The following is a 50384-nucleotide window of genomic DNA, read 5'->3' as shown; positions in this document are numbered from 1 at the left end:
TGGCCTCCTCACCCACGCCCACGGAACCAAGGAATACTTTTCGGATCTTGGGTTGTACAACTATGGCAGACGATTCTACGACCCGAAAAGCGGCCGCTTCATCGGCCGGGACCCGATTCAGGAAAACGGCGGCTTGAATTTGTATGCCTTCGTGAGAAACAACCCGGCGAATTTGTGGGATTATCTGGGGATGATTGAAGATGGGATGTGTTGGAGTCAGTCTTCACTGCTAGCAGTGCCATGCGGATCAACACTCGATACGGGTATGACGATGGATCCGGTTTTTGTGACTTCTCCTGGAGGCCGATATTTTGAGAAAGGCGGATGGGACAATGCTGTGAAGCTTGAACTTTTTGTTGTAGAGGCTCCGATGTGGCGACCTCCCTCAGTTGAAATCAACTTCGACGGTGTTTTGAGCCCTCCACGAAATAATGCCGGATCAACATTTCCTGGATACATGGGGGGTGGCGGAGTTCCTCAAAACAAGAGAGCGAAGGAGGCACCACTCGATTTGATGAAGAAACTCTGTGGAACTGAAGCAGGTCGAGCACTTGTGGAGGCTCTACAGAACGGTAGTCGCACTGTTCGCGAGGTGGCGTCAGACCAGCTCTCTTCGAATCTCCAAGCAGCGACAGCCATGACTGCAGGGACATCGAATGAAGCGACAGGAGTAATCTATTTGTTTCCAGGTAACTACTCGAATCTCGCAAACACATTAGCGAACTCACGGTTCAATTACGGTGGTTCGACTGTTGACTTCGGAGCTTCGACGCTAATCCACGAGACTTTGCACTTCAATAATCCGGCTCCTCCCGGGCCCGTTCCAGCGGGTCAAACTGGGCGATTCGAAGAAGCATTGGTGCGGCAGCTGACAGATCGAGCGCTTCCGAGCTACAATCTTCCACAAATCTTCGGGCTTCCAGACAGGTTCCAAAACTATCTCGGCACAGTGCCGAATCACGGGACGAACTTGGCGACCGGGAAAGCCACCAATGATTACGGGCAGAAGGCAACCAGTTCGATCATGTCGCAGCTAGATGCGGCTTCGTCGGAACTCAACGGTTGGGACTGCTCGCGCGTGAAATGAACTCTAACGTGCTCAGAGCTGTTTGGATTGCGGTCGTCTGTTGTGCAGCCTGTAGCTTCGGGCACGCTGCGACAGCAGCAGAATCGAAAATGACACCAGCGAAGAGTGAAGCTGCAGATGAATGGTCTGGCTTAGCACTCGCCGTGAAAGCGGCGCTCGAATGGTGGCAAAAACGGGCGACGGGTTTCCCCGAGTTCCAAGTGTCGCCCCCGAGGCCAAGCTGGGAATTGATGAAGGATCCGTTTTCGAAAGATAAGGCGATAACGTATACGGTGCTCTCTGAAGATGGAAAAGACGTGTGGTTTGCGGCGCACCGTGGTGATCGTCCGACCTACTGGGAAGTCAGCATGCCAACGCGCGCGAATTGCACTCTCGTTTACAGCGTCGCTGTTGATGCTGCTAACAAAGAAGCGCGGGTGTGGGAAGTGAGATTCGTCTATCCTGCGACTCTCTGAGTCATTCCCACGGCGTCGGCCCATACACGTACGATGCGCGCCGTTTCCGCTCGACAGTATTGCAGGAAGGCACGGCCTACGCGGATTATGGCGACGCCACCAACCGACAGTTTGCCTACAATGGACGCGGGGAATTGACCTCGGGCATCGGCTACCTTGGCACGAATGTGACGAGCCAGGCCGCTCCTCTGCCAGGTCGCCGCCATGAATACGCCTACGATTCCATCGGCAACCGGCAGTGGTCCAACAGCACCGGAGTCAGCGGGCTGCGCGACGAAGCAAACTCGAGAGAAATGTACCGCCCCTTCAGGGCTCTCTGTTTTCGGTTCACCCGTGAACCCATGGCGTCGCCATGGGCTGGGGATATGGCACCCCTTTGGGGCTCCCGATTTCCGACTCAGTCGCTCACCTCGAACCCATCGCTTCGCCATCTGTAGGGGATGTATCGCCCCGTAGGGGCTGAGGCATGTCAGTACAACTTGAGGTCACATTGTGCGATGCCGATGGGGAATTGAACCGGCGGCGTCTTGTGGTCGGCGTCGCCCGGGCACAACAGAGCGCGCCCCTCCATTCTTTTTTTGTAGGTGCGGAAATCGACGATTGCGAGCGCTGAACGGTGCTATGGGCAGCGGAGGTAGATTCGAGAGAATTGTGCCGCCCCTTCAGGGCTCTCTGTTCTCGGTTCACGCGTCAACTCATGGCGTTGCCATGGGCTGGGGACATTGCGCTCCTTCAGGGCTTGAACTTGCTTTCTCATTCAACACCCATGACGTTGCCATGGGCTGGGGATATTGCGCCCATTCGAGGCTCGAATTTGCGAGTGACAGCAGTTTCCAAGGCGCTGCTGCGGGATTGCCTGGTATGCGCGATTGTTGCGACTGAAATAGAGAAACCTGTCGCGTTGCGGCGGGCGCTGCCTTGGGACTTTGGTTTGGCCTTGCCATTCGGTCTCGTCACGGAGCCGTGACAGGCAGTTGCCCGCTCGCCGCTGCGTGCATGCCGATTCCCGTTGTGCCACTGCGCTACGTCGCAGGCCGCGGATGGCTTCATGCTCGCACTTCAGGGTGGGGCTCAGTTGCCGGCGGTAAGATCGAGACCCTTGAGCTTGAAGTAGGGCGCGGCTGCCAGCAGATGGCGATCGTTGGAACATATCTCCCTGAATCCGGCTTCGCGGGCTGTGACAAGATGCAGGCAGTCGGCCGAGCGCACGAAGACGGAGGGGGGAAGTTGGGCAAACGCAGACTCGACCGCTTCCAGGATTTCCATGGAGACGGGCAGGAAGTGCCAGATACCGTCGCGGCAATCCTGTCGAAACTGGGCCAGAACCTCGCGGTGCTCGGTCGCGGAAAGTGAGCCTTCGCGCAACTTGCGGTGAAAAACCGCAGCCACTTCGGCCCGGCTGAACCAGGAGCTGGCAATCCGACCGGCTTCGCTGGCGCACGCAACGATCGTCTGATATCCGGGTTCAGGCAGGTAGCACTTTGCGAGAAAAGCGCTGTCGAAGTACCGCATCAACGATCACGGTCTTCTGAGATCAACGCGCCGCTCTCGGAACCAAGGTGGGACTTGGCGAGGAATCGTTTGAAGCCGGGCCGGAGTCGGCGGTCTGAAAAGCAGGGGAGGCCGGCGGGATCGCTGGCAGGTACAAGCCTGGCAACGGTCTCGCCACGGTCCGTCACAATCAGGGGCTGGCGCGCGGCAGAGCGCACATAGTGGCCGGTGCGTGTGTGAAGTTCGCGGATGGAGACGGTTTTCACGGCGATTGTGTCCAATGTGTCACATCAAAGGGAACAGTCAAGGTGAACCCCGTTCACTCGCACCGGTGTTGGTGAATGTCACTCGGATGAATGAGCGATTGCCGGGTGCATCGACAAGGTATAGAACCAGCCGAAAGAATCAAACCCACGGCTGTCCAGTTATGACCAGTTGGTTTCCAACTGTTTAGGAATATCGAATGATGGACTGCTTGTATTGACTTTCGTAAACAGCTCTTGCAAGAGAACTTGCTCAAGCGATGAGGCACTGACGATTTGCAAAATTTCATAGAGCGACACCGGGAGGTTCTTGCGCTGCCTGGCAATGGCGACGAGCAGGTGAGCGCCCAGCGCCGACCAGATAAGGATGCGGACGCCGTTTGGCGAATTGCTGAAGAATCCTCGCAGGCGCTGGTGTTGTTTGAGCCATCGAAAAAACGTCTCGATGCCCCAGCGACGTCCGTAGACCTGAGCGACGACAAATGGTATGATCCGGGGACATGGGTAACAAACTGTCCGGGGACATGGGTTACACTTTCAGGCTATGGCCTGGAACGAAGAAACCCTCATGGAACAGAAGCATCGGTTTGTCAGTCTCGCGGCCACGGGCCGCTTCACGTTTACCGAATTGTGCGCGGACTTTCACGTTAGTCGGAAGACCGGCCACAAGTGGTGGAAGCGTTACCGTCGGAAAGGCACCGCGGGATTGCGCGAGCGCAGCCGCCGTCCGCAAGGATGCTCGCACCAGACCGCCGGGCAGATCCAGGGGCTGATCGTGCGATTGCGCCGCAGGCACCGGACGTGGGGATCGAAAAAGCTGCGCAAACTGTTGCGCCGCGACCACGGCATCCGGCGGCCGCCGGCATGCAGCACCATAGCAGCGATCCTGCGGCGTCACGGCTTGAGTCAGCGTCCGCGACGCAAGCCGGGCCTCTACACGGTGCCGCGCCGTGCACTGACGACACCGACGCATCCGAACCATGTCTGGACGGTGGACTTCAAAGGCTGGTTCACTCTGGGCAACGGGCAGCGCTGCGATCCCCTGACGGTGTGTGATCTGTTCAGCCGCTACTATCTGGCCTGCCGAGCCCAACCCAATCAGCAGTCTTCAACGAGGATTGGCACCATACATGTCGGTGTTTGGAATCACCGGCACGCATTTCACAGCCATATCATGGAGTACGGCGGGTTTTGCCACGGAGGGCACGGACGATGAATTCTCTCTTCCTCCCCGGAACCGTGCGGAGCCCAGGGAAGTCCCACCTTCGAACGCATCGTCATCTATGGAAATGACCCCGTCCCTTCCTCCAGATACAGGTTGGCGGCAAAGCAATGGCACGCCGTCGCTTCCCGAGGTGCATGGATCGATTCCGGTGCAACCTCACTCGAGCTTCTGGAGAAAGCAGATGGCTTTCACCGGACCGGGACTGCTCGTCGCGGTTGGTTACATGGACCCGGGAAACTGGGCGACCGACCTCGCGGGTGGCGCCCAATTCGGCTATACGTTGCTGTCTGTCGTCCTGATTTCGAATCTGATGGCTATCCTGCTTCAGCATCTCGCGTTGAAGCTGGGCATCGTCACCGGACGTGATCTCGCGCAGGCCTGCCGCGATCAGTATTCGCGGCCAGCGACAGTCGTGCTGTGGCTCTTGTGCGAAGTGGCGATTATTGCGTGCGATCTCGCCGAGGTTCTCGGCTCGGCTATCGCACTCAATCTTCTCTTTGGCCTGCCGCTGCTCGTCGGCGTGTTGATCACGGCTGCGGATGTCCTCGTGGTCCTGCTGCTACAGAACAAGGGCTTTCGTTACATCGAATGTCTCGTCGGCGGTCTGATGGCCCTCATCGGCGCCTGTTTTGCCTACGAGATGATCGTCTCGCATCCGGTCGTCGCGGACGCGCTCGTCGGGCTCATGCCCAGTCCGCAGATCGTGAGCAATCCCGCGACGCTTTATATCGCCATCGGCATCCTCGGGGCCACGGTGATGCCACACAATCTCTATCTGCACTCCAGCATCGTGCAGACCCGGGCGTTCGCCAAGACCTCCGAGGGAAAAACGATGGCCGTGAAGTTCGCGAGCATCGACTCGACGCTGGCGCTGCTGATCGCATTTTTCATCAACGCCGCCATCTTGATTCTCAGTGCCGCGACATTCCACCGGACCGGCCGGCACGATGTCGCCGAGATCAAGGACGCCTATCTTTTGCTCACGCCAGTTCTGGCCGCGCCTCTGGCCAGCGCACTGTTTGCTGTCGCCCTGCTGGCCTCCGGTCAGAATTCCACGCTCACAGGCACACTCGCCGGGCAGATAGTGATGGAGGGATTTCTCAACATCCGGCTGCGGCCTTGGGTGCGACGCATGATCACCCGGCTGCTGGCCATGGTGCCCGCAGTGATCGTGGTTGCCGTGGCCGGTGAGAACGGCGTGGGACGCCTGCTCATCCTCAGCCAGGTCGTTCTCTCGCTTCAGCTCAGTTTCGCCGTAGTCCCGCTCGTGCTGTTCACCAGCGACCGGAAGAAAATGGGCGATCACGTCAACGCCCCCTGGCTGCGTCGTCTCGCGTGGCTCGTCACGATCATTATCGCGGGGCTCAACATCCACCTTCTCGGGCAAACCGTCCTTGGCTGGATACGCCCGTGAACCAATCCCGATGTACAATACGATTCTCGTCCCTCTCGATCTCACTTCCGCCGACGCAACGATTCTTCCGCACGTTGAGTCGCTGGCGCACTGGGGAGGGGCCCAGTTGCATCTTCTTCATGTCGCCGATGGTCACGCCGCGCGGAATCGAGAGCAGCTCAACCTCGCGGACTCGCCCGAGATTGTCGCTGACCGCGAGCATCTCGCCCGGCATCGGGCGGAGCTGGCCGGCAAAGGTTTCGATGTGACATCGCATCTCGCATGCGGCGACCCCATCCGCGAGATCCTTCGGATTGCGCGAGAAACGAACTGCGATCTAATCGCGATGGCGACGCACGGGCACGGATTCGTGAACGACGTGCTGCTGGGCAGTGTCGCCGAAGGCGTCCGGCACCGCACCGATATCCCCGTTCTTTTGGTTAGGGTCAAAATGGATGAGAAAACATGACTGACCGCGCCCGCCAAAAAGACTCGGCAGCGCACGAACACAATCGTCGGGATGGCCCCGATACCGATCACGAAGCCTTTCCCACGGGGTCGGCCCCTGACCTTTGTGGTGATCAAGAAAAGCAAGAGCACACGAGGCGGGCATCGCCTACGCGGACTTTGGCGACGCCACAAACCCCCAATTTGCCTACAATGGACGCGGGGAACTGACCGCGGGGATCGGCTACCTCGGTACGAATGTGACGAGCCAGGCTGCGCCGCTGCCGGGTCGCCGCCATGAATACGCCTACGATTCCATCGGCAACCGTCATTGGTCCAACAGCACGGGTGTGAGCGGGCTGCGCGATGAAGCAAACTCGAGAGAAATGTGCCGCCCCTTCAGGGCTCTCTGTTTTCGGTTCATCTGTGAACCCATGGCGTTGCCATGGGCTGGTGATATTGCACCCCTTCGGGGCTTCGCATTCCGACTCAGCCCGAACCCATGGCGTTGCCATGGGCTGGTGACAGGAGGCAGATTGTCCATGGTCCGCCAGGCTCCCTTGAACTCGTCGATCTCCGCGATCAGGCCAGGGATTTCAGGGGTGATTTTCAGGCTCTGGCAATTGAACATTACGCAATGGGGCACCCAATTCCACCCAATTGGCAAGGAGGTCCACTCTTCACCCGTTTCGAGCGCGCCCTGCGCGGGTGAAGTTCACCGCGAAATCCTGTTTTGGTCACGGGAAGAGCCCGCGGCTCTGTTTTGCCTCGGCGACGCGCGAGATGCCCAGGGTGAGCGCGGCGAGCCGGCGGCTGAACTTGAACTTGCGCTTCTGGTATTCGACGGAGTGCCTGGCCTTGTCGAGCATCGCGAAGAGCTTGGCGAGGACCTCTTCGCGGGACCAGTAGTAGTGCTGCAGGTTCTGCAGCCACTCGAAGTAGGAGACGATCACCCCGCCGGAATTGCAGAGCACGTCGGGGATCACCTCGATGTCACCCCGACGTTCGATGACGCGGTCGGCCTGGTTGGTTGTGGGTCCGTTTGCGGCCTCGGCGAGAATCCTGCATTGAAGGTGCGGGGCATTTTCATGCGTGATCACCCGCTCGAGCGCGGCGGGAACAAGCACGGTGCATTTTGTCGTCAGAAGCTGTTCGTTCGTGATCTCGTCGCCTCCGTCGAAATCCTTGAGGAACCGGCTGAACTTCAGGTACTCGACGGCCTTCTTCACATTGATGCCCTTTGCATTGTGAAAGGCTCCGGAGAGATCCGAGATGGCCACGACCTTGATGCCGTAGTTGTCGAGGGCGAGGGCGGTTTCCGATCCGACGTTGCCGAATCCCTGGATTGCGACCGTGGCCTCGCCGACGGGAATGTTGAGATCGGCGAGGTAGGACTTGATCAGGTAGGCCACACCCGCGCCCGTGGCTTCTCGGCGGCCCTGGGAGCCGCCGAGAGAGAGTGGTTTTCCTGTGACGATGGCGGGCTCCAGGCGGCCGACGTGATTGGAGTAGGTGTCGAGCATCCAGCCCATGATCCTTTCGTTCGTGCCGACATCAGGGGCCGGCACGTCGATCTGGGGGCCGATGAAGGGAATCAGCTCCTGCATGTAACGGCGTGAAAGCCGCTCGAGTTCACCTTCGGAAAGCTTGCCCGGATCGACGATAACGCCGCCCTTGGCACCACCGTAGGGAATGCCCGCCAGCGAGCATTTCCAGCTCATCCACATCGCGAGCGCGGCTACCTCGCCGATCGTGACATCCGGATGGAAACGGACGCCGCCCTTGGACGGACCCGTCGACAGATTGTGCTGAACCCGGTAGCCCTCAAAAATTGTCACCGTTCCATTGTCCATCCGGACCGGCAGGGACACGGCCATGCAGCGTCGCGGCCACTTGGTTCTGTCCCGGACGGCTTCCGGAATGCTTATCGCATCGGCGGCCTGGTCAAACTGCCGGCAGGCCATGCGGAAAACATCGGAGTTGTATAGCGGAGAAACAATGGCTTTTGACATGACGGTTTTGGATGGTGTCTCGGAACGATTGCAGCGTCGGTTCTACAAAGGATATCAATCGTCAAAATCGATGAATCGCAACCCCTCTCATTCGATACTGAGGCGTGGTGCGATGCACGGTCGTCCAAAGGCGGTTGAAAACCGCATGCGGTCCGGTCCAGAGTGATTTGAATGTCATCGTTACTCGCGAAACTGGCTGCCTGGCTCCTGCAGAAACTTGCGGTTGTGACATTGATTGTTGTCCTGGCGCTGGTGGCGTATGCGCTGTACTTTTTCATTCAGGACCAGCGCGCGGCCAAGGGCGGGAACAGCCAGGTGGTGGCTGCGCTGAAGGGTGAGAAGGAGCGTTTGTTGACGCTGAAGACGCAGATCGAGTCGCGCATCGCCTCAATTCAGGCGGAGGCGGCGTTGCAAAAGGACAGAATTCAGAGGGCCGAGAAAATCCTGGGGATGCTGCGCGAACTTTCAAGCTGGTGGGACCGGCTGTTTGGCAACGCCGAGCAGCAGCGCATGAACGAAGAGCAGGCGAAGAAGGTGGAGGCGTTGAAAAAGGAGGCGGCCGGAAAACTCCCGGAGATTGAACGGCTGCTGACGCACACGCTGTGGGAGAAGGAGGGTGTGGCGCTTTCGCTCGAACGAGTCGATCGTCAGATTGTCCATGCGGAAAACGCGGACGCCGCGGGCATGCGCTATCTGAAGGCCGCGTGGGATGCGAGCAAGTGGTACATCGCGGTTGCGCTGGCGACCTACCTGTTTGGACCGACACTCTGGAAGCTCTTCATGTACTACGGCATCGCGCCACTCGTGGCTGCCGGCAGGCCGCTTCGATTCAGTTCGGTGGCTGGCTTCAATCCGGATGTCGGTCCCAGCCATGTATCCGTGGATTCGCTCCTGTGGCCGGGGGAGCGCCTGCGCGTGAAGGAAAAGTACCTGCAGGCGAGTGATGAAGGTCTGACCCGAAAGACGCGATTCCTTCTCGATTGGAGCATTCCCTTCACGAGTCTTGCCTGCGGACTGTCGGAACTTGTCGAGATGCGGAACTCAACCGCGGGAGCGCAGTATCTTGTCACCTTTTCCAATGCCAAGGATCCGCACATCGAGCTGGCGGTGGTGCAGGTGCCGCAGGGTGGATCATTGATCCTGAGGCCGAGTTATCTCGCAGGGGCAATCAATCCAGCCGGTGAACGCCTGCGCATTTCAAGACGGTGGGTGATTTGGAGGTGGCTGTCTTGGGTGACCCTGCAGTTCAGGTTTTTCGAATTCAGGGGACCCTGCCGCCTGATTGTCGCGGGAACACGGGGTGTGCGCGCCGAGCACCTGACGGAGCGGGATGGACAGGCACGCGCGGCCCGCAGGACCAATCAGGATGCCACGATCGGGTTTACGCCGAATCTGGCCTATCGGCCCGTCAGGGCGGAGACCTTCTGGGGCTACTATCGCGACATGAATCCGCTGTTCGACGATCTCTTTGCCGGACCGGGCGTTTTCATCTGTCAGGAAACAGCGCAGGCGGGTGCGGCTGAGAAGGCGGGAAAATTCTGGGCATCCATCTGGAACGGGCTGCTCAAGGTCTTCGGGATGTAGCGGTCTCGCCGCGTTTCGGAAGTGAGCTGGCGTCGGAAGTGAGCTTCTTGCGAAGGTAGGGGGCGGTTGGGCTTTGCCTGTTGCGCAGCAGACCTTGAAGCGGGCCCTGATAAATGAGCTCGCCTCCATTTGGGCCACCATCCGGTCCGAGTTCGATGATCCAGTCGGCTTCTGCGAGCAGGTCGAGGTGGTGCTCGATGACAACAACGCTGTGTCCCTGATCGACCAGGGCATGCAGCAGGGCGATGAGCCGTTCGCAATCGCTCAGGTGGAGTCCGATCGTAGGTTCCTCAAGCAGGTAGAGATTGCGCGGCTGCTGCCCGCGGCTGCGCTCGCGGAAGGTCGCGAGCCCGTGCGAGAGTTCGGTCACCAGCTTCAGGCGCTGGGCCTCGCCACCGGAGAGGGAAGGGGAGCTTTGTCCAAGCGTCAGGTAGCCGAGGCCGCAGTCGTTCATCAGCCTGCAGACCTGGGAAATGCGGGAGTGAAAATCAAAGAATTCAACCGCTTCCTCAAAGGACAGGCGCAGCACCTCACCGATGCTCTTCCCCTTCCATGTGACACCGGCGAGCTCCGGGCCGTAGCGAAGTCCCTGGCAGTCGTCGCAGGGCAGGTAGGTGTCGGGCATGAAGGCCATTTCCATGCGGATGCGACCGCCGCCCTCGCAGGTCGGGCAGCGTCCTCCCGGTGTGTTGAACGAAAAACGACCCGGTGCGTAGCCACGGACCTTCGACTCCGGCAGCGCAGCGAAGAATTGTCGGATGAGATCGAAGATGCCGAGATAGGTCGCCGGTGTGGACCTTGGGGTTTTTCCGATCGGTGATTGATCGACCTCGATGACTGAGCGGAAGGCATTGCCACCGGTGAGCAGGGCAAAGGGAGGAGCCGATGGCCTGGCAGTGCCTCCGTCAGCAGCGAACTTTGAGTTCCTGACAAAGTCCTTTCCGTTGAGGCGTTCGAGATCGCCGGCGATGGCGTGCTTGACGGCGGGGTGCAGCAGGTCGCGAAACAGGGTGGATTTGCCCGCGCCGCTGGGGCCGGCGACCATGACGAGCCGCGCTGGTGGAATCGCGATGTCGAAGCCCTTGAGATTGCGGAAATGCGCCTTTGTCAGTCGCAGCCAGTCGCGTCCATGCGGACCATCCGGTACCGTCCGGTAGGATCGGCGAGAAGGGTGGATGATGCCGCGCTCAAGGAACAGTCCTGTGATCGAGCTCTTGCTGCTTCTGATTTCTACAGGCGTTCCGTTGGCGAGCAGTTCTCCGCCATGAATGCCGGCGGCCGGGCCGAGATCCACGATGCGGTCAGCCCGCTGCATGATTTCATCGTCGTGTTCGACGACGAGCAGCGAGTTCCCCTTGTCGCGCAGTTTCAGCAGCGTTTCGATGAGGCGGTTGTTGTCGCGCGCATGCAGCCCGATGCTGGGTTCGTCGAGAACGTAGAGCACGCCGGCGAGATTGGTGCCGAGCTGGGCGGCGAGACGAATGCGCTGGGCCTCCCCGCCCGACAGCGTGTCGGTGGGGCGGTCCAGTGAAAGATAACCCAGTCCCACGTGGTCAAGAAAACGGAGACGCTCCCTGATCTGGGGAATGACGTCCTGCGTGATCAGTCTCCCGCGCGCATCGAGTTCAAGTCGCCCCAGCGTGGCAAGCAGCTCGGCGGGGGTCGACCGCAGCAGCGATGGCAGGGAGATGGCGGTCCTTCCGCCGCGCAGGTGGAGCTTCACGGCGCGTGCGATGCGGTTGAGTCGCTCGCCGTGACATTCCGGACAGGGTGTGCCCTCGGAGGCGAGGTCCTCGGCGGATTCAATGCCGAACAGGCGAAGGCGCACGGCGGGGTCTTCGTCATCGGCCTCCTCGTCGATCTCCAGCATCCACGGAAAGACACGGCCGTGCCCGCGGCAGGTCGGGCACCATCCACGCGGCGAATTGTGGGAAAAATGCTTCGGATCCAGTTCCGGGAAACTCTCGCCGGTCTCGGCGTCGGTCCGGGTTGTCGAAAGCCAGGAGATGATCTTCCCCTGCGCCGTGGACAGAAAGCAGGATCCCTTTCCGATGCGAAGGGCATCCTTGAGAAACTCCGCGGGTCCTGTGCGGCGGGCCTCCGGGCTGCGCGTTGATCCCCGCCTGTTCTTCGCGGATCCGGATCCCTCGGGATCGATGACAGCCTTCAGGTCGCCGACCACAACCTCGATGTCGTGCTCCTTGTAGCGGTCGACTCCCTTGAAATCCTTCACGCGCACGATGCCTCCATCGACCCGCATGAGCGGGTATCCGTGCTCAGCGATCCAGGAGGCAATGGGCAGGTGATGCCCCTTCCTGCCGCGTATGAGTGGGGCGCAGAGCAGAATCTGCCTTGAGCGTTTTGCACCGGGCGTCTCCAGCAGGCGCTCCATGTGGGTCGTCAGACGCCGGAGCGACATCGGTTCGACGGGCTTGTCCGTGTCGGGATTGTGCTGAACCCCGAGCCGCGCGTAGAGCAGGCGCAGGTACTGGGCGACCTCGGTTATCGTGGCGACCGTGGATTTTCTCGATCCCCGGGTAACGCGCTGCTCAATCGCGACCGTCGGTGGAATTCCCGAGAGCCGGTCGATGTCGGGGCGCGGCAGTTGTTCGACGAACTGGCGCGCATAGGGCGACATCGCCTCCATGAACCGGCGCTGCCCCTCGGCGAACACGATGTCGAAGGCCAGCGTCGACTTGCCCGAGCCCGACACTCCCGTGACCACGATGAGCTCGCGGTGCGGAAGCGAGACCGAGAGATTCTTCAGATTGTTCTCCCGGGCGCCAATCAACGTGAGCGCCTGGCTCGCGGGAGCGGCGATCGTGTCACTGGATTTTGAATACACTCCCTGCGCCTCCGCCACAGCCTGCGGACGGTCCTCTCCTTCGCGCGCCTCGCCCAGCGCCTGGGCGAGGAATGGCGCCGTCGCGGTTTTCCCTCCTGCCGAGGACTCGGGCGTGCCGGCCGACACGATGCGTCCGCCGTCAGCGCCCGCCCCCGGGCCGATCTCGACGATCCAGTCGGCGGACTTGAGCACATCGAGATTGTGCTCGATCACCACCACACTGTGCCCCCGCCCCACCAGGGATTGAAGGACGCCGACGAGACGCAGGACGTCATGGCGATGCAGTCCCGTGGTGGGTTCGTCGAGCAGGAGCAGCGCGTGGGAGGGATCGTCCGAGGCGAACGCACCCAGGTACCGCACGAGTTTGAGACGCTGCGCCTCGCCTCCGCTCAGCGTGTTCAGGGGCTGCCCCAGCGTCAGGTAGTCGAGTCCCACGGCCTCGAGCGGAGCCAGTCGCCGCTGGATGCGCGGTTCGTCCGCAAAGATGAGGATCGCCTCCCTCACCGGGGTGGAGAGAAGATCGGAGATGGAATGGCCGTTCCAGGAGATGGCCAGCACCTCCGGTTTGAAGCGGCGACCCTCGCAGATGGGGCAGGGGACAAAGACATCGGACAGGAACTGCATTTCCACGCGTTCGTATCCGAGCCCCCGGCAGTGCTCGCAGCGACCGTCGCCGCTGTTGAAGGAAAAACTGGAGGAGGAGAAGCCGTTTTTCCGCGCCTCGGGCAGTTTTCCAAAAAGGTCCCGTATGAGATCCCAGGCGCCGGTGTACACGGCGGGATTCGAGCGCGGCGTGCGCGTCAACGGCGATTGATCGACCAGCATCACCTCGGAAAACTCGAGATCGGTCGTGATGCTCTCCATACTGGCTGGATCCTCCGTCAACTGATGGGCCTTTGTGAGCAGGCCTTGATGGATGGCGTGGTCGAGCAACGTTGATTTGCCCGAACCGGATACACCGCTCAGGCAGACGAACCGTCGCAGCGGAATGTCGATGTCGACGCCATGGAGATTGTGCTTGGTGACCTTCCTCAGCCTCAGGTGAGGATCCGATGGGGAAACGGCACGACGCGTGGATGGCACGGGAACGCTGCGGCGTCCGGACACGTATGCGCCGGTGAGGCTGGACGGGGATTTCAGCAGGTCTTCCAGGGATCCTTGGAAGACAATCTCCCCGCCGCGCGCGCCGGGCTCCGGTCCGACTTCGATCACGTGGTCCGCCGCGCAGATCATGGCCTCGTCGTGCTCGACAACGACGACCGTGTTGCCCGCGTCCGTCAGTGTGCGCACGATGGAAATGAGCCGGTCGATGTCGCGCGGATGAAGACCGACGCTGGGTTCATCGAGGACGAACAAGGTGTCGACGAGCGAGGTTCCGAGGCATGATGTCAGGTTCACGCGCTGAACCTCGCCGCCCGAGAGGGTCTTGGATGTCCGGTCCAGCGTGAGGTAAGCCAGCCCCACCTCGTCGAGGTAGCGCAGCCGGGTGAGGATGGAATCGAAGGCGATTGACGCGCTGTGTGAGCCGGCATGCCCAGCCGCGGAAGATGGGGATGACTCCAGAATGGCGCGAAGGTCGCCCACCGGCATCGCATACAGCGATGGCAGTGTGTGGCCGTTCCATTTCCAGCAGAGCGATTCCGGCTGCAGCCGGGTGCCGCGGCAGGCGGGGCAGGGGTTGTAGGCGCGGTAGCGCGAGAGGAAGACGCGCACGTGCATCTTGTAGGTGTTCTTTTCGAGCCATCGAAAGAAACCCTTCACGCCATACCAGGCCTTCGGCCATTCGAGTCCGTTTTCACCGTAGCCATCCTCTCCGTCGATGACGAATCGGCGCTGCGCTTCGGTCAGGCTGGAGAACGGCACGCGTGTGGGGATCCTTTGCTTTCGCGCGACGCGGAGCAGATCATCCCTGGATGCGCTGTACACCTCGCCTTCCCAGCACTTGATCGCGCCCTCCTCGATGGAGAGGTTTCCGTCGGGTATGGCCCGCCGGTAGTCGATCTCGATGATTCGCCCGAAGCCGCGGCACTGCGGGCAGGCACCGAGGGGCGAATTGAACGAGAAAAGCGCGGGTGACGCGGCGCGGAAGGTGCGTCCCGTCGCGGGCGAATGGAGACCGCGCGAGTAGCGGCTGAGTTCGGTGAGCGATTCAGCGTCGAAGAGCTGGACCTGTCCCTGGCCGAAGTGCAGCGCCGCTTCAACCGCCTCAAGAAACCGCGCCCTGGTTTCAGGCAGTGCGGCCAGACGATCCTGGGCGACCGTGATTGCCGTTTGTGCACGGAGCAGAGAGGCATCCTTCAGCAGATCCTCGATGCGCCGCACGATAATTCGCGCAGGAGCGGTGTCCGTTTCGGGGACGAGCGCTCGAACGTAGGCCTGTGCCTTGAGGCTGGCCAGAATCTCCTCCCATGCCAGCTTCTCCGGTTTCCGAATCGTGAATCCGATGATGAGATTGCGGCCGCTGTGCCGCTCGAGCGTTTTTGTCCAGATCGACTGAGGGGTGTCGTCCTCCACTCTTTCCCCCGTCACGGGATCGAAGCAGTGTGCGACATGGCTGAACCACACCTTGAAGTAGTCGGTCAGCTCCGTCATCGTGCCCACCGTCGAGCGCGAGGTCTTGACCGTGTTGGACTGCTCGATCGCGATGGACGGCCGGATGTTTTCGATCGAATCGACCCTTGGCTTGTCCAGGAGGTCGAGAAACTGCCGGGTGTAGGCGCTGAACGTCTCGACATAGCGCCGCTGTCCCTCGGCGTGCAGCGTGTCGAAGACGAGCGACGATTTGCCCGCCCCGCTCAGTCCTGTGACGACAACGTATTTTCCGAGCGGCACATCCAGATCGAATCCCTTGAGATTGTTCTGGCGCACGCCCTTGAGCCGGATGCACTCCGGGCGGGGCGATGCGGGCCCTGCTGAAGCTGGATGAACGGCCGAAGAATGGGAATCCACGTGATCACGAAGGCGGACGATTCGAAAAACTCAACTGCGTGAATATGGATGCAGGGTGTTTCCATCTGGGATGCATGACACACCGGACGCGCCTCCCGCAAACATGGCGCGAAATATAATGGCGTGCATGTGCGTCGACCGGGGGAATTCGATTGAACTCCCTTCGGCGCACAATTCCTCTCCCTGCTTTCCCCTCCCTGGAACCTCAGAACATTTTAATGCCCATGAAGCCACAGATGCGTGATCAAGATTCCGCTGTTGATTCAAGAATGGTCCTCCTCGACGCGAAGCGCGCTTTCGCACCCATGCGGATGATGTGGCGTGCCGCCCAGGCACTGCTCCTGGCCATAGCCTTTTTCCATGTGCCGCAGAATGTGCATGGACAGGAGGCTGCGCAGGACCCGCTGGGTGTGCTGCCCGTGGCTGCGGTGGTGAAGAAGGGGGAGGGGCCGCTGCGGGATGTTCTGCGACAGGAATCGCTTGCCATGCTCGAAAAGCGTCGGAGGGCGTATGAAGCCATCAATGGAAAGGAGAAGATCGCGGAGTACCAGAAGCGTCTCCGGGAGCACTTCATTGAGTCGCTGGGAGGGTTTCCCGAGCGCACTCCGTTGAACGCGCGTGTCACCGGCGAGCTTCGCGGCGAGGGCTTCCGCGTTGAAAAGGTCCTGTTTGAAAGCCAGCCGGGGTTTGTCGTGTCGGCCAACCTGTATCTCCCGCTCGAGGGAAAGGCGCCGCACCCCGTGGTGTTGATGCCGTGCGGACATTCCGGAAGCGGAAAAGCCGCATACCAGGCGCCGGCGATGATCTTGGCCCGGAATGGACTCGCCGTATTCTGCTTCGATCCGATCGGCCAGGGGGAGCGTCGTCAGACCGTGCGGGTGGAGGACGTCGGGGGCAGGTCTTCGTTTGATCCGACGGTTGAGCACACTACAATTGCGGTGGCCCCCATCCTCCTTGGGAGGAATCTTGTCACCGACATGATCTGGGATGGCATGCGGGCGGCCGACTATCTCGAAACCCGCGCAGATCTGGATCCAAAGCGGATAGCGGTTTCCGGCAATTCCGGAGGAGGGATGATGACGTCCTACCTGATCGCTCTCGAGCCCCGGCTCGTGGCTGCCGCTCCCGGGTGCTTCATCACGACGAGTGCGCGAAAGAATGAACATCCCGGCCCCGGGGATCCCGAGCAGGACATTTTTGCACAGTACCGCTACGGGATGGACATTCCCGACTACTTGGTGATGGCCGCGCCGCGGCCGGTCCTGATCCTGTCCGCCACGCGCGACTATGTGCCGATTGCCGGTGCATGGGAGGCGTTCCGGGATGCGAAACGAATCTACACGCGGCTTGGGTATCCGGAACGCATCGATCTCGTGGAGACGGATGCGACGCATGGATTCAGCCTGCAGCTCCGCGAGGGCGCGGTACGATGGATGCGGCGCTGGCTGCTGGGGATTGACGAGCCGGTTTTCGAAAAGGAAACGCCGCATTTCAGCAACGAGGAGATCCAGTGCACGCCGAAGGGGTCAGTGCTTTCGCTTCCTGGAGCGCGCTCAATCTACGACCTCAATCGCGAACGCGCTGCGCGACTTGCGCATGAAAGAAAGTCCGTGTGGGCGGAGCTGACGGACGCCGCCCGGCGCGAACGCATCAGAGAGGTCGCGAACATCAGAAATGTTGACACGCTGCCCCCCCTCCGCGCCGAAAGCAGGGGGTCCCTCAAACGCCCTGGCATGACGATTGAGCGCCTGATTTTTTCGCGCGACGGTGATGTCCCGCTTCCCGCCCTCAGATTCACGCCTGCGCAACCCGCGGCGCGAGCCTGCCTTTATGTGCATGGCGCTGGCAAGCAGGCGGATGCCGGGGAGGACGGACCGATCGCGAAGCTTGTCGCCGACGGCACGGAGGTGCTGGCGGTTGACCTTCGTGGTTTTGGGGAAACCAGCATGAAGGCCTGGCGCAGGGGACCCGCAGCGGTTGCCGGGGACAATGGCGCCGAGTATCTGGTCGCCTACATGATGGGCAGGTCGCTTTTGGGAATGAGGGCGGAGGATATCCTTGGCGTGGTGAAGGCCTGGAAGGCGATGCCGGGCGGACCTGCAGCCTCGATCGAGATGATCGCGTTGGAGGATGCGGCTGTACCAGCGCTCAATGCCGCGGCGGCTTATCCTGCAAGTTTCTCCTCCGTGCGATTGGTCAGGTCCATTGAGTCGTGGGAGAGCGTCATTGACGCAACCGTGCCTCACCGCCAGTTGGAGTCTGCCATCCACGGGGTGTTGCGCACCTACGATCTGACGGACTTGGTGCCGCTCGCCGGGCGGGTCAAGTATGTCGATCCCGTGGATGGTGCGGGCCGGCCGCTGGGCGCGGGTCATTCAGCCCGGTAGCGTGACGGCTGGTGACCGAATGCTGCGACACCCATTGGAGCGCGGCATCGCAGATCAGGGATGCCTTCAAGTTGGGGGCGGGCACGATTCGTGGAGAATGGCGCCCGCTGGCCCGCCGATTGCGCGATTTTCCCGCACATTTTCAAGTTGCGGGCATGGAATATGCGATGTCTTGTCTGTAACGTTGTCCATAACAGCCATACAGACATGAACAAGAAGAGCAAAACATCAGCAAAGCCTGCCGCCCCACAGGTCAAGAAGAGCAATACACCGCGTGGCGCCACGGCGAAACCGGTCGGGACGAAGCCGGTTAGCAAGGCTGTCGCTCCTCGTAGAAAGTCGGTGCCACCCAAACCGGTTGCGAATGGTTCTGCCGCGGCGCGTGCCGTGCAGGAGGCCAAGGGCGCCGTGGTTGAGTCTGCGCCCGAGGAAATCACGATCACCGCTCAAATCGATGTCGGGTTCGGCAATCAATTGTTCATTCGAGGCGAAGGTGCAGGATTGACCTGGAGCTCCGGGGTGCCGCTCGAATGCGCCTACGATGACCAGTGGACCATCAAGCTGACGCCTGCGTACGGAAAGGTGGAGTTCAAGCTGCTGCTGAACGACCTGACCTGGAGCATTGGAGAGAACTTTGTGGCGCTGCCTGGAGCGAATCTGGTTCTTGCTCCGATCTTCAGCTGAGGATCCCTCGGTCGGAGAAGAGATGCCCCTAATCCTCTGAATCATCGATCTCTGGCGGCTTGATCTCTCTCAAGAGGCGGTCCAGCTCCGTCTGGGTTGGGTTGCGGATGGAAAGCACCGTGAGAAAGGCTTCGCCTGCGGGCAGGCGGGCCTTGATGCGTGCATTGACAGGCTGACCCAGCAGAACGGCCGCAAGCGGCGAATTGTGAGGCAGGCACTCGATTCCTGAATCCGGATCGCTGGCGGTTTCGCCATGCGTGGTGACCAGGAATGTGAAGCGATGTCTGCGGTTGGAGGCGACATCCTGCTTCTCAATCGCGGCCACATGCCCGAGTTGCAGGGTGTCGGTGGCCTTCGTGAGCCAGGATGCCGTGTCGACCTCGATGAAGGTGTTGCGCGCCACGAATCGATCGAGCGCCATCATCTTCCGATCGACGGCGCGGATCGCCTCCTTGGCGGCCTTGAATCCGAAGTTTTCGCGAAGGTCACCCTGGCTGTGGGCCTCGACCTTGTCCCTGACCAAGTCGACCCGTTTCGCCTTCAGCGCCTCAAATTCCCCGGCGAGGACGCGGTTGTAGCCGCGCCGGACATAGATCGTGGCGGGTTGAGGCGCAGCCTGTCTGAAAATCCGTTTTCGAGAAAGTGCCATTCAGGAGCCGCCAGAAAGACGGGCGGCTGCGGGAAAGGCAATCGCGCACGACTTGGTGAGTTTGCCGAGACACTTGGGGGGAAAGGCTCGACTATCTTCAATGCGAACAGGATTACCCCTTGTGTCGCCGATGAAACGCGCAACGCTGGCGCGCTACCCTCCATGGTATCCCAGCCTGCCTCAGACATCCAACCGGCACCCACTTCGTTGAAGGGATTGATCAGGCAGTTGGGGCCCGGCCTCATCATCACGTCGATCATTGTCGGCTCGGGAGAACTGATCGTGACGCCGAAGCTCGGGGCCGAGGTGGGCTTCAGGCTGCTTTGGTTCATCATCCTCGGGTGTCTGCTCAAGGTTTTCGTTCAGATCGAGCTGGGGCGTCATGCCGTTACGAGAGGCGTGACGACACTCGAGGCGTTGAACAGGCTGCCTGGTCCGCGCCTGGTGGTCTCGTGGGTCCTCTGGATCTGGCTGGGCATGTACGTCTGCCTTGTGCCCCAGGTGGCGGGCATGGTGGGCGGCGCGGCGACTGCGTTTCAACTGGCCGGCCTGAAGGTGGCGGTGGAGCCGCTCGCAATCGTGATCGGCATGAGCTGCGCGGTGCTGCTGGTGATCGGGAGGTATCGACTGGTGGAGATTGCCTCCACCGCGATGGTCGCCGGATTTACGATAACGACCGTCGTTGCGGTGGTCGCGCTGCAGTCCACCCCCTACGCAATCACGGCTTCACAAATGGCCGGCGGCTTCTCGTTCAAGCTGCCTGCGGATCTCGCGACGGCATTTGGATGTTTTGGGCTGATTGGGGTCGGGGCCTCGGAGCTGATTTATTACCCGTACTGGTGTCTCGAGAAAGGCTACGGAAGGCGGCTTGGGCCTGATGACGGCACGGACGAATGGCAGACGCGCGCGAAGGCCTGGCTGCGCGTGATGCGCATCGATGCCTGGACATCGTTCGTCCTCTATACCTCGACGACGGTGGCGTTCTATCTCCTCGGCGCGGCTGTTCTCCACGCGAAGAACATGACTGTCGAGAACACGCACATGATCGAGACGCTCTCGCACATGTACCGGACCACGTTCGGGGAGTGGAGCCTGTGGCTCTTTGTTGTCGGAGCCCTAGCGGTGCTGTACTCCACTATCTTTGGAGGAACCGCATCGAACGCCCGGCTGCTGGCCGATGCGCTTGGATTGTGGGGATTGAAGCGGTATCGTGACGACGCGGATCGGAGAAAATGGGTCAAGATTGGCTGCGTGGTGCTGCCCATCTGTTTCACCGCGGTTTTCATCTGGGCGGGCAATCCCGTGCATCTGGTGTTCGTTGGCGCCATTGCCCAGGGCATGATGCTGCCGTTCCTTGCGGGGGCCGCGCTCTACTTCCATTTCACGAATCCCCATCGCGCCCTGCGCGCACGCCCGCTTTCGCTTCTCGGTCTGCTCATGGCCGCCGCGGCGATGGGGTCGCTCGGCGTCTATCAGGTGGTCACGGCGTTCTGATCGCCTCCTGGATCGCCGCGAGAATCTCCGATCTACCCTGATTCGAGATCGTGGAGCTTTGAAAGCACGGCGGCGTGGTGCATCCGCGAAGCATCAGGCTGTTCATGAACGCCGCGATGCCTGCGCGCGTACGGGTTGGCGATTGCTTGTCGACCTTGGTGAAGATCAGGGAGTAGTCGAGGCCGATGTGCCGGACCCAGTCCAGGAATTCGAGGTCGATCGCCTGGGGTTCCAGCCGCGAGTCGATCAGCACAAAGATGCGGTGGAGGTTTTCGCGCTGTTCGAGGTAGGCGTTCACCGCGTCACTGAAGTCTGCCCGCTGTGATTTCGCTACCTTCGCATAGCCGTAGCCGGGAAGATCCACGAGCAGCCATGAGCCGTTGATGCGAAAAAAATTCATCAGCACGGTTTTGCCCGGAGTCGCTGACACCTTGGCGAGGTCGCGGCGGCCGGTCAGCATGTTGATCAGCGAGGATTTTCCGACATTGGATCGTCCGATGAAGGCGATCTCGGGCAGGCGGGTTCGCGGCGCGTCGGCGAGGCTGGGCGCGCTCGCCAGAAACTCTGCGGATTTGATTTTCATGGGAAGTGTGGGTCGGTGCCGGATCGCCGGGGTGGTTGTGACGGTCCCCGAATGAATGTGCAAGAAATGCCAAGCGGGAACGCGTCAGGCCCTGGGCCGCGATGCACCACGACTCGGAATGGGCAAAAATTTCATCGCGTGGCGGCGGTCTGCTGATGTAGCCAGTAAGACGAGACTGTCATCCCACCATGCGCCCCATTGTACAAATCTCCCTGGACATCACTGATCTTGACGAGGCGGTCCGCACCGCGGAAGTCGCCGTGCAGGCGGGCGTGGACTGGCTGGAGGCGGGGACCCCGCTGATTCTGGCGGAGGGTCTGCACGGGGTGCGACGGCTGCGCGAGAGGTTTCCGACGAAGCCCATCGTAGCTGACCTGAAGACGATGGATGGAGGATACCTGGAGGCCGAGATGATGGCAAAGGCGGGAGCCACGCATGTGGTGGTCATGGCGCGCGCGCACAGGGAGACGCTGCGCTGCGTGGTCAAGGCGGGCCGTGACTACAATGTGAAGGTGATGGGCGACAATCTGGGCTGTGAGGACTGGGTGGCTGGCGCGCGGTTGCTGGAGGACTTTGGATGCGACTATGTGATTCATCACATTGGCTATGACGAACGCCGGGGAATCGCGGCGTCCGGGCGTCGCATGCCGAGTCCGCTCGACAATCTGCGCGAGGTTGTCGCAGCGGTCAGCGTGCCCGTGCAGGCGGTCGGCGGCCTCACGCTGGAGCAGGCCATGCTGACTCCGGGCTATGGTGCTCCGCTCGTCGTGCTTGGCGCGCCTCTTACCGTGGACGCCGACCAGTTCAAGACGGCGAACGGAGACCTGGGTTCGATCCTGAGTCAGATTTGCGAACGTGTTCACGGCTACGGCGACGTGCCGGTCGGCAGGGGGCGGGGGCCTGCCGTGCTATCATAACATGTCAGACCGGTTGCCAGCGTTGACAGGTGTTTCACGATGGAGCCGGAGTTGTGCGGCGCTTTCCATCGGCTCAAGGATGCAAACACGGTCCCTTGGCGAATGTTTGGCGCCCCCATCCCTTCGTCCCGAAATCTTCAACCTCCTTCCAAAGCAATGAATCCCTGGCACTCCAGTCTCGCGGCAGCATTAATCCTTTCCAGCGTGGTCTGGGCGGACGACAGCGTACCCGGGCCGGACGGGTGGCGGTTCGAGGAGATCCGGCGCTTCACGGCTTCCGAGGCAAGGCAGGGCGTGGCTGCAGATCAGGATTTCCTGTATGTCATTTCCAATCACGACATCGGCAAGTATCGCAAGACGACGGGTGAGCGTGTGGCGACCTGGAGCTGTCCGGAGGGTCAGCCGCTGACGCATGTCAACGCGGGTGTCGTATTTATCGGCCAACTACACGGTGCCCATTCCAATTATCCCGGTGTTCCGCATGTGAGCTCGGTCGAGCTTTGGAATCCGGCGACCCTGAAGCATGTCGGGGCGATCAGCCTGGGGCGGACGGACGGTTCACTCACCTGGATCGACCGGCGGGCCGATCACTGGATAGCCTGCTTCGTCCACTATGCCGGACGCGGTGGAGAACCCGGGCGCGGGCCGGAGTGGACGCGGCTGGCGGAGTTCACCGATGACTGGGCCCCAACCGGACGCGGGTGGGTGTTTCCCCCGGATTTGATTGCCTATCTCGGAAAGCGCGGCTTCGGCATTTCGGGCGGTGCAATCGGGCCTGGTGGTTTCCTCTTCGTGACCGGCCACGATGAGAAGGCGCTTTGTGTTCTCGAGTTTCCGGATGCGGGATCGACCCTGAAGTGGGTCGCCACGGTGCCTGTGACGGCGGAGGGCCAGGCGTTTGCGTGGGATCCGATTGAGCCAGGCGTGATTCACATGATCCTCAAGCGGGAGAGAATGGTCATCACCGGCCGGATTTCCCGGTCATCACCGGCGGGCAACTAGTCGGCTCCGGACCGCGGTCCTACAGGCCCGTTGACAACTGCAGGTGGCCGCGAATCAACGCCTGCGCCATTTCCCGCGGCTCAATGGGAATGAAACTCTCCCTCCGCCGGATCGTGCGAAGGGCGAGTCGGTAGCGGGGAGCGAGCGCGGGGCCTGCACCGAGTACCACAGGCACGCCGGACGGCAGGCAGACGATTTCTGAACCTATCAGCACGCCGCTGAGAAAATCTGCGGTGTGCTCACGAGGCATGAGCCCCAGAACGGTTCTCGCCCGTGCTTTGAAAAGGGCCGGCCCCATGCCCAGTTGCCGCGCTGCCAGGACGCCCGCGCGAAATGATCGAGGCGAAAACTTTTCGTTCATGGCGCCGCCGAACGTGCTGTGTTTCAAAGCGAGCGAAAAAAGCTCCCCGGTCGGGTGCGTGACGAAATCGGTTATGCGGTTCCTTTTCAGGCGAACATGCTTGGAATGGGTGCCCGGAAGCACGACCAGGCAGTCCCGTGCGAGAACCTGACGACGCCCCGCTGCGAAAAGCCCGGCAAGCTCACATTCCTCGCCGCGCATGACATCGCAGTCCGCCCGCAGGCCTGAGACAAACCTCACCTTGCGGCCGTCGATGCGGCGGTCGCCGGTCACAAAGTCGCTGCCGGAGACATGCGCCGGCAGGCCTGCGTAGCCGAGAGGCAGCCAGCCAATGGTGGAGCAGGCCATTCCCGAAATGACCAAGGGAATGCTCCTTTGCTGGGCGACACCGATCGCTTCGAGCGCATGCGCCAGGACGGCGCGAAACGCCGCCCGCCTCGCGGTGACGCTGGGGCTGGCGCTGGCGATCGGCTGGGCGCCGTCTGCCGTTGCATGCTCAGTCTGAACGCGGCCGTTTCCCCGGCTTACCAGTCGCAGGCGGAAACTCGAAGTACCCCAGTCGCACGAGAGCAGCAAATCGCCGGTGCTCATGATCTACCACTCCGCAAATGCGTTGTCCTCGGCGGTGTATCGAGGATTGTGCCAGACGCCGTCAAATTTCTCCGCAGCGAGTTTCTTTTCATCAATTTCGACGCCCAGGCCGGGGGCTTCGGGCACCTTCAGGAATCCGGCTTCGAGCACGAATGGCTTGGTCAGGAGCGATTCGCCGAGGGTGACGTGCTCCTGGATCAGAAAATTGGGGCAGGCCGCGTCGATTTGCAGGGATGCGGCCAGGCCGACCGGGCCGACCGGGCAGTGCGGGGCGACGAGTATGTCGCGCGATTCGGCGAGTGCGGCGATGCGGCGCGTCTCGGAAATTCCCCCGGCGTGTGCGAGGTCGGGCTGGGCAACGCTGATCGCGCGGCGATCGAGAAGGGGCTGAAAATCCCAGCGATTGAAAAGGCGTTCACCGGCGGCGATGGGGATCCGGGTCGATTCCGCGATCAGTCGCATGCCTTCCGGATCGCCGGGAAGAATGGGTTCCTCGATGAACAGCGGATGAAATTCCTCGAGGCGGCCGATCAGGCGTTTGGCATCGGCGAACGTCAGACGACCGTGGAAGTCGGCTGCGATGTCGACATCTGGCCCGACCAGTTTCCGCAGGTCCTTGAACCGGGTGACGGCGGTCTCAATCGCGGAGAGCGACGAAACCGGGCGCATCTGACCGGTGGCGTTGTACTTGAATGCGGTCAGACCCCGGCGGTCGCGCAGGTCGCGAACCGAATTGACGTAGTCGTCGGCGGTGCCCGCGTCCGTCCAGGCATACATGCGGATCCTGTCGCGAACGCGTCCGCCCAGCAGTTGATGCACTGGAGTCCCGAGGCTCTTTCCAAGGATGTCCCAGAGTGCGATGTCTATTCCGGCGATGGCCGAGCCGTGGACGGGGCCGCCGCGATAGAAACTTCCGCGGTGCAGCGTCTGCCAGATGTGCTCGATGCGGCGCGGGTCCTGGCCGATCAGCCAGCCGGACATTTCGCGGACCATCGTTTCCACGGTGAGCGAGCGGGCCTCAAGCGTCGCTTCACCCCAGCCGCTGAGTCCGGAGTCGGTGTGCACGCGGACGAGGAGCCAGCGGGGGCGGACGTGGAAAGTCTCCAATCGTGTGATCTTCATGGCGTCTTGTTCAGAAAGGGAGCAGGGCGGTGTCAGGCGCGAATTTCAACAAGCGAAGCAGGCATCAACAGGATGAGCCGGGCTTCTTTCCGGCGAGCGCATGACCGAGGATTCCTCCGAGGAAGAGCGCGAGCGCTATGAGCAGGAGTGCGAGCTGGTAGCTCCCGCGGTGGTCGCGAATCCAGCCCATCGCTGGGGGCAGACCCACGCCGGCGAGGTTGGCGACGGAATTGATGAGGGCGATGGCCCCCGCCGCGGCAACGCCGCCTGCCAGGTATTCCGTGGTCACCGCCCAGAAGACAGGTGTCACGGCCCAGTTGAATCCCACGGCAAGCACCAGGAGAACATAGGCGAAGGTGAGGTTGCTGCTGGTTGTTGCCACGGCCAGCAGGATTCCCGAGACCATGAGGGGAAGTCCCAGATGCCAGCGCCGCTCTCCGGTGCGATCGGAATGCCGGCCGTTCACGTACATGAAAATGCAGGCGAAGATGAACGGCAGGGCGGAGTAGAGGCTCACCAGAAAATTGCTGGCGTTCGAGAGGCTCTTCAGGATCTGCGGCAGGAAAAGCGTAACACCGATGGTGCCGAACGCCTGGAGAAGCCAGAACAGGCTCAGGAGCCAGACCCGGCTGTCGCTGAAGGCGCGCCGCCAGCCAGCGGCGTGTGATTTGGCGGCAGGGGCTGCGGCGGACTCATCCGCGATCGTGTTTTCCAGCCAGTCCGCCTGATCGCGTGAAAGCCATCGGGCCTTCGAGGGCCGGTCAGGCAGGTAGTAGAAAACCGCGACACCGAGAATCATGGCGGGTATTCCCTCGAGAAAATAGAGCCAGCGCCACCCTGAGAAGCCATGCCAGCCGTCGAGCCCCAGGAGCGCTCCGGAGAGAGGGAGCCCGACGACCGAGGCAAGCGCCGCCGCGATGTAGAAATAGGAGAGCGCACCGGCGCGGTGGCGGGACGGGTACCAGCGGCTCAGGTAGTAGATGATGCCTGGGGTGAAGCCCGCTTCCGCGGCGCCGAGGAGGAGCCGCATCGTGTAGAGCTGACCGGCGGTGTGGATGAACGCCATGCCGGCGGCGATCATTCCCCAGGTAAGCATGATGCGGGCGATCCAGCGTCGCGCGCCCACGCGGGCCAGGATGATGTTGCTGGGGACCTCGAAGAGAATGTAGGTGACGTAGAAGAGGCCGGCACCGAGTCCATACATGCGGGCGCTCAACCCAAGATCGGCGTTCATCTGAAGTGCTGCGACTGAAATGTTCGCCCGGTCGATGTAGGCGACCAGGTAAAGCAGCATCAGGAATGGCAGCAGGCGAAAGCTGATCTTCCGAATGAGTTCGGGTTCATGGACGGATGAAGTGCTCATCATTTGGGATTGGCCGAGGGTTTGGAGCCGCGCCATTTCCGGAGGGAACCGGCGGAGGGGTTGTTCTTGAGATTATCAGGCCGTTGTCCAGAGAGGACTCGCGCAACAGCCCTCGCGCAGGTGAGCGACGAATGTCTGCGGCTTTCCACCGTGCCTCCACCAATGTGAGGTGTGAGCAGCGTATTGGGCAGCCGGCGCAATGCCAGCGGCACGCGAGGCTCGTCGGCAAACACATCGAGCGCGGCACCGGCGAGCCGCCCTGACTCAAGGGCTGAAATCAGTGCCGGCTCATCAACAACCTGTCCGCGGGACACATTGACCAGGCAGGCCCCCGGCTTCATCCGCCGGAGTCTTTGCTCGTCGATCAATGCGCGCGAATCCTCGTTCAAGGGGACATGGAGGGACACAATGTCGGATCGGGCCAGGAGCTGTTCGAGAGGCGTGTATCCAGCATCCCGCGACGGGGTGCGCCGGTAGTGGATGACCTCCAGGCCGAATCCCGCCGCGCGCCGTGCGACCGCCTGGCCGATGGCGCCGTAGCCGACGAGGCCGAGAACCTTTCCGCGCAGCAGCGCTCCGTCCCACGCACCGGGCTGGAAGCTGCGCCATTGACCCCGGCGCACGTAGCGATCCGCCTCATTGAGCCGCCGCAGGAGGGATATTATCGCCCCGAGCGTGTAGTCGGCCGTTGCCTCGACGAAGTAATCCGGCGCATTTGTGGCGAAGACGCCCTGGCGTTCCATGCGGGCGAGGTCCAGCTTGTCGACTCCGACCGACGCACTGGCGACAATGCGCAGGTGGGGGGCGCGCTCCAGGATCTCGGCATCCACCTGCAGTTCTCCGCGGCAGATGATGGCCGCAACTTTTGGGGCCCATCGAAGGACCTCGGACCTGGGCATCGTGTTGCCGCCGCCGGGACCAACGAGCAGCCGGGCGATGCCGCGCAGGGGAGCCAGCTCCTCGCGGCGCGTTTCGGATGTCACCAGGACAAGTGGGAGGGGAGCGGAGCGCCGGGCGCCGGGGTGTTTTGGCATACGATGCAAAGTGGACGATGATTCCCAGCGGGCCGCCCCTGACAATTCCCGGGGGCTGCTATGATAACATTCGATGCGATTTCAACGGGGGCGTATGCTGGGTCCATCGATCCACGCGGGCTCGATAAGGACCTGCCGCGCGACGGCCGGCACACCCCGCTCGTTGTTGAGGAGCTGCGTCGCCAGGAGGTCCATGGCGGCGCCAATGACGTCCGGGCGGCGGTGATCGATGCCTGCATGGTGCGGGCAGCGCTCGATCCAGTCGTGGACGACGAATCCGCAGTCCCCGGGGATGCTCAGCCCCAGATCCCCTGTCAGCCAATCCGGGACGTAGGTGTCAAAGGAGATGACGACGTCGGGCCGGTGGCGGCGGAACCAGGTGCAGAAGTAGCGCTTGTCCTCGGCGATGTTGTTCTTGGGAAAGAGCAGGAGCGGCACCCGGTCGGCGGGCCTGATCAGGCGCTGATGGTTGAGCATCGCGCCCGTGTAGGTGTGGTCGGAGCGGGCGTCGATCCATTCGGACACGGCGAGGCCGATGCGGCGGTAGCCGCGGTCGGCGAGTTCGCGGGTCGCCTTGAGGATGCCGCGGGTCATGTTGGTGCTTGCGCGATGCAATCCCGGGTTGGGAAGGCCGTAGCCGAGCGTCACGGCGGCGAAACCCGAGTAGTCCATTTCGCGCCCGATGCTCCGGGATGACTGCGGCGAGACGATCAGGCCCTCGATGCCGCGTGCATCCAGGATCTGGCGCAGCCGTTCCGGGGACATCTTGGCGCGGTCGAGCCGGAACTCCTCTGCGCGGTAGCCGTAGCGCGCCGCGTGGTGGCTGATGTCGCGCAGCGGAGCGTAGTGGTAGGCGGAGTCGAGCAGGTCGTCGCCCTGGTGATAGTCGCGCAGCACGGCGACGACCGCCTCGGAATCCTTGTGGCGATGGCTGCGGACCCTGGCCATCAGCCGCGCCATGTAGGGATCAGGCGCGTACCCCGCCTTTCTTGCGGCGTTCACGATGAGGCGTCGCGTGGCGGGGGCGACGTTCGGGTGGTTCCGCATGGCTCGTGACACCGTCATGGCCGAAACGCCGCAGGCGGCGGCGACCTCATGAAGACTGGCTCGGGAGGGGCGGGAGTTCACTGGACGTTATCATAACACGTCGTCCGGTTTGCGCGTCAACCGCGCATTCGCATGGATGCGTGCCACAGCGATCCCCGTCCGATGGCCGGACTGGATCGCGCGACCGCAAACCACTGCAACCCCATGAAATCGCACACCTCATACGGGAATGGAATATCCCGCGCAAAAATCCTGCGGACCCTCCTTCTCGCCGTGCTGCCGGCGATCGCCGGAGAAGCCGCCGCACAGACTGTTTCAAGCACCGCACCCGACGACAAGGATGTGATCACCCTGACGCCCTTCTCGGTTGAAGCGAAGGAGGACGCCAGCGGCTATGGCGTGACATCGGCGACGTCGGTCACGCGCCTGAACACGCCTTTGCGGGACATCCCGCAGACGGTCAACATTGCGAGCGAGCGCATGATCAAGGAACTGGCGGCGCCGACACTGGGCGAGGCCGTTGCGTTTCTCCCGGGCGTCACGGTGCGCAATGGCGGACAGGACCAGTTTCAGGTCCGGTCGATCGATGTCTTCAGCCAGTTCAGAAACAGCTTCCGCTACACCTCCGGCCAGTCGATGCAGTTCCGAAAGGACATGGCCAACATCGACCGCATTGAGGTGATCAAGGGGCTCGGCTCGGCGACCACGGGGCGTGGCGAGGCGGGGGGCGTCGTGAATCTGGTCACCAAGAAGCCGCAGAAGAAGCGGATGAATTCCGTGAGCTTCACGATCGACGACTTCAGCTACAACAAGAGCGTGCTCGACAGCACCGGACCGCTCACCTCCGACGGGCGGGTGCTCTACCGGGCGATAGCCTCCTACACGGGCGGCGAGATCTACCTTCCCAACGAACGCTATGACACGTTTGCGTTCTTCCCCTCCGTCCATGTGCAGCTCACGGACCGGACGGACCTGCTGGTCGAGGGAACGCTGCAGTCAGGCCGGACGCCGTCGGCGGAGTTTTTCGAGATCCAGGATGAAATGCAGTTCTTCTACCGGGCGCCGAACGGACAGGTCTTCCGGACCTTTCCGCAGGACGGTGCGCTTCACAAGACGCGCATGCTGCCGCAGGACACGCCCCAGACGGCATCGTGGGTCAAGCCCGATGCGCAGGACTACGAAGTGCTGACCCAGGTCAACCACAAGTTCAACGACTGGCTTTCGACCCGGCAGGGCGTCCTCTGGGTGAAGACAGAGGTTGACCGCGAGCTGACGCGCCTGCGCGGATTCGGGAACTACATCTTCGACCCGGCCAATCCGCTCGGTCCGCCGATCGACTGGACCATGGCGCTGCGGCACGACACCACGGAGCGCGACACCGAATTTGTGTCCTACCAGGGCGATTTCCTGATGGAATACAATTTTGCGAAGATGTCGCACCAGACTCTCGTGGGATATGAATACACGAAGCGCGACATTTTTGACCGGTTCAAGCGCGCCAATACGGGCGGCATTTTTCGCATACTCGACAACAGTGCCTTTCTCAACCTGAAGCGGAGCGATCTGCCGGCGCAGAGGGTCTCGACGGAGGAGACGCGGGACGTTGAGGAGACGTCGTTCTATGTGCAGCACACCGTGAAAGCATGGGAGGATCGCCTGCAGGTCACCGGAGGATGGCGCTATGACAAGATCGAGGAGGACATCCACAATTTGATGAACAACAGCTTCACGGCGTCGCGCCCGGAGCCAACGGACAAAACCTGGCGGGTCGGCGCCGGATACCGGCTGTTCTCCGGGGCCAATCTCTTTGCGGTCCATGCGGAGCAACAGGATCCGGAGCGGAATGTGCTCCGCTATCCCGAGGGAACGTTTGGAGTGGCGGGCCGGGATCCCGCGGCGCGGGTCGCGGCATCGCGCACGGTGGAGCTCGATGAGATCGGCATCAAGTCGGAGCTGTTTGGCGGCAAGTACACCTTCAATGTCTCCTACTACAAGATTCTCGAGGGAAGCGACATCCGCTCGGTGAATTTCCGCACCAACCGCAATGACGAGCTGAGCCCGTTGTACAACTGGCGCGAGAACGTGGTGGATCCGAGTTCCACGGCGGAGGGGGTGGAGTTCGAGTTGTCGGGGGCGCCGACGGACAGGCTCTCGTTCTATGCGTCGGGTGCGTTTGCGCACACTGCGATATTCGCCGTCCAGTCCGATCAGACGGTCGTGAAGCGGAGGCAGCGCGGGGACACGCCTGTGCGCCTGAATTTCATGGGCAGCTATCTTGGCTACAGAAGCCCGGTCTGGTCGGTTTACTTCCAGAATGCCTTTGGCTACACCGATGATGTGGTGCTCAACCCCGACAACATCGTGCTGCAGAGCGGCAGCCTGCGCTGGGATGTTGGCGTGCGAGTTCTGCGCAAGCAGGGAAGGGGATCCTGGGATGCGCAGTTTCGCGTGCAGAACGTCCTGGATCAGCGCGTCGTCACGGGCACGGCAAACAGCGGAACGTCGCCGCGACGGGTTGTGTTCTCCCTTGAGCGGAGATTCTGATTGGCGCAGTCACGCCTTCCCGTCCGGTCATTCAACCAATTCTCCCGAATCCGCCATGGCACCAACACTGCTCCGAAATCTCTGTCTGCGGCTCCGCCTGTGCGTGATCCCGGGCGCGTGCGTCGCTGCGCTTGCTCTGGAAGCGGCCTCCACTTCACAGCGTCTCCCGCTGCTCATGCCGGATGATTTCGAATCGTTGCAGCTCGTCTCCTGGCGGGTTGAGCTGGGCGTGCCCGATCCAGGGAATCCCCTGCTTGAGCCGGGGAGGCCATGGGATGCGGGAGGGATCATGGCGCATGGCACGGTCCTGCATGATCCGATCGACGGAAAGTGGAAGGCCTGGCAGGTTTCAACGCCGGCGGAAGTGAGGCTTGATGGACTCACCACCATTCACGAGCAGCAGCGCCGCCTCACCTATCTTGAGAGCGGGGATGGTGTGCACTGGGTTCGACCCGAGCTGTCATTCGTTCGCTGGCCGGGCTACGACAGGACCAACATCCTGTTTGATTTGGATTCGGGAGGGACGTCGGTTTACGCATCGGTCCTCGTCGATCCAACGAACAAGGAATGGCCCTACGAAATGTTTGTCATGCGCGGGCCGCTCTACGGCGGGATGAAGGAGAACAAGGTTGGCCATCTGCCGGGTCCCCAGGAACGCCTGGGCACCTACCGCTACCATTCGAAGGATGGGAAGAGCTGGATCCTGACCGAGGGGCCGCTGCATGCGGCGACCGGAGGAGGAGGAGATGTGTCCTATGTCTATCGCGACTCTCCCGGCGGCCCCTACTACTCCTACTTCAAGGTCTACCCGAAACTTCGGGAGGGCGACCGGATCATCACGTACGACAACAATCCGCGAGGCGGTCTGCGCAGCGTCGCCCGCCGCTCGAGTCCGGACGGAACGCATTGGGGGGATGAAACGCTGGTGCTCACGCGCGACTGGCGGGATCCCGACTACGCGCAGTTTCTGGAAGTCTGCCCGGTCAAGGTGGAAGGCGGTTATGTGGCGCTGGTGAACTACTATGATGCGGCGATTCAGACCATGAGCCTCGAACTCGCCGCGTCGCGCGACGGATTTCACTGGTGGCGACCCGATCGCCGTGCCGCGCTCCCCAATCCGGCCCTGGGCGACTACGGTGGCGGCATGATGTGGCAGATGCATCATCCGATCGTCGAAGGCGGAAAAATGTTCGTTTACTACGCAGGCTCGGAGGGCATTCACGGCGAGATATTTGACACGCGTTTCAAGCCGCGCATCGAGGTTGGCAATGAAACCGTGATCGGCTACCAGACGCCGACGCTGCCGTTCAACACCGCCTTGTGCCGCGCCTCGTGGGACTTTGACAGGCTGTATGCTCTGGTATCCTCGGCGGGGGGGGCGACAGTGGGGGAGGCTGTCACGCGACCGATGCGGCTGGCGGGCAGCCGGGTCGCGGTCAATGTCCATGTCAAACAGGGTGGGTCGCTTCGTGCGGAGCTTCAGGACGAGGCCGGTCGGGCCTGCCCCGGTTTTTCACTGGAGGACTGCACGCCGGCGACCGGAGACCAGCGGCGTGCCACGTTTCGCTGGAAGGGCGGCGAGCGGGCTCCGGCGGGTGCGAGCAGGATCCGATTCGAGCTGCATCGCGCCTTTCTGTACGGGTACGCCGCGACGGGCGGTGATTCCTGACATCGAATGCCCGTGACGAACCTGGCATGATTTGCGGTCAACTGCGCGACTTTGAGGACCTTGGGCTGGATGCCTGCGGTGCAGCGGCGGTGCGAGCGGTCGCCTGGATCAGGTCGCTGCCGCCGGAACCGAAGGAAGGGAGCTTCGACATCGGCGACGGGATGCGCGCATTGATCCTCCGCTATGCGACGGTGATTGAATCCTCCGCCCGCTTTGAAACGCACCGGAGGCACGTGGATCTTCAATACACCCTCGCGGGAGGCGAGGTGATCGAGTGGTGTCCGAGGGGATTGCTTAAGCCTTTTGGCGACTATGATGAGACCCGGGACCTCATTTTCTATGATTCGCGGTCCCCAGCGGGGCGGGTGGTTGCGGAGCCTGGCATCTTTTCGCTCTTCACCCCGTTGGACGCCCACCGCGGTGGCGTGAGGATTGACAGTGCCACGGTTGAGGTTCTGAAACTGGTCGTGAAGATTCCCGTTAAGGACTTTCTCATTCCTAGATTTCCATGACTGCAATTCCAACCCGACCCAATCTCCGCAGGCGCCTTCGCGAAGGACGAACCATCCTCGGAAGCTGGCTCAACAGCGGGAGTCCGATGCTCGCGGAGCTGATGGCATCCTGCGGGTTCGACTTCCTCTGTGTGGACAGCGAACACTCGGCGGTGGATCTTCCCGAGGCACAGCGCCTTTTCCAAGCGATTCGTTCGGGCAACCCCGCCTGCGGAGCGCTTGTGCGGTTGCACGGGGTGGACTATGCCTGGGTCAAGCGGTACCTCGACGCCGGTGCCGACGGCGTGGTCGCCCCCTTGGTTCGAACCGCAGCGGAAGCCAGTCTGCTTGTGCAGGCGTGCAAGTACCCGCCGGTCGGGCTTCGTGGCGTCGGGTTCTGTCGTGCGAACGGTTATGGACTCCGGGTCGAGGATGAACTGGTGCGCGCGAACGAGGAGGTGCTGGTCGCCGTCCAGATCGAGCACATTGATGCCGTCGATGCGATCGACGAGATTCTCTCGGTGCCCGGCATCGACGCGGTGTTCATCGGACCCTACGACCTGACGGCTTCCATGGGGATTCCCGCGCAGTTCTCGCACCCCGACTATCTGGCTGCGAAAGCCAGGATTCTCGCCGCATGCACGCGCAACCGGATTGTCCCGGGCATTCATGCCGTGCCGTCCGATCCTGATGCTGCCGAAAAGCTGCTTCGGGAAGGCTATCGGTTCGTTGCCTACAGCCTGGACATCACAATGATCGCCACGGCCTGCACGACGGCCCTTGCGCGCCTGCGCGACATGACTTGACCTGAGCCGCGGGTGCGGTTGCTTCACTGGAAATGAGTGAGCATCCCTTCAATGACCCGGCGTTTGAGATCCGGTGGTCGCAGCATTCGGCTGAACGCATTGTTCCCGACATCGAACTGGCGCTGAGCCGCGCCGAGGCGGCCATAGCGGCCATTGCGTCGCGGGACATGGGGACGCTCACGTATGACAATACGTACCTGGCGCTCGAGCGGTCGACGGAGGAGCTGAATTTCGCCTGGGGAAAAGTCACGCACCTGCAGTCGGTCGCCGATGCGCCCGCGATCCGCGAGGCTCACAATGCGATGCTGCCAAAGGTGTCGGCCTTCTTTGCCAAAATTCCGTTGAACGCCCCGTTGTGGGCGCGGTTGAAGAGTTTTGGCGAATCCGCGGAAGGACGCGCGTTGAAGGGAATCCATGCGCGCCTGATCGAGGAGACCGGGGCGTCGTTCCGACTTGCCGGTGCGGATCTCCCCGAGGCCCAGCGCGGGCGGCTCGAGGAACTCCAGAGTGAGCTTGCCCAGATCACGCAGAAGTATTCGGAAAACGTGCTCGATGCGACGAACGCCTGGCAGCTTCTGGTCGAGGATGAATCGAAGCTCGAGGGACTGCCGGCGCACGCGAAGGCGGCCGCGCGCGCCAATGCGGAGCGCAAGGGGCTCGGCACTCCGGAGAAACCGGTCTGGCGATTCACGCTGCACGGGCCGTCGATCGAGCCGGTCCTCACCTATGCGGAGAACGAGGATCTCCGCCGGCAGGTGTGGTCGGCATTTGTCTCCGTCGGTTCCGTGGCTCCGCATGACAATGCGGATCTCGTCCGGCGCATCCTGACGCTCCGGGCGGAGAAGGCGTCGCTTCTCGGCAAATCCCATTTTGCGGACCTCGTGCTGGAGCGCCGCATGGCGAAGACGGGTGCGCGCGCCTTGGCCTTCATCGAGGATTTGAAGGCCCGTGCGCAGGATCCCTTCAGGCGTGAATGCCGCGAACTGGAGGACTTCAAGGCGAAGCGCCTCGGCGTCCCGTCGGAAACGCTGAAGGCGTGGGAGGTTTCCTTCTGGGCGGAACGCCTGCGGAAGGATCGGTACGATTTTGACGAGGAGGCGCTTCGCCCCTATTTCCCGATGGACCGCGTGATCTCCGGACTTTTCGAAATCGCGGACCGCGTGCTCGGCCTGACCATCGTTGAGCGCCCCGCGGGAAGCGTTGAGGTCTGGCACCCGGAGGTAAGATTCTACGATCTTTTCGACCGAAGGAAACGCCACCTGGGGTCGTTCTATGCCGACTGGCACCCCCGCGAATCGAAGCGCGGCGGAGCCTGGATGGGTTATTTGCTGACGGGTGGAGTGAGTCCGCCGTCGGGACGCGAACCCCATCTCGGCTACATCTGCGGCAATCTGACGCCACCGATCGGAGGGCGGCAGGCGCTGCTGACCCATCGCGAGGTCGAGACGGTCTTTCACGAATTCGGCCATCTGCTGCATCACCTCCTCGGAGAGGTGGAGATCAAGTCGCTCAATGGCGTCAATGTGGCCTGGGACTTTGTCGAACTCCCGTCGCAGATCCTGGAAAACTGGACCTGGGAGAGGGCGGGGCTCGATCTCTTTGCGCGGCATCATGAGACGGGCGAACCCATCCCCGAGCCACTCTTCAGGAAGATGATCGCAGCCCGGCGGTTCCGCGGTGCGGCTGCGGTCATGCGGCAGATACAGTTCGCGAAGATGGACCTCGCGCTTCACATGCGCACGGCGGAGTTTCTCGATGGCGACATCGAAGCCAAGGCGCGTGCGGTGGTGGCGGACTGCATCATCCCGACGGTGCCGCCCGGCCGGACCATCCTGCTCCGCTTCAACCATCTTTTCAGCGATCCGGTCGGTTATGCGGCCGGCTACTATTCGTACAAGTGGGCGGAGGTGTTGGACGCCGATGCGTTCACCCGGTTTCAGAAGGAGGGTGTCTTCAATTCCGAGACCGGCGCGGCGTTTGTGAAGGAGATTCTCAGCAGGGGAAATTCCGCGGATCCTGAGGAACTGTACCGCGCCTTCATGGGTCGGGATCCTGATCTCACCGCGCTGCTTGCACGCAGCGGACTTGAAACAGCATAACGCTGTCGACGAGCCGCCGTGGAATGCGCGTGATCATTCCATGCGTCGCGCCCTCATCGTCCTTGTCTGCCTGCCGGTGATTCTGCTGGCGGCGCTGCTGACGCTGCCCCTGTGGATCGGCGGACCGCTGAAGCTGGCGGGGCGGCGGCATGGGATGAGCTTCGAGCGGCTGGAGCGGCTCGATGGTGGACGTATTGCGCTGCACAATGTCCGCTGGCAGGGGCGCGGCTTCGACGCGCGCGCGGCGCGAATCGAAGGCGACTTGAGCCCATGGCGGATGCTTCAGAATCGCGGGCGACTCGGAAGCTGGGCTGCCGACGACTGGAGCGTGGATATCGTCAGTCCGGAAGCGCCGGCCGCTGTGTCATCACCCCCCATCCGCGGCTGGGTGGATTTGCGTGAGCGCCTGGATCGCATCCTCCATTCGATCGACAACTGGTTTGCCGATGTTCGACTTGGAAGCGGCCGCATCGCGCTGCCGGGGCGGGACGAAATTCGCACGGCCTCTGCATTGTGGCGCAATGACTCGCTCGGTGTTTCGGGTCTGCAGTGGGGGCGGTTGAGTGCCGACGGTCGGCTGACCTGGCCGCAGCAAGGTGGACTGACCGTGGAACTGGCCTCTGCTGAGGAAAAATGGCGGCTGACGGCAACGAGCACCACGCCAGATTCAGCGGAGGGCCGGGTTGAATTCCGCGGGCAGCAGGGTGCGATGCGGGCGCATTTCGCGGAGCGCGGCTGGCTGCCCGAGGCCGCCTCAATATCCGCGGCGGACTGGACGCTTGCGGGGCGCGACGCTGGTCTGGCTCCCGCTTATGAGGACGTGGGCGGGGGGCTTGAACTCGAGTGGAGCCAGGGGCGGTTCTCCGCGGCGATTCATGCACGGGCGCAGCCCGCCCCAAACGCGATGAAAGGACTGCCGCCGCTGAGTCTGGAGCTTGGCTTTTCGGGAGACGTGCAGGCGCTGACCGTGCAGCGGATTTCGATCACCGGCCCGGGGTTGTCGGCCAGCCTTGCGGCACCGGTGATTGTCGCCCGTGGCGGCGCGCTGCTTTCGCCCGAGACGGAAATCCGTATCGAGGCGGATCTGAGCAGGTTTCCTGGATTGGAAGCGGAGGGGAAAATTGACGGGAGCGCGCAAGTCATGAGAACGCGGGATGGCAGGCTTGCGCTGACAGGCGAATTCAAGGCGGACAGGCTCCGCGGGAAAGGCTGGGATGCTTCCACGGCGCAGGCGTCGGCGGAGTTTTCCTGGCCGAACCTGAGCGTTCGATCCGCCAGTTTTCAATCGAAGCCGTGGGGGGCGGTTTCCCTCAAGGGCGACTACGATTTTTCCACGGGCAATGTCACAAACGGTTCGATTGAAGGCGTTGCGCAGTCATCGTTTGTTGCGCGGTGGCTGGGGGTCGACGTCGGTTTTGACGATGCGCGATTTAGTGCAACTGCGGAAGGCCCGCTGACTCGGCTCACGCACAGTGGGGAAATAGCTTTGACGAAGCCAAGGTGGAAGCAGGCGTCGGCGAAGTCGCTCAAGGGTGCATGGAACGGGAGCGGAGAACGCTTAAATGGCTTCGCGCTGTCGCTTGAGGGGACCGACGAAATGCTGACTGCGAGTGGCAGCGCCGATCGCGATGGCGCTTTGATCAAGTCGCTCCAATTGTTTCACGGAGCAGAGATGCGATTGTCGCTGGAGGGGCAGGCGACGATAGAGTGGGAGCCTCATTTGCGTATCGAAGGGTTACGACTGCGTGGCCCTGCGGGGTACATGTCGCTGGACGGCGTCGGCGGTGAGCAGGGGCGGGTGGAGCTGGATGTGAAGGGACTGGCACCTGCCTGGCTCGCTGGATTTGTTGCGCATGACGGCCCCGACTGGAAGGTCCATGCGCTGAAGCTCGAAGCGGAATGGAGTCGCGGGCCTGTCACGTTTGCGGTGCAGGGGGGCGGGGAGGTTGATCTTGGTGGGCAAGGAAGGCCGGCGATTGCGCTGACGGCGCGCGGCGATGCGGCGGGGATGGAGGTCTCCCGGCTCGACATTGCATCGGGGGGAACACCCATTGCCCGGATGACGGGAAGGATTCCGGCCAGCCTTCACGCGCTCCCATCGTGGGGGATCACCTTGATGCACGATCAGGATCTTGGACTCGAACTGGATCTTGATCGAAATGCCTCCTTTTGGAAATGGGTTGGTGATTCCTGTGGCTTGGCGCTTGTGGACCCGCGCGTCGCGGTGCGCGTGGCCGGCACACTCAAGGCTCCGCGAGGTGAGGCGACGGTTGCGGTGGACAGGATCCTCATGCCCGCGAGGCAAGGGACGGGGCGATTGCCGGCGGTTGAGGAGCTGCGTGCGCGCGTCGTGGGCGATGGCGCAAGCCTGAGACTGCAGGAGTTTTCAGCGCGGCTGTCGGGACAGACCGTGAAGGCGAGCGGCCGGCTTCCCCTGCCTGCGGAATGGCCGGGGGGCGGATGGAGCGGCTGGCAGGCCTGGATCTCGTCGCATCTGGACGCGGAACTTGCGGTGCCGGAGACAAGGCTCGAGGCGTTTGCGTCGATTGCGGACCGGTGGATCTCGCCCAATGGGAGTGTCGCGATCGAGGTTGCGTTGAAGCCAGGGATGAAGTGGACCGGAGAGGCGCACCTGCGGGGCGCGGCATCGCGGCCGGTGCTCGGACCGCTCGGCGCGCTGCAGGATGTCGATGCCGACATCGTCCTCGACGGGCGCACGGTGCGCATCGGCAGGTTTGAGGCCAGGTCGGGCGGTCAGCCCGTGTCAGCCGCGGGTGAAGCGACACGCGGGGACGGTGGAGAATGGCGGATGGCGTTCAATCTGAAGGGATCGAATCTTCCCCTGGTCCGGCAGGCGGGACTCCTCGTGCGCGGGGATGTCGATCTGCGCGTTCGGACGACCGAGCGGGGAGGCGGCGAGATCGCCGGCAGGGCGGTGCTGCGCGACAGCCTGCTCCTCATGGATCTCCGGTCGATTGTATCCAGCGACTCAATACGCGCGTCGCCGCTGCGCAGGCCTCCCTATTTCTCGGTCACTACGGAGCCCTTTGCCGGATGGAAACTGGGTGTGGACGTTGAAGGCGGGCGGTTCCTCCGCTTGAAGAGCCCGCTCTTCTCGGGTGTTGCGTCGGCGCATTTTCGCCTGGCGGGGACGCTGGCGGAGCCGCTGGCGGTGGGGGAGGTTGTGATCGATGAGGGCAGGGTCATGCTCCCCTTTGCGACGTTTCAGGTGGAGCAGGCCGGCGTGAGCCTTGTGGAGTCGGCCCCGTATGACCCCCGGGTGTCGCTGGAGGGCGCGAGCCGTCGCATGGGCTACGATCTGCGCATGGAGATGACGGGGTCTGCGGCCCACCCGAACATCGTGTTTTCATCCAGCCCTCCGCTGGATTCCGAGCAGGTGCTTCGCCTTGTGATGGCGGGTGAGGCGCCGCAGGGCGAAATTGCGTTTTCGGCCCAGCAGCGCGCCCTGCGACTTGGCGCCTACCTCGGTCAGGCGCTTGCCGGACAGCTTGGCGCCGATGCCTCCCAGGCGGAGAACTTTTCCCTCACAGTGGGCGAACGGGTTTCACGGGAGGGACGCGAAACGTATGCCTTGGAGGTGCCCCTTGATCAGAGGTGGTCGCTCACAGGCGAGTACGATGAGTTTGACGAATACAATGTCGGAGTGAAGTGGCGGGCCTTTCGAGATCGCCCGAGGGACGCGGCTCCCGGACCGGGTGAGGCTGGAGAAGGAAAAGAGGGGGCGGGCCGGCCATGAGGGATGAGTCATTGAGCATGAGCCCCTGGATCCGCAGGCTCGGCATCGTAATGATTCTCACCGGATGTGCGACTCTTCCAATGGCGTGCGCTTCGGGGACAGCCTCGAATGCGAGAACGAAGGCGGAGATTCAGGTGAGCGGGCTGGGATTCTGGGGGGATCGCGAACAGGTGGCCCTGCTCAACCGGCTGCTGGGACCTGAACGCGGTGCAACGATGGATGCGAATGCAATTGAGGACGCCGCGTTCCTCCTGATCAGCGCCCTGACGGAGGAGGGTTTCAGGCACCCGCGGGTGACCGCCAGCATCCAGTCTGAAGGCGTTGAAGAGCGGACATCGCATGTTTTTGACGAACGCCTGCTCACGGTGCTTCCGCGGCCGCTGTCAGCGCGAAAGGTGGAGTTTGTGATCGCTCCCGGCATCCGATCCACCATCAACTCCGTGCGCTTCGAGGGACTGCATGCGATGGCGGCGCAGGAGGCTGAGGCGTATTTCCGTCCGATGGATGCGCTCTGGCAGCGGGCGTCGGCGCGCGCCTATTCGCCGGGGCGCCTCGAGCGGTCCGCGGAGAGCCTCCTGGATGGACTGCGGCTGCTGGGCTACGGCGGAGCCCGGGTGACGGCGCGGGTGGCGAAGGACGCGAACGATGGGAACACCGACATTCTTATCGAAGTGAGGGAGGGGCCGCGCCACTGGGTGAAGGAACTGTCGGTGGTGGGCACGGAGGGCACGACGATCGAGTTTGACACCGGAACGTGGAGGGACAGGGCCTGGACTCCGCTCTGGCAGCAGGATCTGGCGAGAGGCATCCGTGATGCGGCGCTGCGGCAGGGGTATCCCGATGCTGCAATCCGGTTTGAACAGCGCGCGGGCGAGGCCGCGGGCGGCGAACTTCCGCTTTCCGTCATCGTGACGGTCGTTCCGGGAGAGCGCGTTACGCTTGGCGGAGTCAAGTATGAAGGAAGTGGATACACGCAACCGTCCGTTCTCCAGCGCAGGGTGAAGCTTCATGCCGGACGCCCGTTGAACCTCCTCGATGTGGAGGATGCCAGGATCCGCCTTGCCCGACTCGGCATATTTTCCTCGGTCCGCACGGAGATCGAACCGGAAACCGGTTCGGAGCGCGGTGTGATTTTCAACCTGAAGGAACTGCCGCGATGGGAGACGAACCTGCTTCTCGGCTACGGAAGCTACGAGCAGCTGCGCGGCGGTGTAGAGTGGCGGCAGCTCAATCTGTTCGGGCGGGCGCACCAGAGCCGGCTCACGCTCGTGCAGTCGATGAAGAGCACCCGCGGGGAGCTCCTCTATTCGGTGCCCGAGCTGTTCGGCGAGACGATCGACGGCACGGCGCGGCTTTTCGGCCTGAGACGCGAGGAGGCGTCATTCCTGCGGGAGGAATACGGCGTGAGCGCGGTGCTGAGGAAAAGGCTGGGGCGGGGGATGGAGGGAAGGGCGGGCTACACGTATCAGGCGCTGAGGAACCGCTCCAACGAGCTGTCGACCCGGGCGGAGGATGAACGCCTTGTGACCGTGGGGGCGGTGGAGGCCGGCGTGACGCTCGATCGACGGGACAATCCGCTGCGTCCGCGGCGCGGCTACCATTGGTTCGCCCAGGTCGAGGCGGCGAGCAAGCTGCTGGCCGGCGAGGTCGACTATCAGATATTTGAGCTTGGCGGATCCTACCACACCGCGTGGGGGCGCTCCCGCTGGATTCACCTCGGCTTCGCGCATGGGGCGATCACGACCCTGGGAGCCAGGAATGATCGCGATCTTCCGGTGAACAAGCGCTTCTTCCCTGGAGGGGAGAGCTCAATCCGCGGATACCAGAACGGCGGGGCCGCTCCGCGCGGAGCCGATGGACGGTTCATTGGCGCAAAGAGCCGGGTCATCCTCAATGCGGAGGTCGAACAGCGGATCACCGCGAACTGGTCGTCGGTGATCTTCATGGACGCGCTTGGCACGGCGGTTTCGCTGGCGGACTATCCCTTCAGCGAACGACTCTATTCACTGGGTCTGGGAGTGAGATACCAGACGATTGTCGGACCCGTGCGCCTGGAATACGGGCGGAACCTGCGCCGGCGGGAGGGGGATCCGAAAGGCACGCTCCACTTTTCGGTCGGCTTCCCGTTCTGACAATCGTGAACCCTCCGGTTACCTCACGGCGGCCCAGACCCGCTGCACGTCGTCGTGGTCCTCGATGGACTGCAGAAACTCACCGACCTCGGCTCGAACGTTGTCGTCGAGTTCCGGATACGACTTCGCAACATAGCCAATCTCGCTGGTCACTACGGACCATCCATTGGACTTGAGCCAGGTGGAGACGGCGTGCACCGCGGTTCGGTCGGTCAGGAATTTTGCGCCCGCGTGGCCTTCGGGAATGTCGTCATTCTGGGTGTGCGACAGCGCTTCAAAATCGTTCGCCCCCGCTTCGATGGCGGCGGCTTCGATGTCGGCGGCGGCATCCGTGTGATGCGCCTCGACGATGCCTACATGGTCGAAGAGGAACTTGTTGCTTCCCGCATTGCCGAGCACGCCCTTCTTGAAGAGGACGCGCACCTCGGACGCGGTGCGCTGGTGGTTGTCCGTGTAGATCTCCACGATGATGGGAACCTTGTGCGGCGCGTAGCCTTCGAAGACGACGTGTTCGAGCGATGACTTGTCGTCGCCGCCCCCGGCACCCTTCTTGATCGCGCGCTCGATGACATCGCGGGAGACGCTCGCCTTGCGGGCCTTTTCAAGCGCGGCGAAAAGCCGTGCGTTGCCCGCGGGGTCGGCGCCGCCCAGCTTCGCCGCCACGGTGAGTTCCTTGACGATCTTGCCGACGACCTGACCTTTCTTGAGGTTCACGATCGCTCGTTTTGCATGAAGCCATTGGCGTCCCATAGGGAAATCACGAGTGGCAGGACCGGGCGCGGAGGGCAATGCGGAAGCTTGGATTTCTTCAGACGAAACCTTTGCCGGATCCCGAGCGTGAACTTGTCTCCCCGCCAACCTGTGCTCCTGCTGTTGGCATGCCTGCGTCCGGCCTCCCTTCCGTTCCCCCCCTCGCGCCGCTTCCCCCGGGCGCGGATGGGGAGGCCGTGCTCGCGAGATTTCTCGAGGTCATGGCGGATCGGGGGATGGAACTGTATCCCGAACAGGAGGAGGCGATCCTTGAGCTTTTTGGAGGGAACAATGTCATTCTGGCAACGCCGACGGGTTCGGGCAAATCACTCGTCGCCGCGGCCTTTCATTTCAAGGCCCTCTGCGCCGGCGAGCGGTCCATCTACACGTGTCCGATCAAGGCGCTGGTGAATGAGAAGTTCCTGTCCCTCTGCCGGGACTTCGGAGCCGAAAACGTGGGCATGATGACCGGGGACGCGAGCGTCAATCCGCAGGCCAGGGTCCTGTGCTGCACGGCCGAAATACTGGCGAACATCGCGCTGGCGCACGGTGAGAAGAGCGACATGCGTGCCGTCATCATGGACGAGTTTCACTACTACTCGGATGCGGATCGCGGGACCGCCTGGCAGGTGCCCCTGCTCGCGATGCCGCAGTGCCGCTTCCTCCTGATGTCGGCGACGCTGGGGGCGACGGATTTTTTTGAGCGGGAGTTGTCGCGCGTCACCGGAGCGGGAAGCGTGACAATACGGAGCGATCGCCGGCCGGTGCCGCTGGAGTTTTCCTACTCGGAGACGCCGCTGATGGAGAAGGTGGCGCAACTGGTCCTTGAGAAACGCGCTCCCATCTACCTCGTCTATTTCACGCAAAGGGCGGCCTCGGACGGAGCGCAGGATGCCATGAGCCTTTCGCTGTGCTCGAAGGAGGAAAAGGCGGCCATCGCCGCAGCGCTTGAAGGGGTGCGTTTCAACAGCCCCTATGGCAAGGATGTGAAACGCTGGCTTCGGCATGGCGTGGGAGTGCACCATGCGGGACTGCTGCCGAAGTACCGCATCCTTGTGGAATCGCTGGCTCAGAAGGGGATGCTCAAGCTCATCTGCGGAACGGACACCCTTGGAGTGGGCATCAATGTCCCCATTCGCACCGTCGTTTTCACCCAGCTGTGGAAGTTCGACGGCAGAAAGGCGGCCGTTCTCAATGTGAGGGACTTCAGGCAGGTGGCGGGCCGGGCGGGCAGGCGGGGGTTCGACGATCGCGGCTATGTTGTCGCGCAGGCACCGGAGCACGTGATCGAGAACAAGCGCGCGGAGGAGCGCGCCGCGGGAGATCCGAGGAAATTGAAGAAGCTCGTGAAGCGAAGCGCGCCCGAGGGGGCGGTCGGGTGGGACGCGCGGACATTCGAGCGGCTGCAGACGGCGCCGTCGGAGGCGTTGACGTCGCGATTTGAAGTTTCCCATGGGATGCTGCTGCTCATGCTCAATCGGGAGGCCGACGGTTGCCGGGCGATCAAGCAACTGATCGCCGACTCCCATGAATCCGCGGGAAGGAAACTGCAGATCAAGCGCCGGGCCTTTCAGCTTTTTCGTTCGCTGATCGACCGCCGGATTGTGGAGTGGATTCCTCCGCATGCCTCGGGGAGGCGCCTCCGCGTCAATGTGGATCTCCAGGATGATTTTTCCCTGCATCAGGCGCTGTCGTTGTATCTGCTCGACACGCTCAAGCTGCTCGACCGGGCATCGGCGGACTATCCGTTTGACGTGCTGACGCTGTGCGAGTCGATCGTTGAGGACCCTGAAGCCATACTTCGGAAGCAGGTGGATCGCGAGAAGTCGCGCAAGCTGGAGGAGATGCGCGCGGAGGGGCTGTCCTATGAGGAGCGGATGGAGAAGCTCGAGCAGGTCGAGCATCCCAAACCCCTGCGCGAATTTCTTTACGAGACCTTCAATGCCTTCAAGCAGGCGCACCCGTGGGTTGAGGACGAGAATGTCAGGCCGAAGTCGATAGCGCGGGAGATGTTCGAGCGCTACCTCTCGTTCGCGGACTATGTCCGCGAGTACGGACTTGAACGTTCGAAAGGACTTCTGCTGAGGCATCTCTCGCAGACCTGGAAAGTGCTTTCGCAGACGGTGCCCGATCAGGCGAAGACAGAGGCCGTGGTGGAGATGGAGTCCTATTTCCAGGAACTGATCCGGGGTGTTGATTCGAGCCTGCTTGAGGAATGGGAGCGCATCAGGAACCCCTCCTTTGTCAGCGCCGACCCTGCGGAGAAGCCCGCGCGGCCGGAATCGTTTGACATCACGCGGGACCGCGATGGCTTCAGGCGCCTGGTGCGTGCCGCGTACCTTGGGTTTCTTCAGGATGCGGCGGCGCGGGACTGGGAGGCGGCGGCGGAGCGACTTGGGGCGGCGCCGATCGCGGATCCGATCACCGCACTGGCGGAGGTTCGCCGGATCGAGAAGGCGTTTCTAACCTACTTCGAGGAGCGCGGCAGATTCCGGCTGGATCCCGAAGGCAGGTCGGCGAAGAACAGCCACTTTGATGAAACCGATGCCGTGGAATGGCGCGTGGCGCATGTCCTGGTCGACGGCGACGGCAATGGCGACTGGGAGGCACGCTTCCGCGTGTCCATGCCGCAGAGCCGGGCCGAGGGGCGGGCTGTGTTCCACTTCGAGGAGCTGTCGCCGATCGGGAGCATGCCCGGGTTGGAGTCGGGTGAACCTGCGGACTCGTCCGCGAACACAGGAACGCAGGCGACATGAGCGGGTTTTCCACCATCGTGCATCTTGACGCGGATGCTTTCTTCGTGGCCTGTGAGCAGGCGAGGAATCCGTCGCTCCGCGGGAAAAAGTGCGCAGTTGGCGGGAGGGAGAGAGGGATCATCTCCTCGGCGAGCTACGAGGCGCGTGCGTGCGGGGTCTACACTCCGATGCCCACGGCGCGCGCGCTTCGCGTGTGTCCGGAACTGATACTGATTCCGCACACGGCGGGATTGTACGGGACGATGTCGCGAAGGATGTTCGACCTGTGCGAAACGCTGACGCCCCTTGTGCAGCGCAATTCCATCGATGAAGGCTATCTGGATCTGAGTCCCTGCGGACACGCCTCGCCAGAGGCCTTGGAATCGGACGTGCGTGCGTTGCAGCGAAGAATCTGGGAGACTCTGGAGCTGGCGGTTTCATTCGGTATTGCGCGCAACAAGCTCGTGGCGCAAATTGCATCGAAGCTGCGCAAGCCCCGCGGTTTTGTTGTCGTGGCGGCGGGGACCGAGGCCGAGTTTCTCGCTCCACTGCCCATCGGGAAGCTGCCGGGGGTGGGGCCAAAAACCGAGGAGCACCTTGTAGCGCGCGGCATCAGGCTCGTCCGCGATCTATTCAACAGGAGCGAGCGCGAACTGAAGGACCTGCTTGGCGAAGGCTGGCAGTTGATGCTTGCGCGAGCCAGGGGAGAGGATTCCGGGCGGGTTGAAGTGGAGCGCGAAGACGCCAAGAGCTATTCCCAGCAGGAGACGTTCGGGACGGACATTTCCGACTTCGGTGAAATCGTGCGCATCGTGAAAAGAATGGTCGATGAGCTGATGAGGGGAATCCGTGCGGATCACAAGCGGGTGAAGACCATGACGATCAAGGTCCGCTATCCGGATTTCACCCAGGCGAGCCACGGCAGGAGTCTGGACAGCGCGACCGACCTGGAGGTGCCATTCTGCTCCCTGGTGGAAACGCTGGTTCGCGAAGCGTGGACGCAGAGGAGGCCGCTCCGCCTTGTGAGCGTGCGTTTCTCCGGCGTTGAGGACGCGAGTGCGCAGATGGAAATGTTTGCGCAGGCCGATGAGAAGCGCCGTCGCCTGGCCCAGGTGCTGGATGGCCTCAATTGCAAGGGAAGGCAGACTGTAGTCCGACACGGTCATCAACTTGCCAGAAGGCAGGACACCGATTAGGTCCGGGAGTCTTCAAATCATGCCAATTTTTGAATTCTATTGTCCCGACAACAACCGGATCTACCAGTTCCTTGCGAAGACGCAGGCACAGGCCGCGCGCATTCCGAAGTGTCCTGACAATCCGAAGTTTCGCATGCAAAAAATCGTGTCGCGTTTTGCCGTGAACACCGGAGTCAAGGAAGCGCCCGTGGCGCCGACCGGGCCGGACAGCCGGGCCGAGGATGCCCGGTCGGAGGCGGCGCTGAGCCAGGTTGAGCGTGAATTCGAGCACTTGGATGAAGCCAATCCGCGGGAAATGGGGAAGGTCCTGAGACGGATGGCCGAATTGACCGGCGAGAAGATTGAGGGGCGCATGGAGGAGGCGGTTCGAAAGCTGGAGGAGGGTGTGGATCCGGATGAATTGGAGGAAAGGCTGGGTGGCGAAGATGGCGGTGACACGGCCGAATCGGCGGAGGACAGCGGAAAGGCGCCGGAGGACGGTGGAAGCGGAAGGGCCCGCGCTCGCCGCAGGAAACGCCGCGTGGATCCGGTCCGCGACCCGCGGTTGCACGACTACGATTGATTGCGAAAGTCAGGGACTGCGCGGTTCAGTTTGCAGTGTCCGCGCGTCGCGCTACACTGGGATTGTGGCGTCACCAACCGATTCCGAACTCCTTGTCCGCATCGCAGCGGCGAAATCCGCCGTCCTTGCGCAGACGGCGCTGCTGCACCGTGAATTCGGCCGCGTTGAAAGCCGGTGGAAGAGCGACGGCACGCGGGTCACCGCTGTTGATGTCGAGATATCGGAGAACATTTTCCGGACACTCTCCGGGGCCTTCCCGGAGGATCAGTACTTCAGCGAGGAGCTTGGCGGTGCACCGGGTCCGATTCCCGTCACCGCCCGGTTCTCCTGGGTTCTCGATCCGATCGATGGAACCAACAATTATGCTGCGGGACTGGCGCACTGCGCCATAGCCCTGGCACTGCTTGAGAACGGGATGCCGGTTCATGGGGTCATTTACGATCACAGTCGTCGCGTGCTGATGCATGGCGGTCCGGGCTTTGGAATGATGGATGGCGATCGGCGCGCTGGCGTCATTGCGGCGGAGCCGACGGGGCAGAGCATCATTGGATTTCACAGCCCGTCCGAGCGGCGGTTTGCGCCGCACGCCCAGAGCATAACGGCGCATTTCAAGCTGCGGGCGCTGGGAAGCAGCGCGCTGCATCTGGCCTATGTCGCCGCGGGAATCTTCGATGGCACTGTCGATCACAACGTGAAGGTGTGGGACATTGCCGCCGCCGTGCCGATGGTTCTGGCGGCGGGTGGTCGCCTCGTTTGTTTCACCGGCGACGTTTTTCCCCTTCGCGAGTTCGATCTCGGGATGGGCAGGATTTTCTACGCCGCAGGTGGTGAGAAGACCGTTCAGGCGCTCAGGCGGGTGCTCCAGCCGGTCTGATTCGCAGGGGTCCGGCTCAGACCTGGTAGGATTGGAGGGGGACCGGATCGAGGAGCTTCATCTCGGGCGCCTTATCCGTGAGCTGCTGCATGAACCAGGCGCGGGCGGGTGGATCGCCATGGGTCAGCACCACGCTGCGGGCCTCGGTCTGGAGGGCGAACTGAAGCAGTTCGTCGCGGTCGGCGTGACCGCTCAGTTCAAAGCGTTCAATGCGGGCCTTGACCTTCGTCTTCACGTGCAGGGCATCGAAGACAAAGGTGTCTCCCGGTTTGGAGGCCAGCAGGGCGCCACCGGGAGTCTCGGGGTCGCAATAACCGACGAAACCGATGGTGTTTCGGGCGTGCCCCAGAAGGCCGCTTGCGAGGGTGTAGCTGGGCGTGTTTTCAACCATCATTCCCGAACTGATGACATAGAGTCCATTCTGCTGGGGGTCCTCTCCCGGAATCAGTTTCCGCGGCGCAGGCTTGATCCTGAGCTCCTTGATGATGCTGCGGTTGAAGTTAACCTGGCGCGTTTTCCGCGCGATCTCGTCGAAATAATCCGCGAGGTCCATGCCCAGCCCCGAGGCGAATATGGGACAGTCGACAAGCTTCCCGAATTTCCGTGCGTCATGGATGACCGAGAGCACCTCCTGCATGCGCCCCAGGGCGAAGACGGGAATGAGATAGGACCCGCCGCGCTGGATGGTGTCGTTGATGCTGTCGATCAGCCTGGCAAACTCGCGCACGCGGCCCTTGTCGGCGGGCCGTTCCGTTGCTCCGCGCGTGGTTTCCATGATCAGCGTGTCGAAACGCCCCGCCGGAAACTTTGCACCGGAGAGCGTGCGCTGGTCCTCGAACAGGACGTCGCCGGTGATGAATATGCCCCGGTGCTTGTGATGGATCTCGACTCCGGCGGCGCCGACGACATGGCCGGCCGGATGCAGGATGATCTCGATCTCGTCCCTGCCTCCGCGAAAACGCTTCGCCTGGCCGAACGGAACCGGCGTGAAGCGCTTGCTGAGGCGGTCGATTTCCGAGTGCGTGAAGAGCGGGAGTTCGGGAAGCTGGAGCTCCTCCTTCTGGCGGGCCATGACGTTCGCCGAATTGTGCAGCATGCGCTCGATCAGCATCCGGCTTGCGGTCGAAAGGATCACCGGAGTGTCGGGATGCTCCCGCATCACGAGGGGCAGGCTGCCGATGTGGTCGAGGTGGCAGTGGGTGACGATGATCAGGTCGAGCGTCTGGGCGCGCAGCCGGGCGAGATCGGGCGTCGCCGCGCGGCCGCTCAGTTTCGGATTCAGACCGCAGTCGACGAGGATCGAGAGATCGCCCAGGCGGATGAGGTGCGAGTTTGCGCCGATGCCGCCGGTGCGATTCAGGTCGATGAGCTTCATCTGTGGCGGGGAGGGGAGCAGAAGGGTCCGGTGACGGGAACCTTATTCTACGCCGGGTGGGATGCGCAGTTCGAAGGGATCCAGCCCGACATGAATCCGGCGCCCCGCCTCATCGACGCCGTGGAAGCAGCCCCGGACCACGGCATCACTGCCGGTCACATGATAGCTGTTGTAGGAGAATTGCTCACCGGGCGCGAGGCGCGGGGTCTCGCCGACGATCTTGTCGCCCTCGACGACGAGCTGCGTGCCGTCGGCGTGCGCGATCACCCATTTGCGGCCAAGGAGGGTGACGGTGTGGTCGGAGGCGTTGTGGATCGTGATGAAATAGACGAAGGCGTGCGGCTTGTCGGCGGGCAGGCTGATGCCGCCGTGGTGATAGCAGAGTTTGTCGAGGTGGGCGGTCAGGCCC

At 62.3% G+C, this 50384-nt stretch carries 38 protein-coding genes; 23 read left to right on the top strand and 15 right to left on the bottom strand.

Translation table 11 applies throughout. The features are described from left to right. The 3 genes from HS122_19975 to HS122_19965 form a co-directional block, all read left to right on the top strand. Window positions 1-1087: RHS repeat-associated core domain-containing protein (locus tag HS122_19975; protein ID MBE7540674.1), on the top strand; the 1087-nt coding region annotated here is incomplete at its 5' end. An 89-nt stretch (window positions 1088-1176) separates the two neighbouring features. Beyond that, window positions 1177-1542 carry a hypothetical protein gene (locus HS122_19970; protein ID MBE7540673.1) on the top strand — a complete coding sequence of 122 codons (366 nt, stop codon included), beginning with the start codon at window positions 1177-1179 and terminating at the stop codon, window positions 1540-1542. Window positions 1543-1601: 59 nt separating this feature from the next. Beyond that, on the top strand, window positions 1602-1979 hold the full coding sequence (locus tag HS122_19965) for a hypothetical protein (GenBank protein ID MBE7540672.1): 378 nt from the start codon (window positions 1602-1604) through the stop codon (window positions 1977-1979). 634 nt (window positions 1980-2613) lie between these two features. Here the strand turns inward: HS122_19965 and HS122_19960 are convergent. From HS122_19960 to HS122_19950, 3 genes are all read right to left on the bottom strand, one after another. After that, on the bottom strand, window positions 2614-3057 hold the full coding sequence (locus HS122_19960) for a type II toxin-antitoxin system VapC family toxin (protein MBE7540671.1): 444 nt from the start codon (window positions 3055-3057) through the stop codon (window positions 2614-2616). After that, window positions 3054-3299, bottom strand: a complete 246-nt coding sequence (locus HS122_19955; GenBank protein ID MBE7540670.1) for a type II toxin-antitoxin system Phd/YefM family antitoxin — start codon at window positions 3297-3299, stop codon at window positions 3054-3056. The genes HS122_19960 and HS122_19955 overlap by 4 nt, the downstream gene beginning before the upstream one ends. A gap of 159 nt (window positions 3300-3458) precedes the next feature. Beyond that, entirely contained in the window at window positions 3459-3788 is a 330-nt protein-coding gene (locus tag HS122_19950) for a transposase (GenBank protein MBE7540669.1), read from the bottom strand. Window positions 3789-3840: 52 nt separating this feature from the next. On the opposite strand from HS122_19950, the gene HS122_19945 reads away from it, so the two are divergent. The 3 genes from HS122_19945 (at window position 3841) to HS122_19935 (ending at window position 6383) form a co-directional block, all read left to right on the top strand. Beyond that, window positions 3841-4512 (top strand): helix-turn-helix domain containing protein, encoded by a 672-nt coding sequence (locus tag HS122_19945; GenBank protein ID MBE7540668.1) that lies wholly within the window; start codon window positions 3841-3843, stop codon window positions 4510-4512. Window positions 4513-4579: 67 nt separating this feature from the next. Further along, window positions 4580-5935: an Nramp family divalent metal transporter gene (locus tag HS122_19940; GenBank protein ID MBE7540667.1), complete on the top strand. Its 1356-nt coding sequence runs from the start codon at window positions 4580-4582 to the stop codon at window positions 5933-5935. 10 nt (window positions 5936-5945) lie between these two features. Next, window positions 5946-6383, top strand: a complete 438-nt coding sequence (locus tag HS122_19935; GenBank protein MBE7540666.1) for a universal stress protein — start codon at window positions 5946-5948, stop codon at window positions 6381-6383. 715 nt (window positions 6384-7098) lie between these two features. Here the strand turns inward: HS122_19935 and HS122_19930 are convergent. Then, window positions 7099-8325, bottom strand: a complete 1227-nt coding sequence (locus HS122_19930) for a Glu/Leu/Phe/Val dehydrogenase (protein ID MBE7540665.1) — start codon at window positions 8323-8325, stop codon at window positions 7099-7101. A gap of 219 nt (window positions 8326-8544) precedes the next feature. On the opposite strand from HS122_19930, the gene HS122_19925 reads away from it, so the two are divergent. After that, window positions 8545-9957: a hypothetical protein gene (locus HS122_19925; GenBank protein MBE7540664.1), complete on the top strand. Its 1413-nt coding sequence runs from the start codon at window positions 8545-8547 to the stop codon at window positions 9955-9957. On the opposite strand, the gene uvrA is transcribed toward HS122_19925, so the two are convergent. Continuing rightward, window positions 9938-15772: an excinuclease ABC subunit UvrA gene (uvrA, locus tag HS122_19920; protein ID MBE7540663.1), complete on the bottom strand. Its 5835-nt coding sequence runs from the start codon at window positions 15770-15772 to the stop codon at window positions 9938-9940. The two genes, HS122_19925 and uvrA, sit on opposite strands and share 20 nt — an antisense overlap. Before the next feature lie 248 nt (window positions 15773-16020). On the opposite strand from uvrA, the gene HS122_19915 reads away from it, so the two are divergent. Both HS122_19915 and HS122_19910 read left to right on the top strand, forming a co-directional pair. Further along, window positions 16021-18138 (top strand): acetylxylan esterase, encoded by a 2118-nt coding sequence (locus tag HS122_19915; GenBank protein MBE7540662.1) that lies wholly within the window; start codon window positions 16021-16023, stop codon window positions 18136-18138. A 207-nt stretch (window positions 18139-18345) separates the two neighbouring features. Beyond that, complete coding sequence (locus HS122_19910; protein ID MBE7540661.1) at window positions 18346-18822, top strand: hypothetical protein; 477 nt, start codon at window positions 18346-18348, stop codon at window positions 18820-18822. A 28-nt stretch (window positions 18823-18850) separates the two neighbouring features. Here HS122_19910 and HS122_19905 read toward each other — a convergent pair whose 3' ends face one another. Continuing rightward, window positions 18851-19471, bottom strand: a complete 621-nt coding sequence (locus HS122_19905; GenBank protein ID MBE7540660.1) for a hypothetical protein — start codon at window positions 19469-19471, stop codon at window positions 18851-18853. A 162-nt stretch (window positions 19472-19633) separates the two neighbouring features. Between HS122_19905 and HS122_19900 the strand changes: the two genes are divergently transcribed. Continuing rightward, entirely contained in the window at window positions 19634-20965 is a 1332-nt protein-coding gene (locus HS122_19900) for an Nramp family divalent metal transporter (protein MBE7540659.1), read from the top strand. Here the strand turns inward: HS122_19900 and HS122_19895 are convergent. Then, window positions 20952-21548 carry a YihA family ribosome biogenesis GTP-binding protein gene (locus HS122_19895; GenBank protein MBE7540658.1) on the bottom strand — a complete coding sequence of 199 codons (597 nt, stop codon included), beginning with the start codon at window positions 21546-21548 and terminating at the stop codon, window positions 20952-20954. The genes HS122_19900 and HS122_19895 overlap by 14 nt on opposite strands. 188 nt (window positions 21549-21736) lie before the next feature. Between HS122_19895 and HS122_19890 the strand changes: the two genes are divergently transcribed. Continuing rightward, window positions 21737-22465, top strand: coding sequence for an orotidine 5'-phosphate decarboxylase (locus tag HS122_19890; GenBank protein ID MBE7540657.1), 729 nt, complete (start codon window positions 21737-21739; stop codon window positions 22463-22465). Between the two features lie 156 nt (window positions 22466-22621). Next, complete coding sequence (locus tag HS122_19885) at window positions 22622-23467, top strand: hypothetical protein (protein MBE7540656.1); 846 nt, start codon at window positions 22622-22624, stop codon at window positions 23465-23467. Between the two features lie 19 nt (window positions 23468-23486). Here the strand turns inward: HS122_19885 and HS122_19880 are convergent, their stop codons facing one another. From HS122_19880 to HS122_19860, 5 genes are all read right to left on the bottom strand, one after another. Beyond that, window positions 23487-24419, bottom strand: a complete 933-nt coding sequence (locus HS122_19880) for a 2-dehydro-3-deoxygalactonokinase (GenBank protein ID MBE7540655.1) — start codon at window positions 24417-24419, stop codon at window positions 23487-23489. Between the two features lie 3 nt (window positions 24420-24422). After that, window positions 24423-25541: a galactonate dehydratase gene (gene dgoD, locus HS122_19875; GenBank protein MBE7540654.1), complete on the bottom strand. Its 1119-nt coding sequence runs from the start codon at window positions 25539-25541 to the stop codon at window positions 24423-24425. 64 nt (window positions 25542-25605) lie between these two features. Beyond that, window positions 25606-26907 (bottom strand): MFS transporter, encoded by a 1302-nt coding sequence (locus tag HS122_19870; GenBank protein MBE7540653.1) that lies wholly within the window; start codon window positions 26905-26907, stop codon window positions 25606-25608. Then, the gene (locus tag HS122_19865; protein MBE7540652.1) at window positions 26904-27938 is read right to left on the bottom strand and encodes a D-glycerate dehydrogenase; all 1035 of its coding nucleotides are present in this window, start codon (window positions 27936-27938) and stop codon (window positions 26904-26906) included. The genes HS122_19870 and HS122_19865 overlap by 4 nt, the downstream gene beginning before the upstream one ends. An 81-nt stretch (window positions 27939-28019) precedes the next feature. Then, on the bottom strand, window positions 28020-29003 hold the full coding sequence (locus tag HS122_19860) for a LacI family DNA-binding transcriptional regulator (GenBank protein ID MBE7540651.1): 984 nt from the start codon (window positions 29001-29003) through the stop codon (window positions 28020-28022). A gap of 186 nt (window positions 29004-29189) precedes the next feature. Between HS122_19860 and HS122_19855 the strand changes: the two genes are divergently transcribed. Genes HS122_19855 through HS122_19825 form a run of 7 tightly spaced genes read left to right on the top strand, consistent with a single transcriptional unit; the run spans window position 29190 to window position 42483 of the window. Beyond that, complete coding sequence (locus tag HS122_19855; GenBank protein ID MBE7540650.1) at window positions 29190-31529, top strand: TonB-dependent receptor plug domain-containing protein; 2340 nt, start codon at window positions 29190-29192, stop codon at window positions 31527-31529. A 55-nt stretch (window positions 31530-31584) separates the two neighbouring features. Continuing rightward, on the top strand, window positions 31585-33198 hold the full coding sequence (locus tag HS122_19850; protein ID MBE7540649.1) for a hypothetical protein: 1614 nt from the start codon (window positions 31585-31587) through the stop codon (window positions 33196-33198). Between the two features lie 26 nt (window positions 33199-33224). Then, window positions 33225-33710 (top strand): YhcH/YjgK/YiaL family protein, encoded by a 486-nt coding sequence (locus tag HS122_19845; protein ID MBE7540648.1) that lies wholly within the window; start codon window positions 33225-33227, stop codon window positions 33708-33710. Beyond that, window positions 33707-34495, top strand: coding sequence for a 2,4-dihydroxyhept-2-ene-1,7-dioic acid aldolase (locus HS122_19840; protein ID MBE7540647.1), 789 nt, complete (start codon window positions 33707-33709; stop codon window positions 34493-34495). The genes HS122_19845 and HS122_19840 overlap by 4 nt, the downstream gene beginning before the upstream one ends. 32 nt (window positions 34496-34527) lie before the next feature. Further along, a complete protein-coding gene (locus HS122_19835; GenBank protein ID MBE7540646.1) occupies window positions 34528-36594 on the top strand; it encodes a M3 family metallopeptidase in 2067 nt (688 codons plus the stop codon). Between the two features lie 40 nt (window positions 36595-36634). Then, window positions 36635-40351 (top strand): translocation/assembly module TamB domain-containing protein, encoded by a 3717-nt coding sequence (locus HS122_19830; GenBank protein ID MBE7540645.1) that lies wholly within the window; start codon window positions 36635-36637, stop codon window positions 40349-40351. A gap of 17 nt (window positions 40352-40368) precedes the next feature. Continuing rightward, window positions 40369-42483 carry a BamA/TamA family outer membrane protein gene (locus HS122_19825; protein ID MBE7540644.1) on the top strand — a complete coding sequence of 705 codons (2115 nt, stop codon included), beginning with the start codon at window positions 40369-40371 and terminating at the stop codon, window positions 42481-42483. A gap of 18 nt (window positions 42484-42501) precedes the next feature. Here the strand turns inward: HS122_19825 and HS122_19820 are convergent, their stop codons facing one another. Then, window positions 42502-43233: a YebC/PmpR family DNA-binding transcriptional regulator gene (locus tag HS122_19820; GenBank protein ID MBE7540643.1), complete on the bottom strand. Its 732-nt coding sequence runs from the start codon at window positions 43231-43233 to the stop codon at window positions 42502-42504. A 128-nt stretch (window positions 43234-43361) separates the two neighbouring features. Here HS122_19820 and HS122_19815 point away from each other — a divergent pair, with 128 nt between their 5' ends. From HS122_19815 to HS122_19800, 4 genes are all read left to right on the top strand, one after another. Continuing rightward, a complete protein-coding gene (locus HS122_19815; GenBank protein ID MBE7540642.1) occupies window positions 43362-45989 on the top strand; it encodes a DUF3516 domain-containing protein in 2628 nt (875 codons plus the stop codon). Then, window positions 45986-47164 carry a DNA polymerase IV gene (gene dinB, locus HS122_19810; GenBank protein MBE7540641.1) on the top strand — a complete coding sequence of 393 codons (1179 nt, stop codon included), beginning with the start codon at window positions 45986-45988 and terminating at the stop codon, window positions 47162-47164. Before HS122_19815 ends, dinB begins: the two co-directional genes overlap by 4 nt. Before the next feature lie 19 nt (window positions 47165-47183). Next, complete coding sequence (locus tag HS122_19805; GenBank protein MBE7540640.1) at window positions 47184-47726, top strand: FmdB family transcriptional regulator; 543 nt, start codon at window positions 47184-47186, stop codon at window positions 47724-47726. Between the two features lie 61 nt (window positions 47727-47787). Further along, a complete protein-coding gene (locus HS122_19800; GenBank protein ID MBE7540639.1) occupies window positions 47788-48600 on the top strand; it encodes an inositol monophosphatase in 813 nt (270 codons plus the stop codon). Window positions 48601-48616: 16 nt separating this feature from the next. Here HS122_19800 and HS122_19795 read toward each other — a convergent pair whose 3' ends face one another. Both HS122_19795 and HS122_19790 read right to left on the bottom strand, forming a co-directional pair. Continuing rightward, the gene (locus HS122_19795; protein MBE7540638.1) at window positions 48617-49975 is read right to left on the bottom strand and encodes an MBL fold metallo-hydrolase; all 1359 of its coding nucleotides are present in this window, start codon (window positions 49973-49975) and stop codon (window positions 48617-48619) included. A gap of 42 nt (window positions 49976-50017) precedes the next feature. Beyond that, window positions 50018-50380: an ApaG domain gene (locus HS122_19790; GenBank protein MBE7540637.1), complete on the bottom strand. Its 363-nt coding sequence runs from the start codon at window positions 50378-50380 to the stop codon at window positions 50018-50020. Between the last annotated feature and the right edge of the window lie 4 nt (window positions 50381-50384).

The sequence above is a fragment of the Opitutaceae bacterium genome, from assembly GCA_015075305.1.
Classification (GTDB): Bacteria; Verrucomicrobiota; Verrucomicrobiia; order Opitutales; family Opitutaceae; genus UBA6669.
Note: the sequence above shows the minus strand (reverse complement) of the source record. Positions and strands in the feature narration are given on the sequence as shown.

Coding starts and splice junctions, on each gene's coding strand:
- dinB (MBE7540641.1), top strand. CDS start 45,986: ATGAGCGGGTTTTCCACCATCGTGCATCTTGACGCGGATGCTTTCTTC.
- dgoD (MBE7540654.1), bottom strand. CDS start 25,541: ATGAAGATCACACGATTGGAGACTTTCCACGTCCGCCCCCGCTGGCTC.
- HS122_19855 (MBE7540650.1), top strand. CDS start 29,190: ATGAAATCGCACACCTCATACGGGAATGGAATATCCCGCGCAAAAATC.
- HS122_19880 (MBE7540655.1), bottom strand. CDS start 24,419: ATGAGCACCGGCGATTTGCTGCTCTCGTGCGACTGGGGTACTTCGAGT.
- HS122_19815 (MBE7540642.1), top strand. CDS start 43,362: ATGCCTGCGTCCGGCCTCCCTTCCGTTCCCCCCCTCGCGCCGCTTCCC.
- HS122_19870 (MBE7540653.1), bottom strand. CDS start 26,907: ATGATGAGCACTTCATCCGTCCATGAACCCGAACTCATTCGGAAGATC.
- HS122_19895 (MBE7540658.1), bottom strand. CDS start 21,548: ATGAAAATCAAATCCGCAGAGTTTCTGGCGAGCGCGCCCAGCCTCGCC.
- HS122_19830 (MBE7540645.1), top strand. CDS start 36,635: ATGCGTCGCGCCCTCATCGTCCTTGTCTGCCTGCCGGTGATTCTGCTG.
- HS122_19835 (MBE7540646.1), top strand. CDS start 34,528: ATGAGTGAGCATCCCTTCAATGACCCGGCGTTTGAGATCCGGTGGTCG.
- HS122_19925 (MBE7540664.1), top strand. CDS start 8,545: ATGTCATCGTTACTCGCGAAACTGGCTGCCTGGCTCCTGCAGAAACTT.
- HS122_19860 (MBE7540651.1), bottom strand. CDS start 29,003: ATGACGGTGTCACGAGCCATGCGGAACCACCCGAACGTCGCCCCCGCC.
- HS122_19930 (MBE7540665.1), bottom strand. CDS start 8,325: ATGGCCTGCCGGCAGTTTGACCAGGCCGCCGATGCGATAAGCATTCCG.
- HS122_19900 (MBE7540659.1), top strand. CDS start 19,634: ATGGTATCCCAGCCTGCCTCAGACATCCAACCGGCACCCACTTCGTTG.
- HS122_19945 (MBE7540668.1), top strand. CDS start 3,841: ATGGCCTGGAACGAAGAAACCCTCATGGAACAGAAGCATCGGTTTGTC.
- HS122_19825 (MBE7540644.1), top strand. CDS start 40,369: ATGAGCCCCTGGATCCGCAGGCTCGGCATCGTAATGATTCTCACCGGA.
- HS122_19850 (MBE7540649.1), top strand. CDS start 31,585: ATGGCACCAACACTGCTCCGAAATCTCTGTCTGCGGCTCCGCCTGTGC.
- HS122_19935 (MBE7540666.1), top strand. CDS start 5,946: ATGTACAATACGATTCTCGTCCCTCTCGATCTCACTTCCGCCGACGCA.
- HS122_19915 (MBE7540662.1), top strand. CDS start 16,021: ATGGTCCTCCTCGACGCGAAGCGCGCTTTCGCACCCATGCGGATGATG.
- HS122_19845 (MBE7540648.1), top strand. CDS start 33,225: ATGATTTGCGGTCAACTGCGCGACTTTGAGGACCTTGGGCTGGATGCC.
- HS122_19840 (MBE7540647.1), top strand. CDS start 33,707: ATGACTGCAATTCCAACCCGACCCAATCTCCGCAGGCGCCTTCGCGAA.
- HS122_19910 (MBE7540661.1), top strand. CDS start 18,346: ATGAACAAGAAGAGCAAAACATCAGCAAAGCCTGCCGCCCCACAGGTC.
- HS122_19970 (MBE7540673.1), top strand. CDS start 1,177: ATGACACCAGCGAAGAGTGAAGCTGCAGATGAATGGTCTGGCTTAGCA.
- HS122_19885 (MBE7540656.1), top strand. CDS start 22,622: ATGAATCCCTGGCACTCCAGTCTCGCGGCAGCATTAATCCTTTCCAGC.
- HS122_19805 (MBE7540640.1), top strand. CDS start 47,184: ATGCCAATTTTTGAATTCTATTGTCCCGACAACAACCGGATCTACCAG.
- HS122_19940 (MBE7540667.1), top strand. CDS start 4,580: ATGGAAATGACCCCGTCCCTTCCTCCAGATACAGGTTGGCGGCAAAGC.
- HS122_19890 (MBE7540657.1), top strand. CDS start 21,737: ATGCGCCCCATTGTACAAATCTCCCTGGACATCACTGATCTTGACGAG.
- HS122_19820 (MBE7540643.1), bottom strand. CDS start 43,233: ATGGGACGCCAATGGCTTCATGCAAAACGAGCGATCGTGAACCTCAAG.
- HS122_19905 (MBE7540660.1), bottom strand. CDS start 19,471: ATGGCACTTTCTCGAAAACGGATTTTCAGACAGGCTGCGCCTCAACCC.
- HS122_19795 (MBE7540638.1), bottom strand. CDS start 49,975: ATGAAGCTCATCGACCTGAATCGCACCGGCGGCATCGGCGCAAACTCG.
- HS122_19865 (MBE7540652.1), bottom strand. CDS start 27,938: ATGCCAAAACACCCCGGCGCCCGGCGCTCCGCTCCCCTCCCACTTGTC.